The 57,671-nt window shown below is 71.2% G+C and carries 47 protein-coding genes and 1 pseudogene; 29 read left to right on the top strand and 19 right to left on the bottom strand.

Going from position 1 to position 57,671, the window contains the following annotated elements; translation table 11 throughout:
* Window positions 1-22: 22 nt before the first annotated feature.
* Entirely contained in the window at window positions 23-868 is an 846-nt protein-coding gene (locus tag ACFW3L_RS08140; protein ID WP_378737737.1) for an MOSC domain-containing protein, read from the bottom strand.
* Window positions 869-992: 124 nt separating this feature from the next.
* Here ACFW3L_RS08140 and ACFW3L_RS08135 point away from each other — a divergent pair, with 124 nt between their 5' ends.
* Entirely contained in the window at window positions 993-1,559 is a 567-nt protein-coding gene (locus ACFW3L_RS08135) for a TetR/AcrR family transcriptional regulator (protein WP_378737735.1), read from the top strand.
* Complete coding sequence (locus tag ACFW3L_RS08130) at window positions 1,556-3,118, top strand: MFS transporter (RefSeq protein WP_378737733.1); 1,563 nt, start codon at window positions 1,556-1,558, stop codon at window positions 3,116-3,118. Before ACFW3L_RS08135 ends, ACFW3L_RS08130 begins: the two co-directional genes overlap by 4 nt.
* On the opposite strand, the gene ACFW3L_RS08125 is transcribed toward ACFW3L_RS08130, so the two are convergent.
* The 3 genes from ACFW3L_RS08125 to ACFW3L_RS08115 all read right to left on the bottom strand — a co-directional run bounded on the left by ACFW3L_RS08125 (window position 3,085) and on the right by ACFW3L_RS08115 (window position 5,726).
* Window positions 3,085-3,762 (bottom strand): DUF6518 family protein, encoded by a 678-nt coding sequence (locus ACFW3L_RS08125; RefSeq protein WP_378737731.1) that lies wholly within the window; start codon window positions 3,760-3,762, stop codon window positions 3,085-3,087. The two genes, ACFW3L_RS08130 and ACFW3L_RS08125, sit on opposite strands and share 34 nt — an antisense overlap.
* A gap of 127 nt (window positions 3,763-3,889) precedes the next feature.
* Window positions 3,890-5,386 carry a methyltransferase gene (locus ACFW3L_RS08120; RefSeq protein WP_378737729.1) on the bottom strand — a complete coding sequence of 499 codons (1,497 nt, stop codon included), beginning with the start codon at window positions 5,384-5,386 and terminating at the stop codon, window positions 3,890-3,892.
* Window positions 5,387-5,438: 52 nt separating this feature from the next.
* Complete coding sequence (locus ACFW3L_RS08115) at window positions 5,439-5,726, bottom strand: DUF2530 domain-containing protein (RefSeq protein WP_378737727.1); 288 nt, start codon at window positions 5,724-5,726, stop codon at window positions 5,439-5,441.
* A 221-nt stretch (window positions 5,727-5,947) separates the two neighbouring features.
* On the opposite strand from ACFW3L_RS08115, the gene ACFW3L_RS08110 reads away from it, so the two are divergent.
* The gene (locus ACFW3L_RS08110; RefSeq protein WP_378737725.1) at window positions 5,948-7,399 is read left to right on the top strand and encodes an NCS2 family permease; all 1,452 of its coding nucleotides are present in this window, start codon (window positions 5,948-5,950) and stop codon (window positions 7,397-7,399) included.
* A 208-nt stretch (window positions 7,400-7,607) separates the two neighbouring features.
* A complete protein-coding gene (locus ACFW3L_RS08105; protein WP_378737723.1) occupies window positions 7,608-9,038 on the top strand; it encodes an MFS transporter in 1,431 nt (476 codons plus the stop codon).
* Here the strand turns inward: ACFW3L_RS08105 and ACFW3L_RS08100 are convergent.
* Window positions 8,949-9,572: pseudogene (locus tag ACFW3L_RS08100) on the bottom strand (TSUP family transporter); the annotation flags it as partial. The gene ACFW3L_RS08105 and the pseudogene ACFW3L_RS08100 overlap by 90 nt on opposite strands.
* Before the next feature lie 81 nt (window positions 9,573-9,653).
* Here ACFW3L_RS08100 and thpR point away from each other — a divergent pair.
* The 3 genes from thpR (at window position 9,654) to ACFW3L_RS08085 (ending at window position 11,983) form a co-directional block, all read left to right on the top strand.
* Complete coding sequence (gene thpR, locus ACFW3L_RS08095; RefSeq protein ID WP_378737721.1) at window positions 9,654-10,244, top strand: RNA 2',3'-cyclic phosphodiesterase; 591 nt, start codon at window positions 9,654-9,656, stop codon at window positions 10,242-10,244.
* Between the two features lie 141 nt (window positions 10,245-10,385).
* Window positions 10,386-11,582: an MFS transporter gene (locus ACFW3L_RS08090; protein ID WP_378737719.1), complete on the top strand. Its 1,197-nt coding sequence runs from the start codon at window positions 10,386-10,388 to the stop codon at window positions 11,580-11,582.
* A 47-nt stretch (window positions 11,583-11,629) separates the two neighbouring features.
* The gene (locus ACFW3L_RS08085) at window positions 11,630-11,983 is read left to right on the top strand and encodes a MerR family transcriptional regulator (RefSeq protein WP_378737717.1); all 354 of its coding nucleotides are present in this window, start codon (window positions 11,630-11,632) and stop codon (window positions 11,981-11,983) included.
* Here the strand turns inward: ACFW3L_RS08085 and ACFW3L_RS08080 are convergent.
* Entirely contained in the window at window positions 11,980-12,705 is a 726-nt protein-coding gene (locus tag ACFW3L_RS08080; protein WP_378737715.1) for a 3-keto-5-aminohexanoate cleavage protein, read from the bottom strand. The genes ACFW3L_RS08085 and ACFW3L_RS08080 overlap by 4 nt on opposite strands.
* Before the next feature lie 91 nt (window positions 12,706-12,796).
* Here ACFW3L_RS08080 and ACFW3L_RS08075 point away from each other — a divergent pair, with 91 nt between their 5' ends.
* The gene (locus ACFW3L_RS08075) at window positions 12,797-13,867 is read left to right on the top strand and encodes a hypothetical protein (RefSeq protein ID WP_378737714.1); all 1,071 of its coding nucleotides are present in this window, start codon (window positions 12,797-12,799) and stop codon (window positions 13,865-13,867) included.
* A 42-nt stretch (window positions 13,868-13,909) separates the two neighbouring features.
* Here ACFW3L_RS08075 and ACFW3L_RS08070 read toward each other — a convergent pair whose 3' ends face one another.
* On the bottom strand, window positions 13,910-14,917 hold the full coding sequence (locus tag ACFW3L_RS08070; protein WP_378737712.1) for a glycerophosphodiester phosphodiesterase family protein: 1,008 nt from the start codon (window positions 14,915-14,917) through the stop codon (window positions 13,910-13,912).
* 124 nt (window positions 14,918-15,041) lie between these two features.
* Window positions 15,042-16,163, bottom strand: coding sequence for a phosphoserine transaminase (serC, locus tag ACFW3L_RS08065; protein WP_378737710.1), 1,122 nt, complete (start codon window positions 16,161-16,163; stop codon window positions 15,042-15,044).
* Window positions 16,164-16,389: 226 nt separating this feature from the next.
* On the opposite strand from serC, the gene ACFW3L_RS08060 reads away from it, so the two are divergent.
* From ACFW3L_RS08060 to ACFW3L_RS08040, 5 genes are all read left to right on the top strand, one after another.
* Entirely contained in the window at window positions 16,390-19,974 is a 3,585-nt protein-coding gene (locus tag ACFW3L_RS08060) for an ABC transporter substrate-binding protein (protein ID WP_378737708.1), read from the top strand.
* A gap of 13 nt (window positions 19,975-19,987) precedes the next feature.
* Window positions 19,988-20,638 (top strand): pyridoxamine 5'-phosphate oxidase, encoded by a 651-nt coding sequence (gene pdxH, locus ACFW3L_RS08055; protein WP_378737706.1) that lies wholly within the window; start codon window positions 19,988-19,990, stop codon window positions 20,636-20,638.
* 377 nt (window positions 20,639-21,015) lie between these two features.
* A complete protein-coding gene (locus tag ACFW3L_RS08050) occupies window positions 21,016-21,714 on the top strand; it encodes an iron dependent repressor, metal binding and dimerization domain protein (RefSeq protein ID WP_378737704.1) in 699 nt (232 codons plus the stop codon).
* Between the two features lie 152 nt (window positions 21,715-21,866).
* Window positions 21,867-24,146, top strand: coding sequence for a SpoIIE family protein phosphatase (locus ACFW3L_RS08045; protein ID WP_378737702.1), 2,280 nt, complete (start codon window positions 21,867-21,869; stop codon window positions 24,144-24,146).
* 338 nt (window positions 24,147-24,484) lie between these two features.
* The gene (locus tag ACFW3L_RS08040) at window positions 24,485-25,288 is read left to right on the top strand and encodes an NPP1 family protein (protein ID WP_378737700.1); all 804 of its coding nucleotides are present in this window, start codon (window positions 24,485-24,487) and stop codon (window positions 25,286-25,288) included.
* 191 nt (window positions 25,289-25,479) lie between these two features.
* Here ACFW3L_RS08040 and ACFW3L_RS08035 read toward each other — a convergent pair whose 3' ends face one another.
* Window positions 25,480-25,647 (bottom strand): hypothetical protein, encoded by a 168-nt coding sequence (locus ACFW3L_RS08035; RefSeq protein WP_184366419.1) that lies wholly within the window; start codon window positions 25,645-25,647, stop codon window positions 25,480-25,482.
* A 26-nt stretch (window positions 25,648-25,673) separates the two neighbouring features.
* Window positions 25,674-26,816, bottom strand: a complete 1,143-nt coding sequence (locus ACFW3L_RS08030) for an acyl-CoA dehydrogenase family protein (protein ID WP_378737698.1) — start codon at window positions 26,814-26,816, stop codon at window positions 25,674-25,676.
* A gap of 202 nt (window positions 26,817-27,018) precedes the next feature.
* Between ACFW3L_RS08030 and ACFW3L_RS08025 the strand changes: the two genes are divergently transcribed.
* From ACFW3L_RS08025 to ACFW3L_RS08010, 4 genes are all read left to right on the top strand, one after another.
* Window positions 27,019-29,028: an MDR family MFS transporter gene (locus tag ACFW3L_RS08025; protein ID WP_378737696.1), complete on the top strand. Its 2,010-nt coding sequence runs from the start codon at window positions 27,019-27,021 to the stop codon at window positions 29,026-29,028.
* A gap of 111 nt (window positions 29,029-29,139) precedes the next feature.
* Window positions 29,140-30,282, top strand: a complete 1,143-nt coding sequence (locus tag ACFW3L_RS08020) for an acetyl-CoA C-acetyltransferase (protein WP_378737694.1) — start codon at window positions 29,140-29,142, stop codon at window positions 30,280-30,282.
* Between the two features lie 113 nt (window positions 30,283-30,395).
* Window positions 30,396-30,635 (top strand): AbrB/MazE/SpoVT family DNA-binding domain-containing protein, encoded by a 240-nt coding sequence (locus ACFW3L_RS08015; protein ID WP_378737692.1) that lies wholly within the window; start codon window positions 30,396-30,398, stop codon window positions 30,633-30,635.
* Window positions 30,622-31,077 (top strand): type II toxin-antitoxin system VapC family toxin, encoded by a 456-nt coding sequence (locus ACFW3L_RS08010; RefSeq protein WP_378737690.1) that lies wholly within the window; start codon window positions 30,622-30,624, stop codon window positions 31,075-31,077. The genes ACFW3L_RS08015 and ACFW3L_RS08010 overlap by 14 nt, the downstream gene beginning before the upstream one ends.
* A 198-nt stretch (window positions 31,078-31,275) precedes the next feature.
* Here the strand turns inward: ACFW3L_RS08010 and ACFW3L_RS08005 are convergent, their stop codons facing one another.
* A complete protein-coding gene (locus ACFW3L_RS08005) occupies window positions 31,276-32,508 on the bottom strand; it encodes a winged helix-turn-helix domain-containing protein (protein WP_378737688.1) in 1,233 nt (410 codons plus the stop codon).
* Window positions 32,509-32,551: 43 nt separating this feature from the next.
* A complete protein-coding gene (locus tag ACFW3L_RS08000; protein ID WP_378737686.1) occupies window positions 32,552-34,459 on the bottom strand; it encodes an acyl-CoA dehydrogenase family protein in 1,908 nt (635 codons plus the stop codon).
* 311 nt (window positions 34,460-34,770) lie between these two features.
* Between ACFW3L_RS08000 and ACFW3L_RS07995 the strand changes: the two genes are divergently transcribed.
* Together ACFW3L_RS07995 and ACFW3L_RS07990 are read left to right on the top strand one after the other, a co-directional pair.
* Window positions 34,771-35,595: an exodeoxyribonuclease III gene (locus ACFW3L_RS07995; RefSeq protein ID WP_378737684.1), complete on the top strand. Its 825-nt coding sequence runs from the start codon at window positions 34,771-34,773 to the stop codon at window positions 35,593-35,595.
* Between the two features lie 7 nt (window positions 35,596-35,602).
* Window positions 35,603-36,526: a ribokinase gene (locus ACFW3L_RS07990; protein WP_378737682.1), complete on the top strand. Its 924-nt coding sequence runs from the start codon at window positions 35,603-35,605 to the stop codon at window positions 36,524-36,526.
* 85 nt (window positions 36,527-36,611) lie between these two features.
* Here the strand turns inward: ACFW3L_RS07990 and ACFW3L_RS07985 are convergent, their stop codons facing one another.
* Window positions 36,612-37,214 carry a YceI family protein gene (locus ACFW3L_RS07985; protein ID WP_378737680.1) on the bottom strand — a complete coding sequence of 201 codons (603 nt, stop codon included), beginning with the start codon at window positions 37,212-37,214 and terminating at the stop codon, window positions 36,612-36,614.
* A gap of 209 nt (window positions 37,215-37,423) precedes the next feature.
* Window positions 37,424-39,169 (bottom strand): arginine--tRNA ligase, encoded by a 1,746-nt coding sequence (argS, locus tag ACFW3L_RS07980; protein ID WP_378737678.1) that lies wholly within the window; start codon window positions 39,167-39,169, stop codon window positions 37,424-37,426.
* A gap of 99 nt (window positions 39,170-39,268) precedes the next feature.
* Between argS and ACFW3L_RS07975 the strand changes: the two genes are divergently transcribed.
* Window positions 39,269-39,709 (top strand): protein phosphatase, encoded by a 441-nt coding sequence (locus tag ACFW3L_RS07975; protein WP_378737676.1) that lies wholly within the window; start codon window positions 39,269-39,271, stop codon window positions 39,707-39,709.
* 25 nt (window positions 39,710-39,734) lie between these two features.
* On the opposite strand, the gene plsX is transcribed toward ACFW3L_RS07975, so the two are convergent.
* Window positions 39,735-40,811: a phosphate acyltransferase PlsX gene (plsX, locus tag ACFW3L_RS07970; protein WP_378737674.1), complete on the bottom strand. Its 1,077-nt coding sequence runs from the start codon at window positions 40,809-40,811 to the stop codon at window positions 39,735-39,737.
* A gap of 413 nt (window positions 40,812-41,224) precedes the next feature.
* On the opposite strand from plsX, the gene ACFW3L_RS07965 reads away from it, so the two are divergent.
* A complete protein-coding gene (locus ACFW3L_RS07965) occupies window positions 41,225-42,586 on the top strand; it encodes a KamA family radical SAM protein (protein ID WP_378737673.1) in 1,362 nt (453 codons plus the stop codon).
* A gap of 228 nt (window positions 42,587-42,814) precedes the next feature.
* Here the strand turns inward: ACFW3L_RS07965 and ACFW3L_RS07960 are convergent, their stop codons facing one another.
* Together ACFW3L_RS07960 and ACFW3L_RS07955 are read right to left on the bottom strand one after the other, a co-directional pair.
* Window positions 42,815-43,048: a DUF397 domain-containing protein gene (locus ACFW3L_RS07960; RefSeq protein ID WP_017543997.1), complete on the bottom strand. Its 234-nt coding sequence runs from the start codon at window positions 43,046-43,048 to the stop codon at window positions 42,815-42,817.
* 431 nt (window positions 43,049-43,479) lie between these two features.
* The gene (locus ACFW3L_RS07955) at window positions 43,480-44,325 is read right to left on the bottom strand and encodes a helix-turn-helix domain-containing protein (RefSeq protein ID WP_378737671.1); all 846 of its coding nucleotides are present in this window, start codon (window positions 44,323-44,325) and stop codon (window positions 43,480-43,482) included.
* A gap of 374 nt (window positions 44,326-44,699) precedes the next feature.
* Between ACFW3L_RS07955 and ACFW3L_RS07950 the strand changes: the two genes are divergently transcribed.
* Window positions 44,700-45,251: an ATP-binding protein gene (locus ACFW3L_RS07950; protein ID WP_378737669.1), complete on the top strand. Its 552-nt coding sequence runs from the start codon at window positions 44,700-44,702 to the stop codon at window positions 45,249-45,251.
* Between the two features lie 147 nt (window positions 45,252-45,398).
* Complete coding sequence (locus ACFW3L_RS07945) at window positions 45,399-45,758, top strand: STAS domain-containing protein (RefSeq protein ID WP_378737667.1); 360 nt, start codon at window positions 45,399-45,401, stop codon at window positions 45,756-45,758.
* Window positions 45,759-45,822: 64 nt separating this feature from the next.
* Here the strand turns inward: ACFW3L_RS07945 and glmS are convergent, their stop codons facing one another.
* The gene (gene glmS, locus ACFW3L_RS07940) at window positions 45,823-47,676 is read right to left on the bottom strand and encodes a glutamine--fructose-6-phosphate transaminase (isomerizing) (protein WP_378737665.1); all 1,854 of its coding nucleotides are present in this window, start codon (window positions 47,674-47,676) and stop codon (window positions 45,823-45,825) included.
* Window positions 47,677-48,009: 333 nt separating this feature from the next.
* Between glmS and coaA the strand changes: the two genes are divergently transcribed.
* The 4 genes from coaA to ACFW3L_RS07920 all read left to right on the top strand — a co-directional run bounded on the left by coaA (window position 48,010) and on the right by ACFW3L_RS07920 (window position 53,369).
* Complete coding sequence (gene coaA, locus ACFW3L_RS07935; protein WP_378738298.1) at window positions 48,010-48,915, top strand: type I pantothenate kinase; 906 nt, start codon at window positions 48,010-48,012, stop codon at window positions 48,913-48,915.
* A gap of 188 nt (window positions 48,916-49,103) precedes the next feature.
* Window positions 49,104-49,409: a hypothetical protein gene (locus ACFW3L_RS07930; RefSeq protein WP_378737662.1), complete on the top strand. Its 306-nt coding sequence runs from the start codon at window positions 49,104-49,106 to the stop codon at window positions 49,407-49,409.
* A 151-nt stretch (window positions 49,410-49,560) separates the two neighbouring features.
* Entirely contained in the window at window positions 49,561-51,690 is a 2,130-nt protein-coding gene (locus tag ACFW3L_RS07925; RefSeq protein ID WP_378737660.1) for a HelD family protein, read from the top strand.
* Between the two features lie 86 nt (window positions 51,691-51,776).
* Window positions 51,777-53,369 (top strand): tetratricopeptide repeat protein, encoded by a 1,593-nt coding sequence (locus tag ACFW3L_RS07920; protein ID WP_378737658.1) that lies wholly within the window; start codon window positions 51,777-51,779, stop codon window positions 53,367-53,369.
* Between the two features lie 135 nt (window positions 53,370-53,504).
* On the opposite strand, the gene ACFW3L_RS07915 is transcribed toward ACFW3L_RS07920, so the two are convergent.
* On the bottom strand, window positions 53,505-54,233 hold the full coding sequence (locus ACFW3L_RS07915) for a DUF998 domain-containing protein (RefSeq protein WP_378737656.1): 729 nt from the start codon (window positions 54,231-54,233) through the stop codon (window positions 53,505-53,507).
* A gap of 235 nt (window positions 54,234-54,468) precedes the next feature.
* On the opposite strand from ACFW3L_RS07915, the gene ACFW3L_RS07910 reads away from it, so the two are divergent.
* Window positions 54,469-55,371: a universal stress protein gene (locus ACFW3L_RS07910; protein WP_378737654.1), complete on the top strand. Its 903-nt coding sequence runs from the start codon at window positions 54,469-54,471 to the stop codon at window positions 55,369-55,371.
* Window positions 55,372-55,686: 315 nt separating this feature from the next.
* A complete protein-coding gene (locus ACFW3L_RS07905) occupies window positions 55,687-57,495 on the top strand; it encodes a phosphoenolpyruvate carboxykinase (GTP) (RefSeq protein WP_378738296.1) in 1,809 nt (602 codons plus the stop codon).
* Window positions 57,496-57,671 lie beyond the last annotated feature (176 nt).

Below are 57,671 nucleotides of genomic sequence, written 5' to 3'. Positions count from 1 at the left end.
GGGACGCGCCCCCACCACGCGACTACGCCTCGGGGCTCTCGGCCCACTCCGTGACGTCCAGGGCGTCGCCCACGGACACCGTGCCCGGGCCGGTCACCGCGAACTTCGTGCAGAAGGCCACCCCGCCGTCGGCGACGCGGCGGTACGCGGCCAGGGCGCGCAGCGGCTGGGGGCCGCGCTTCTCCCCGGTCTCCTGGTCGATCGTGGTGACCGTGCAGCGGGTGCACATCTTCGCGTAGCCCAGCTCGGCGGTGCCGATCCGGACCCGGCGGATCAGGTCCTCGGTGTGCGGCTCGGGCCAACCGGTGACGATGACGTTGGGTCGGAACCGGGCCATCGGCACCGGACGCCCACCGTCGGCGACGATGCGCTCGTTGAGCTGGTCCAGGGAGGTCATCGAGCCGATCACGGCGGCGTGGCCGTCCGCGAACCCGGCGGTGCCGGGGGTGACCCCGGTGGTCACGCGCCGGTTGTCGTCGGGGACCCGGACCAGGCGGCTGGCGCGGCCGAACAGCTCGGTGAGCCACCCGGCGACCTCGTCGCCCTGGTCCACGCCCACGAGGGGGTTGTTGTGCACCGTCACGTCGAGCCGGGGGCCCTCGGGGTCCACGTCCACCTTGACCGGTGAGAACCCCTCGGTGCTCAGGACCAGCCGGGAGCCGTCCGGGGTGAGGTCGGGCACGATCCGCGCCATGTGCGGGTCCCTGCGCTGGCTGCGGAAGTCGCCGGAGTCGTCCACCACCATGAACGAGCGGTCGTGGGTGATCCCGGCGGAGGTGAACTCGGCGGTGCCGAGGGGGAGTCCGGCGCATCCCTTGATGGGGTAGACGGCGAGGGAGGACACGCGGGCGGTCGGAGTGGCGCTCATGACGACGACGCTACCGGCCCCCTCCCGGAGCGGCGGACGAACCCTCGCGGAACCTCGTAGGGCTCGGCGGTGTGGTTCACCTCACACACCGTAACTGTACCTTCTGGAAGGTACAGTTACTCCCATGCGACCCAGTTCCCGCACCCTCATCCTCGACGCCGCCGTCCGGGTGACCGAACGGCAGGGCATCACCGCGCTGACCCTCGACGCCACCGCCGAGGAGGCCGGACTGACCAAGGGCGGCCTCCTCTACCACTTCCGGACCAGGGACGACCTGCTCCTGGCGATCCAACGCCACCTCGTCCAGGGCCTGGAGGAACGGCTCGTCGCCGAGCTCGGTGTCCCCTGGGAGGGGGCCACGCCCGTGGAACGCGGCGGCGCCTACGTTCGCGTCATGATGCGCGGCGAGGTCCGCCACGCCGACCTCGCGTTCATGGTGGAGTCCGAGTCCAACCCCGAGCTCGCCCGGATCTGGGACGACCTGATGGAGCGGTGGGTGCCCGTCCCTCAGTCGCTCGACCCGCGCGGACTGGACCTGTTCCTCGCGCGTCTGGCCGCCGACGGGCTCTGGATGTTCAAGGCCACCCCGGGGAACCCGCTCTCCGAGGAGGTGGCGCGGGCCCTGCGGGACCGCCTGGACCGACTCACCACGGCGGAGCCGCAGGCCTCCGGCACCAAGGAGGACTCGTGAGTGACGCGCACGAGGTCGGGACCGCACCCGTCTCCCGAGCCAGACGCTGGCTCGTGCTGGCCGCCGTCTCCGCCGGGCTGCTGCTCATCTCGGTGGACATGACCGTGCTCTACACGGCCCTGCCCACCCTCAGCTCCGACCTTCGGGCCAGCGCCTCCGAACGGCTCTGGATCATCAACGCCTACCCGCTGGTGATGGCGGGCCTGCTGCTCGGCGCCGGGACCCTCGGGGACCGGGTCGGCCACAAGCGGATGTACCTCGTGGGACTCGTGCTGTTCGGCGCGGCCTCCCTCGTGGCCGCCTACGCGGTCAGCCCCGCCATGCTGATCGCCGGGCGCGCCTTCCTGGCGGTGGGCGCCGCCGCGATGATGCCCGCCACGCTGTCGCTGATCCGCGTCACCTTCGTGGACGAGCGCGAACGCGGGATCGCGATCGGGGTCTGGGGCACCATGGCCATGGTCGGCGCGGCGGTCGGGCCCATCGTCGGCGGGGCGCTGCTGGAGTTCTTCTGGTGGGGCTCGGTCTTCCTGGTCAACGTGCCGATCGTGCTGGTGGCGCTCGTCCTGGCCGCCGTGGTCGCGCCGGGCGGTTCGGGCAGCTCCGACCGCCCCTGGGACCTGCTCGCGTCCGTGCAGGTCATGGTCGGCCTGGTGGGTCTCGTCTACACGATCAAGGAGCTCACCGGCCCCGAGCCGTCGGTCCTGGCGGTGACGGTGGCCCTGGGCGCCGCCGTGGCCGGGATCTGGAGCTTCGTACGACGCCAGCGCGGGCAGGCCTATCCGCTGGTCGACTTCGCGCTCTTCCGCGACCCGCGCATCCTCATCGGTGTGCTGGCGGCCGGAATGGCGATGTTCGCGCTGGCCGGGGTGCAGCTGGTCCTCACCCAGCGCCTCCAGCTGGTCCTGGGGTTCACCCCGTTGCAGGCGGGCACGACCGTCGCCGCCATGGCCCTGGGCGCCCTGCCCGTGGGTGTGGTCGTCGGAGCGCTGCTGTACCGGGTGGGCACCCGGCCGATGATCGTCGCCGGGCTGCTCACCTCCACCGTGGGGACCGTGGTGGTGCTCCTGACGGCCTCCGCTCCACTGCCCTGGACCGTCGCCGGGCTCCTGGTGATCGGCGCGGGCACCGGTGCGGCCATGACCGCCGCGTCCGCCGCGATCGTCGGCAACGCCCCCGCCCACCGGGCGGGCATGGCGGCCTCGGTGGAGGAGGTCTCCTACGAACTGGGCAGCCTGACCGGGGTCGCGATCCTGGGCAGCATGATGGCCGCCGTGTTCGCGCGGACCGTCGTCCTGCCCGACGGGGCGCCCGCCTCGGCGGCCGAGGGTATGGACGAGGCCCTCGCCGCCGCCCGCGACCTGGACGCCGCGAACGCCGCCGAGCTGGTGTCCGCCGCCGCCCGTGCCTTCGACAACGGCTTCCTGGTCACCCTGGCGATCGCCGCCGCCGTCCTGCTCGCCTCGGCCGCGTTCGCCTTCCTCCACAAGCGCGGCTGGAACGACGAGGCCGTCGGTGCGTCCGCCGGTCAGGGGAACTGCACCAACAGGTCGATGGAGTAGACCAACGGGAAGACGGTGGCGACCACGGCGGCGGCCGCCACCGCGCCCGAGGCGGGGAGGAAACGGGGGAACCGACGGACCACGGCCCAGACGAGCAGGGCCGCGCCCGCCGCGACCGACCCCCACCAGTACGCGGCTGGCGTGGTGGCGGCGATGACCGTGAGGCCGTACACGCCCTCACCGACGAGCAGACCGCTCACCGCGCCAGCCGCGAGGGGCACGTACCCGGAGCGCGTCCTCAGGGCGTGGGCGCCCCACCCGAGGAAGGGGCCGACGACGACCGCCGCCGTGCACCAGAAGAGTGACGAGCCCAGGGAGGGGTGGAAGCCCCTCAGAACCGAGGCCAGGTCGTACCCGGCGACCATGGCGAACAGGGTGAGCACACCGGCCGCGATCGCGAACCCCCGCCGCCGGGCGGGGTAGGCGAGGAGGAGGGCGGCCACGCTCCAGGACCCCGACGAGTTGGCCAGGGGCGCCAGGACCCCGGGGAGCAGCCCCTGCGCGTACGAGGTGAGGACCCCCACCAGCAGCCCGCCGCCGACGGCGAGGGCCAGGACGAACCACGGAGACCGCTCCCCAGCGGGCGCGGGCCGGGCTCCGGGTTCGGAAGCGGTCTCGTCGGGGCCGGTGTCGGTCGTGCTCACGGTGGGGTCCTCGGGGCGTCGGTGACGGGACGTGTCGGCCCCGTGAGGGCCGACTCCTGGGTCCTATCGCCGGGTCCCGCCCCGCCGGTTCACCGGTGGGAGACCGGACCGCCCAGGCCCCGGCGCGTCACCGGGCGACGCGGAAGAAGCCCTCGGAGATCAGCGTGCGCAGCGCCTCCGGGGTGCGCTCCCGGATCATCACCGGGTCCTCACCCATGAGGTCCGCGATGGCGTCCAGCAGCGGACCGACCGGCATGGTGCCGTCGCAGACACTGGCCAGCGCCGCCTCCACGGTGCCGATCCGCGCCACGCGGCGCAGACCGTCGCGCTGGCGCAGCAGGATCTTCTCCGGGTCGGGCGCCCCCGGCACGGCCACGCGCTCCTCGACCACGTTCGGCGCCAGGGCCACGTGCGCGGCCAGGAGGGCGGCGTCGGTCAGGCGGTGGGCGGTCATCGCGCCGTCCACCACGTCCGGCAGGTAGGGGCCCACCGGCTGCTGGACGTCGTGCCGCAGCTCCTCCACCCGCACGGTGGCGTCCTGGGCGACGTCGTTGCGCAGGCTGATCCAGCCGAAGCCGATCCCCTTGATGCCCTCGCGGTCGAAGTAGTCCAGCCAGGCGTCGTAGCGGCGCGTGTACTCGGGGGTGCCGTGCTCGCAGGAGTCGCGCAGCCACAGCTCCACGTACTCGGCGGGGTCCTGGACGTCGCGCTGCACGACCCAGCCGGAGCAGCCCGTGCCGGTGATCCAGCCGCCCACCCGGTCCTGCCAGTCGTCGGAGTCGGTGTGCGTCCAGTTGGCGAGGAACTGTCCCCACCCGCCCTCGGTGAGGTGGGCGGGGGCCTGCCGGACCAGCTCGGCGCAGACGGTGTCGCCGGGCAGGTCGGACTCCCGGTAGGTGTACCGGGCCGTCTCGGGGGTGATCACGAACGGCGGGTTGGACACGATGAGGTCGAAGCGCTCGTCCCGGACCGGCTCGAAGAGCGAGCCCTGGGCCAGGCGGGCGCCGGTGATCCCGGACAGGGCGAGGCTGATCCCGGCCAGTCGCACCGCGCGCGGGTTGAGGTCGGTGGCCACCACCTCCCGGGCGCGGGAGGCCAGGTGGAGGGCCTGCACACCGCAGCCGGTGCCCAGATCGAGGGCGCGTTCGTAGGGGCCGTCGACGATCAGTCGGGAGAGGTTGGCGGAGGCGCCGCCCGCGCCGACCACGTGGTCGGCGCCGGGTACCCGCCCGCTGCCGGGCCGGACCTTGGGGTCGGAGACGACGAAGCCGGGGCGGCCGTCCTCCAGCTCCCAGGGGCCCAGGTGGACGAGGGCACGGACCACCGGGCCGTCGGCCCCCTCCTCGACGGTGACCAGCCCCGCGTCCGCGAGCTCGTCGACGGGGAGGATGGCACGGGCCGCGCGCGCCGGAATGGGGGCCTGGAGCCACCACAGGCGCAGGAGCAGTCCGAGGCGTTCCTCCCCGCCCGTGGCGCGGAGTGCGGGCACGAGCTGCTCGCGGGCCAGGGCCTTGGCGGCGGCGTCACCGAGGCGGTCGCGGACCCCGGACACCGTGTAGTCGGCGTCGATCAGGGTGCCACGGAGCCGGTCGGCGAGTCCTCGCGGGAATTCTGTCTCAGACACCAGCCCATTATCGGTCAGGTGACGAGGTGCCCCGGTGCGCCGGTGGCACGGTTCAGGGGGTTCCGGGCTCGCGGGGGGCCTCCTCGGTCGACCGTCCGACCGCCCGATCCGCCGCCTCGTCGCGTTTGCGGAACAGGTACGGGATGTAGAGGAACCCGAACACCCCGAGGGCGATCCCGGTCACACAGACGCCGATCCACCACTTCTCGGAGGAGGGCAGGCCGTCTCCCATGACGAGGAGCACCACGAGGGCGATCGTCCACGCGACCGTGCCGATGGCGGCGGGGACGCGGTAGTCGCTCTCGTGGACTTCGGGGTCGGGCTGACGAGGTTTGGGCACGGATCCAGGCTATCCGCTGGCACCCGGCGGGCGCGGTAGCGGTGCGATGACGCGAGGTCAGCGGGGAGATGCCTTGGTCACACCCGATGATCCGATCTCCCCTTCATATGGCGATTTCTATGAAATTGATGTGAAACGGGTGTCGGGTGTTGTACGAAGATGCAACTAATCTGGCGCAGAATCCTTGTTGTCCAGTAACACGACCAGGTCAGGCTGACGACGTGAACGCACCGACTCCCTCCTCCACTGACGAGCAACGACGCCCCAAGGGCGCGGTGGACCGCTACTTCCGCGTGTCCGAGCGCGGCTCCACCATCGGCACCGAGGTCCGCGGTGGCATGGCGACCTTCTTCGCCATGGCGTACATCGTCGTCCTCAACCCACTGATCATCGGTACCGCCGAGGACGTCAACGGCGACACGCTGGGCATCCCCGGCGTCGCCGCGATGACGGCCCTGGTCGCCGCGCTCTCCTGCGTGCTCATGGGCGTGGTCAGCCGTTACCCCTTCGCCATCGCGGCGGGCATGGGCCTCAACGCCGTGGTCGCCTACGGCATCGCGCCGCTCATGTCCTGGGCCGACGTCTTCCTGCTGATCATCATCGAGGGCGTCGTCCTGCTCATCCTCGTGCTGACCGGCTTCCGCACCGCGGTCTTCGCCGCGATCCCGCCCGGTCTCAAGGTGGCCATCGCGGTCGGTGTGGGCCTCTTCCTGGCACTCATCGGACTGGTCAACGCCGGTTTCGTGCAGGCCGGTGAGGGCACCCCGGTCCAGCTCGGCGACGGCGGCCTCAACGGCTGGCCGATCCTCATCTTCGTCATCGGCCTGCTCCTGAGCATCGGCCTCTACGTGCGCAACGTGCGCGGCGCGCTGCTCATCGGCATCGTGGCCACCACGTTCGTCGCCATCGCGGTGGAGACGCTCCTCGGTGACGGCGCCGACGCCCTCGGGTGGGGCCTGACCGTGCCGAGCCTGCCCACCAGCCCCGGCGACCTGGTCGCGCTCCCGGACGTCTCCCTGCTGGGCCTGTTCCTCGACGGCGGGCTGGCCGGTCGCTTCTCCGACGTGGGCGTGGCCACCGTCGTCATGCTCATCTTCACCCTGCTGCTGGCGGACTTCTTCGACACCATGGGCACCATGGTCGGTGTGGCGCACCAGGGCGGGCTGGCCGACGAGGACGGCAACATCGAGGGCACCCGTGAGGTGCTGGTCGCGGACTCCCTGGGCACGGTCCTGGGCGGCATCGGCTCCGCCTCGGTCGCCACCCTCTACGCCGAGTCCGCCGCCGGTGTCGGTGAGGGCGCCCGAACGGGTATCGCCCCGATCGTCACCGGTGCGATGTTCCTGGTCGCGACCCTGTTCACGCCGCTGGTCACCCTGGTTCCGTTCGAGGCGGCCACCCCGGTCCTGGTGATCGTGGGCTTCATGATGATGACCCAGGTGACCAACATCGACTTCAAGGACCCGGCCATCGGCATCGGTTCCTTCCTGGCGATCATCATGATGCCGTTCACCTACTCGATCGCCAACGGCATCGGGTTCGGCCTGCTCGCCTTCGCCTTCGTCATGCTGGTCACGGGCCGTGGCCGCCGCGTGCACCCGCTCCTGTGGCTGATCTCGGTGATCTTCCTGATCCACTTCGCGGAGGCGCCGATCTACGCGCTGATCGGGTGACCTCCTGATCCGCTGAGCCCTGTCGGACCCGGGCCGACGTCCCCGAGCGGGGGCGTCGGCCCGAGTCGTGTACCAGGGGAGGGGAATGCGGGGCGGGGTGGGTATCGTTGCGTGAAGTGATGAGTCAACGCCGTTTACTTCTCTGCCCCCGAAACCACGTCCCGGTGGTCGCCTCCGCCCCTCCCCGGTGTCCGACGGGGAGGGACTGATGCGCCGCATCGCGATGTTCCGTTCCCTGGGCGTGCGCAACTACCGCATCTACGCGCTCGGTCAGCTGGTCTCCAACCCCGGCACCTGGATGCAGCGCATCGCCCAGGACTGGCTGGTCCTCCAACTCAGCGGAGGCAGCGGTATCGCGCTGGGAATGACCACCGCGCTCCAGTTCCTGCCCATGCTCTTCCTCGGGCTGTGGGGCGGCGCGATGGTCGACCGCTTCGACAAGCGCAGGCTCCTGATCATCACCCAGGCCAGCATGGGCGTGCTCGCCGTCGGCCTCGGTGTCCTGGCCACGCTCGGCGCGGCCGAGGTCTGGCACGTCTACCTGTTCGCCCTCGGCCTCGGCCTGATCACCGTGCTCGACAACCCGGGGCGTCAGGCCTTCGTCCCGGAGATGGTCGACCGGGACCTGCTGCCCAACGCGATCGCCCTGAACAGCGCCAGCTTCCAGCTCGGCCGCGTCACCGGTCCCGCCGTCGCCGGAGTGCTGATCGGCCTGGTCGGCAGCGGACCGGTGTTCATGGTCAACGGGCTCTCGTTCGCCTTCACCATCGTCGCCCTGCTACTGATCCGCACCGCCGACCTCAACCCCACCGAACGCGTCCCGCGCGGCAAGGGGCAGATCCGCGAGGGCCTGCGCTACATCGGGGGCAGACGCGACCTGGTCCTGCTGCTGGTCCTCGCCGGGGCCGTGCAGTTCTTCGGCGCCAACGCGCAGAACCAGATCGCCCTCATGGTCAACAACGTGTTCGAGGCCGGGGCGACCGCCTTCGGCGTGGCCGCCGCCGCGCTCGCGGTGGGCGCGCTGGCCGGGGCCCTGCTGGCCGCGCGCCGTGAGCACCCGCGCCTGAAGCTGGTACTGATCGGCGCGATGGGGTTCGGTGCGACCCAGCTCGTGGCGGGACTGATGCCCGGCTACGTCGCGTTCGTTCTGGTCCTGGTCCCGATGGGCGTGCTCTTCATGACCTTCGTGACCACGCTCAACGCCACCTTCCAGCTGAGCGTCGACCCCCAGATGCGCGGCCGGGTCATGAGCATGTTCCTGCTGGTGTTCATGGGTGTGGCCCCGATCGGCGCGCCCGTGGTGGGCCTGATCGCGGACGCCTTCGGACCCCAGGCCAGCCTCCTCACGGGCGGCGCGGTGACCACCGTCGTGGTCGGCGTGCTCACGGTGCTGCTGATGCGCGTCAGGGGCGTGGCCGCGCGCGACCTGCTGCCCCGGCGGCGGCGCGGACCCGAACCGGCGGGATCAGGCGGTGACCACCCGGGTGACCATGGAGACCGAGCTGACCGCGAGCAGCACCAGCACGGTACGGCGGAACAGCTCGGCGTCCAGCCTGCGGAACAGGCGCTCACCCACGAGGGTGCCGATCAGCAGGGCGGGGACACCGACCACCAGCAGGCCTCCGACCTGCGGCGTTAGCTGACCGCCGAAGCCGAACCCCACCAGCGTCGCCACGCTCGTCGCGGAGAACGTCACGGCGAGTGTGGCCCGCTGCACCCGGGGTTCCAGTTCGGCCAGCCGCGAGCCCTGGAGCCCGGCCACCATCAGCGGGCCGTCGATCGCCGTGGAGGCGAACGCGGCGCCTGAGAGCGCGCTCATCCCGGCCACCGCCCCCATACCGCCGGGGATGCGCACCCTGCGCCACACCAGGACGGTGCCGAGGACGACCGTCACCGCGATCAGCACCAGCAGGACCTGCTCGGAGAGCACGTTGAGCGCCCACAGCCCGAACGGCACCCCCGCCAGGGCGCACACGAGCAACAGGACGGCGGACCGCCGGTCCACGTGTGCCCGGTCCCGCAGCGCGACCCACAGGTTCAGCGGGACCGCCAGGGTCGCGGAGACCACCACCGCCGTGACCGGGTCCAGGAGCAGGGCCAGCGGCGGCACGGCGGCCAGGGAGAACCCGAAGCCCGCGGTGATACGGATCAGTGCGGCGAGCGTCAGGACCACGAACACACAGGCGAGGACGTACACGGAGGCGGCTCACAGGACGAGGTGGCGGGCGGCGGGAGTCGAAGGGATGATGATGTCATGACCCTGTTCGTCGCGCTCTGGCCGCCCGACCAGGTCCGGGACCGTCTGGAACGGGCGGTGCGCGCCGCCCGCCCCACCGCGCCGGAACTGCGCTGGAGTCCGCCGGAGCGCTGGCACCTCACCCTGGTCTTCCTGGGGGAGCCCGCCGTGCCCGTCGCGGAGCTCTCCACCGCGCTGGGGCGGGCCCTGGAGGGGTGGCCGCCTCCCGAACTGGCCCTCGACGGCTGGGGCGTCTTCCCCCGAACGGACGGGCCGGGGCATCGCGCGTCCGTCGTGTGGGCGGGGGTGCGGGGCCACGGGCTCCCGGAGCTCGCCGGGGTCCTGACCGACGCGGCCCGTGACGCGGGCGTGCCCGTCTCGTCACGCCCCTTCGTGCCCCACGTCACCCTCGCCCGTGCCCGCCGCCCCCGCGACGTCACCCGGACCCTGCGTGCTCTGGGCCCGGCGCCCGCCACCGGCTGGCGGGCCGACCGGGTCTCCCTCGTCGAGAGCCGCCCGTCGGGGCCGGACCGCTACCGGACCGTCCGGAGCTGGGGACTACCCTGGGGGAGCGAATCCCAACGAGCACCGGAGCGGGGCACGTCATGAGCATGCTCACCAACAACCGCAAGCAGCGCTGGCTGCTGCCAGTGGTGCTCGGTTCGATCATGCTCATCGTGGTCCTGGGAGCCCTCTTCGGCTGAGCCGGCTTGACCCTGACACCGGTGTCAGGGTCCTAACGTCCGGGCCATGACCACTTCCACGCTCCGTTCCGGCTGGCTCGCGTGCCTGGCCCTGACCGCCTTCGCGGTCGGGACCGACGACCTCGTCATCGCCGGACTCCTGCCGGTCATCGCACTGGACCTCGACGTCGGCGTCGCCGCGGCGGGGCAGCTCGTGACAGTCTTCTCCCTCACCTACGCCGTGGCGGCCCCTCCGTTGGCAGTGGTCACCGCCCGGATGCCCCGCCGCACCCTCCTCCTCGGCGGACTCGCGGTGTTCGCCCTGGTCAACCTGGTCACCGCCCTCGCGCCCACGTACACCGCACTCATGGCCCTACGGGTGCTCGCCGCCCTGGTCGCCGCCGCCCTCACCCCGGCCGCCTTCTCCATGGCGGCCCGGCTCGCCCCGTCCGGACACACCGGACGCGCGGTGGGCGCCGTCGCCGCGGGGCTGACCGTCGCCCTCTTCCTGGGGGTGCCGATCGGCGCGCTGCTGGGCTCCGCGTTCGGCTGGCGCTCGGCCTTCGTGGCCGTCGCGCTGCTCACCGGCGCGGTCCTGCTCGCCTCCCTCCGGTACCTGCCCCCGCTCCCGGGGGCGCCCGAGGCGGGGCTCCGCGCACAGCTGCGCCACCTGGGCCGTCCCGCGATCCTGACCTGTGTCACCGGGACCGTCGCCGGGGCCACCTGCGGGTTCATGACCTACACCTACGTCGCCCCGATCACCCGCGACCTCACCGGAACGGGCGGCGCGGCCCTGGCCCCGCTGATCGCGGTGGTGGGCGCCGCGGGGGCCGTCGGGACCTTCCTGTGCGGAAGGGCCACCGACCGCTGGGGCGCCGACCGGGTCCTGCTCGGCACCTTCGCCGGGATGGTCGGGACCAGCCTCCTCCTGGTCCTGCTGGCGCTCCCCACCAGCGTGCCGACCTGGGCCCTGGCAGGCGTCCTCGCCCTGTGGGGCTTCGCGGCCTGGGGGTTCGCCGCGCCGATGAGCGCCCGGCTGCTGTTCCTGGCCGGGAACGCGGGCACCGAGGCCCTGGCCCTCAACACCGGAGGGCTGTACGTGGGCACGGCGGTGGCCGGGGCCCTGGGCGGCGCGGTCGTCGCGGGGTACGGGGGAGCGGGGGTCCCGGTGGCCGCCACCGCCGTGGGCCTGGCCGCGCTGGGGTTCATGGCGCTCTCCGTGCGCTGGTTCCCCACCAGCGGGCACCGCGAGAGGGTTTCGTAGTCTGGTGGGGCCGCGCGCCCGCGCGCCCCCACCGGTTCGGAGACGGTATGCGCATCGGAGAGCTCGCCGAACGCACGGGCGCCAGCCCGCGCTCCCTGCGGTACTACGAGCAGCGCGGACTGCTCGCCTCGGAGAGGGCAGCCAACGGTTACCGCGAGTACGGTCCCGAGGCCGTGGACCGGGTGCGCAACATCCGCCTCCTGCTGGAGAACGGGCTGACCTCCGAGGACGTGCGGGAACTCCAGGACTGCCTGGAGCTGGACCTGGCCCGCGAACCCGCCTGCGCGGAGGCCGTGGCGCTCTACGAGCAGAGGCTCCGGGCGGTCCGGGAACGGATCGAGGCGCTCACCGCCACCGAGCGCCGGATCGAACGCCGACTCGCGGAGGAGACCGGGACCTAGGCCCGTGCTCGGGTGAGGGAGACCGCGTGGGCCACCAGGGCGGCGTTGTCGTGGGCCTCCGTGCCGTCCGGCAGCCGCATCGTGTCCTCCAGGCCGATCCGGATGTCCAGGCCCTCCTCCACGGCCTGTTCCAGAACCGGCCAGGCCGTCGCGTCCACGCCGTGCAGCATCCGGGGGACGCGTACCCGGCCCCGGTCCAGCACGCGGGCGATCGCCTCCGTGTTGCGCCGGGCGTCCTCCACCGCCACCTGGGTCGGCTCCACCAGCACGGCCGCCACCTCCGGCCCGGTCGCGACCAGGATGCGGGCCGCGTCCACCGTCCACACCCCCGCCTCCACGGCCACCCGGCGGTCACGCAGGAGCTGGACCAGGTCCACCGACCCCGGCTCGTGCAGGTTCACCGACACCGAGTCGGGCAACGCCGGGGAGGGCCATCTGTGCACCAGGTCGTACCGGCGCCAGGGGTCGGACTCCGCCGACAGCGCGGTGGTCAGCGACACCGGGACGTCGGGCCCGTCCGCGCGCATCCGCTCCATCAGCGCCGCCACCACCTGCGGCTCCAACGACTCCGCTCCCCGGGGGTCGCGGGGATGGACGTGGACGGCGGTGGCGCCCGCCGCCACCACGGCGTGCGCGTCGGTGACGAGCTGGTCGACGGAGACGGGCAGCGCCGGGTGCGCACCCGGACGCCGGTCACCGTTGAGACAGGCGACGATCCTCATGAGGTCTCTCCTTGCGCGCTCTCTCTGCGGAATGTTCCCGCTCGCACCCGGGTGCAAGCCCCGGGCCGTCCGCCCTGGCAGGATGGCGGGCATGAGAAGCTCCCTGACCCTCGTCGCGGCGGCCCTGTTCGCGTTGGCCCCGACGGCCTCCGCCGTGGCCGCCCCCGTTGACCCCGACGACGGGACGGGCGGGGTCGACTACCCGCGCGGTGGTGAGGGCCCCGAGGGTTCGGAGATCGCCTTCGAGTTCCAGGACGACCGCATCTCCGAGTCCAGCGGGCTGGCTCCCTCGCTGCTGCACGAGGGCGTGTGGTGGACGCACAACGACAGCGGCGACCACCCCTCGGAGGTCTACGCGGTCGACGAGGACGGCGAGACGCTCGCGACCGTCACCCTGAACATCGAGCGCCGTGACTGGGAGGCGATCAGCGTCGCCCAGGGCCCTGAGGGGGTGCCCACGGTCTTCGTGGGCGACATCGGTGACAACTTCGGCGGCGGCTGGCCGAACATCCGGGTGTACCACTTCGCCGAACCCGAGGTCCTGGGCGACGCCGTCCTGGACCCGTCGGTGTTCACGTTCACCTACGAGGACGGGGGGCGTGACGCCGAGGGGATGATGATCGACCCTCGGAGCGGTCGCATCCACGTGGTGTCCAAGGAGTTCGCGGGCAGCGTCTACGCCGCGCCGGAGAACCTGGACCCCTCCGGGGAGAACGTCCTCACGCGGGTGGACTCCGCGCCGCTCTTCGCCACCGACGCCGCGTTCAGCCCGGACGGAACGCGCTACGCCATCCGTACCTACTGGGGCGTGAGCGTCTACGACGGGACCAACGGCGTGCCGGGGAGGTCGGTGGGATCCTTCGACCTGCCGGAGATGGAGCAGGGCGAGTCGGTGGCCTTCACCCCGGACGGCACCGCGCTGATGGCGGGCACCGAGGGCGCGAACTCCCCGGTCTGGCGCGTCCCGCTGTCGGGGGAGCTGCTGCCCGACGCGGCGGCCGAAGCCGAGGTCGAGGCCTCACCCGCCGCCGACGAGGACGGGAGCGAGGACGAGGAGCCTCGGGAGTCCGGTGCCTCGGGCGCGCTCCCGCTCATCCTCGGAGGAGCCGCCGTGGCCGTGGTCCTGATCGGCGCCATCGTCCTCCTGGTCCGCCGCACCTGAGTCCGCGGGGACCCGGGCGGGGGACCGACCCCGACGCCTCGACTACTTCTCGGGCTGCGGGTCCAGGTAGTGCTCGCGGCAGAGGAAGGCGTGCCGGGAGAAGTCGGTGAAGACACCGTCCACGCCCGCGTCGAAGAAGGCCTCGTACTCGGCCGCGAAGCCGCCGTAGTCCTTCGGGTCGCCGTCCGAGCGCAGGTCCGTCGGCAGGAAGTGGTTCTCGCTGCGGAACGTGAAGGGGTGCACGACCAGGCCCGCCTCGTGAGCGTCCTTCACCAGATCGGTGGGCTCGCCCAGGGAACCGTCCTCGTTGGTGGGGATCACCAGGCTCTTGTGCGGGCCGATGGCGTGCGCGAACGTCGCGACCTCGGCCAGGCCGTCCGGGGTCGTGTGGTGCAGCCAGTGCTCCTCGGTGCCCATGAGGTACACCAGCGGCAGCCCGGTCTCGGAGAGCTTGCGCAGGCTCTCGGCCTCGAAGGACTGGAGGAACACCGGGACCCTCGGCTCCTCGCCGACCAGCTCGGCCTCCCGCAGGGCGGCGATCAGCGGGGGTTCGAGGTCCAGGCCCTGCTCCACGTGGTGGGCGGGGTGCTTGGTCTCCGGGTAGATGCCGATCGGTCGGCCCAGCTCCTTGGTCAGGGAGAGGGCGAGCTCGATGACCTCCTGGAGGGTCGGGATGCCGTAGGTCCCGTCCATCACCGCGTTGTCCGGGCGGACCTCGGCCATGCGCTCGCGCGCCCGGAGCGTCCTGATCTCGGCCAGGGTGAAGTCCTGCGCGTAGAACCCCTCGACGGTGCGTCCGTCGATGGTCCGCTTGGTGCGCCGGTCCGCGAACTCGGGGCGGTCGGCCACGTCGGTGGTCTCACCGATCTCCTGCTCGTGGCGGCAGATCAGCTGGTGGTCCTTGGTGGCGACCAGGTCCATCTCGATGAAGTCGCCGCCGTGCCGGGCGCCCAGTTCGTACGAGGCCAACGTGTGCTCGGGCCGGTGACCCGAGGCCCCCCGGTGGGAGATGATCTTGATGGGGAGTTCAGTCTTCTTGTTCCTGCGCACAGTGGGACCGTCCTGGGAAACGATGAGCGGAAGTAGGAGAAGGAGGCCGACCCACGCGCGGCGGGTCGGCCTCCATTCTCCAGTGTCGCGGGACCGATTCAGGACGGTCCCCCGGTGGTCCCCGTCAGGACAGCCGGGTCAGGACGTGGTCGACGCACTCGGTGAGCGCGTTCACGTCGCTGGGCTCCACGGCCGGGAACATCGCCACCCGTAGCTGGTTGCGGCCCAGCTTGCGGTAGGGCTCGGTGTCCACGACGCCGTTGGCGCGCAGCACCTGGGCGATCCGGGCGGCGTCGACCTCGTCTGAGAAGTCGATGGTGCCGACCACCTGGGAGCGCTGGGCCGGGTCGGTGACGAACGGGGTCGCCACAGGGGAGCGGTCCGCCCAGTTGTAGAGGATCGAGCTGGACTCGTGCGTGCGGGCCACAGCCCACTTGAGCCCGCCCTGGCCGTTGATCCACTCCAGCTGCTCGGCGAGGAGCAGGAGGGTGGACACCGCCGGGGTGTTGTACGTCTGGTCCTTGGCGGAGTTGGCGATCGCCGTGGGCAGTGAGAAGAACTCGGGGACGTAGCGACCGCTGGCGGCGATCTCCTCGACCCGGGCGAGCGCCTTGGGCGACATGACCGCGATCCACAGGCCGCCGTCGGCGGCGAAGCTCTTCTGCGGGGCGAAGTAGTAGACGTCGGTCTCGGAGACGTCGACGTGCAGACCGCCCGCACCGCTGGTGGCGTCGACCAGGACGAGCGCGTCCTCGTCGGCCCCGGAGACCCGGCGGATCGGCGCGGCCACACCCGTGGAGGTCTCGTTGTGGGTGAGCGCGTACACGTCCACACCGGCCTCGGCGACGGCCTCGCCGTGGGTGCCGGGCTCGGTGGTGATGACCGTCGGGTCGTCCAGCCAGGGGGCGCCCCCGACGACCTTCGCGAACTTGCTGGAGAACTCACCGAACGCCAGGTGCTGCGACTTGGAGCGCACCAGGCCGTGGGCGGCGATGTCCCAGAAGGCGGTGGTCCCGCCGTTGCCGAGAACCACCTCGTAGCCGTCGGGCAGGGAGAGGAGCTCGCTCACACCGGCGCGGACCCGGCCGACCAGGGACTTGACCGGCTTCTGCCGGTGCGAGGTCCCCAGGTAACGGGAGCCGGAGGCGGCGAGGGCGTCGAGCTGGGCGGCGCGGACTTTGGAGGGGCCGCTCCCGAAACGGCCGTCGGCGGGCAGCAGGTTCGCGGGAATCTGAATCTCGGTCACGCGGACCAGCGTAGTGGTGGACGACGTGGGAGCGCCGGTCAGGTCGGCAATTGATGTCGTGAAATCACGTGACCGACGCAACGAATCGTCACAGGTCGGAGCTACTGGCCGGTATGGGCCAGTCTCGATTCGTGGAAAGGGGATGTCGGCCCGGTGCCCGTTGCTGTCTAATGAGGCAGCTGCCGGGGGGCGGACCTTACAGAATCGACCGTGAAGGGACCTTCGAGTGTCCGACCAGACACCTCGCACTCAGGAAGAGCCGACCAAGCCCTCTTTCATCCGAGTCTTCGAGGCTCTGCGCCGACTCCCCTCGCGCTCCGAGCGCCTCGTCGTCCGGAGTCTGGAGCACACGGTCACCCGGCGCCGTCCGGCGCGCCTGGGCAAGAGGCAACGCGGTGACGTCGCCGAGCCGCCTCCCGTCCTGGACCTGGTGACCGAGGGTCCCGAGGACACCACAGCCGTTCTGCATGCCCTGGTGCTAGAAGGCGGGGTCGGACCCGTCTGGATGCTTCCCAAAGGGGCACTGAAGAAGGACCGCGAAGCAGTCAGGAAGGACCCCAGCTCGCCGGACACCGACGCTCCGCGTCGAGAGAACGGGCGGGACCGCCGCAGGAGGCCGCCCGAGGGCGGATACACGGGTGAGGCGGACGGTGTCGTGACCGTCGAGGAGCTCTACGGCTTCCTGGACCGACTGGTGAAGGACGCCTTCCCTTGGAAGGACGAGCCGATCAAGGTGCCGAGTGGCCACAGGGCACCGCCACCGCCCCGCTTCGCCCAGGTCCGCTCCCTGCTGTGGCTCCAGCGCTGCAACTACGAGAAGGTCGTTTCAGCCCTCGAGGACGATGACACCCCTAGCAGTGACGCCCAGGCGGAGGTGATCAAGGCACTGCGCGAGGTGCGGCTGGAGAGTGCCCGGGAGGACAGGGAGAACCTGCTTGCCCGCGCGCAACGTGCGGCCGAGAAGCCAGAGGCCGTGCCATCCCCCAGCCGCTGGGAGCTGGCCAAGAGCCGCTGGGTCGTCTACGGGCGCGCCCTCGCGAAGGGCGTGGCCTCCCTCTCCAACGGGGTCAACACGGCCTCGAAGTGGATCACCTTCGGCAACGCCGACGACAAGATCCTCACTCCGGTCTCCTTCGTGCTGTCCCTCTTCGTGGCTGCGGCCCCCTTCACCTTCGCGTTCATCGGACTCGCCGCGCAGCAGGCCAACGAGCTCGTATCCCTGCTGGTCGGCGCCCTCCTCATGAGCGTCTACCTGCTCACGGTCTTCTTCTTCCTGCTTCCGTGGCGCCCCTACCGATGGCTGCGCCACCATCGGTACGTCATGCGCCAGACCCGGACGGTCCAGGGGGCTGCACCCGACAAGAACGGCGGCTCCGACACGCCGAAGGAACCGAGCCCCGCCCGGGGAGCGCGCGGTCGTCACCGTGTCCACGGCGTTCAGCTGATCAGGCTGTTCGACGACGAGGCCCACGCGCAGAGGAGCACCAGCAAGGCGGTACAGGCGCCCAGTACCCACAGGATCGCGGTCAACGCCCTACTGGACGATCTCCACCGCGAGTTCTCCACCGGCCACCGCCTGCGGCGCGGAGGAGACGTCCGACCGGTGCTCATCTATGACCAGCGCGGAATGGACCGTGTCGGCCGCTACTTCGTGTGGCTGATCGAGCAGGAACGCCTGCGCAGGGGCTTCCCCGACCCTCTGCTGCTGGTGCAGGTGCGCGACGGCGCACTCGCCCCCCTGGTAGACGGGGTCGTCGACGTCACCCGGTACGGCTTCCTACCCGAACTCGACCAGAAGAAGGCGACGGACCAGGACGAGGACGAGGCGGGAAGTCGGAAGAGGGAGGCGCTTGATCTGGTCCGCCGGTGGACCTACCACCGTTACCTCTCCGGGGTCCTGGGAGCCGAACGCATCATCACCCGACGTATCCCGAAGCTCTCCGGGGATGGAGGAGAAATCACCCCGCGAGGACGCCTGGAATGGGTCCGCAGCGTGCCGGTTCTCGTTGGGATGTGGACCAGCGGGATCGCGGGGGTGACCGCCGTGGCGGTGTTGTTCGGCGTCGTCTTCCTGCCCTCGCTGGCCCAGGCCAGCAACCCGTGTGTCCAGGACGGGGTGTGGCAGCCGCAGGGCATCACACGCAAGGGGAACCAGTGCGTCGGTGTCACCGACGGTGCGTTCGTCTTCAACGATCGGTTGAAGGAGGTAACCGAGCGCATCCACGAGCAGAACAAGGCCGTGGAGGCAAGCGGCAAGCCCTACGTCACCATCGCCCACCTCGCCGAGCTGGACGTGGCCGACCTGGAAGACCCCTCGCTCTCCGGAGGGCAGGGTGAACTCATGGGCCTGGCCTACCAGCAGGAGGAGCACAACCGGATCAAGGACGACAGGTACCCCAGGATCAAACTGCTCATCGCCAACGCCGGCCGGGGCTGGGAGCACTCGCTGGTGGCCGCGAAGGAGATCGTGGACCGCGCCGAGAACGAGCGGCTCGGGATGGACCGGCCGATCGCCGCGGTCGGCTTCGGCCACAGTGTCGTACCCAATAGCGACGCCATCAGGGAGGTTGGGGACGCCTCGCTCACCATGGTGGGCACCACGGCGACGTTCGATGACGTCGCCAAGTCCGGAGAGCGTGAGCACAGCGAGTTCTACTTCCCGATCTCCCCGGCCAACAGCAGGATCGCGGAGCAGTCGGCGTACTGGGCCCGGTACGGGGTGTCCTGGCGGGGGGAGGACGGCGTGGAGCGCGGGCTGGAGCCGCACGAGACCGCCGTAGCCATCGCCCCGGGTGAGGAGAACGCCGAGGGCAGGTCGCACGAACAGTACGGACCACACCTGGCGACCGAGTTCATTGCCGCCTTCGAAAGACGCGGCGGTCGGGTGTGGGAGGGCTCCGAGGGGATGGGCCGGGACGAGTTCGAGGGGGGAGTGCTGCTCTACCAGGACGGTGAGACGGAGGAAGGCGGCACCACCTACGAGGAACACCTGGAGCGTCTGTGTACTGACGACGACCCGCCGGACCTGCTGTACTACGCGGGCCGCTCAGACGACTTCACCGAGTTCTACCGCCGGTTCACCCGGACCGGTGGCGAGGACTGCGTGGGGGGTCGTATGACCATCCTGGGCGGGGACGACGTCTCCAAGTTCGTCTCCGACGAAGAGGAGCTCATCGGCAACAACGCCGCCTTCCACTCGGTGTTCTACACGCCCCTGGCGCCCAGCGGTCCCTGGGCCGGTTCGGACGGCCTTTCCGGTGGCGGTGACCAGGGGTTCTACAGCGACATCACGGCCCTTCAGACAACGCTGTTCAAGGACAGGGCCAAAGAGGCAGAGGAGAGAGAGGGCGGAGCGGTCGCCAAGAAGGAGCTGCCCTCCATCGCGCACGCGGCCGTGGCCAGCGACGCGTTGCTGGTGGTCTCCGAGGCACTGCCCAGCACCGGGCTGCCCAAGGAGGAGCTCGCCGCGAAGAACCCTCTGCGGTGGGTCGGCCTGGACCGGCACCCCTTCCTCCGTACCCAGGAACAGTACGAGGAAAAACGGGAGGCGCTGCACAGCGGGATCAAGAAGACGAAGAACCTGACCGGCGTCTCCGGTTACATCAAGTTCGACGCCGGGAACGACGGGAACTGGTTCAACGAACGTATGGTGCAGTTGGTGCTGGTGGGACCCGATGTGGTCAACCCCGAGACCGGCGAGAAACAGCGCCAGCACGTGGTCCAACGATGCGGCAGGCGCAACGCCAACTTCGACGAGACCGGCGTCGGATGCCTGCCCCTGGGCTCCGGGATCGGGGGGCGGCCCACGTGAGAGTATGCGTCGTGTGGACCACCAGAACCCCGCCGAGCTGCGGAAGCCGTACGTGGGTGAGCCCCTGCGCCGCCGTGACCTGGCCGACCTCCCGATGGCCCAGTTCCACCTGTGGTTCGGTGAGGCCCACGAGTCCGGCCTGGCCGAACCCAACGCGATGGTGCTCTCCTCGGTGGAGCCCTCCGGGATGCCCCGGTCGCGGACGGTCCTGATGAAGGGCTACGACGCCTCGGGGCTGCGGTTCTTCACCAACTACACGTCGCGCAAGGGCCAGGCCCTGGACGCCGACCCGCGTGCGAGCGTGGTCTTCCCCTGGCACGCGATCCGGCGCCAGGTCCTGGTGGCCGGGCGCGTGGAACGGCTCGGGGACGAGGAGAACGACCGCTACTTCGCCACCCGTCCCCGGGGCTCGCAGCTCGGAGCCTGGGCGAGCGAGCGCCAGTCGCGGCCGGTGGCCGACCGCACCGAGCTGGACCGGCTGTTCCACGAGTTCGACTCGGTGTGGGGCACCGACGAGCCCATACCCAGGCCCACCTACTGGGGCGGCTACCGGCTGGTGCCCGGTGAGGTGGAGTTCTGGCAGGGCGGCGAGGACCGCATGCACGACCGGTTCCGGTACGTGCGGGTCGGCGAGGCCTGGGAGATCGAGCGCCTGGCGCCGTGACCGGTGCTCCGAGGTGACGTTGGTCGCGTCGAACGCGGGTTCGAGGGAGTTTCGGGGGAGTGGGGTCCGATGGGTGGTCGCGCAAGGGTCTTCCGGATACTTCACGTATCGGGCGGGTCACCTGCACGCCTGTGACCTTGGACCCTTGTGCCGCGCGGGTCGCCGCGACCCCTGGTGTCCGTATCGTGAGACAGTGTCGAAATCCACGCCCGTCGCGCCGCGATATGCTGGACACATCGGTGGTCGCTCCCGCGGTCCTGCGGACGCCCCGGTCCCCACCTGGCCCCAGGGAATCACGTGGTCCCGGCCTGTGTTGTGAGAGACCTGCCGTGCCGCACGTGACCGCGCGTGGGGCGCAGATCCTTGGGAGGGGAGTCTTGACCGCACACGGGCTGATCGACACCACGGAGATGTACCTCCGTACGGTCTTCGAGCTCGAAGAGGAGGGCATCGTCCCGCTTCGGGCCCGGATCGCCGAGCGCCTGCACCAGAGCGGACCCACGGTGAGTCAGACCGTCGCCCGCATGGAGCGCGACGGCCTGCTGAAGGTCGAGAACGACCGTCACCTGGTGATGACCGCCGAGGGCCGCAGGCTGGCCACCCACGTCATGCGCAAGCACCGGCTCGCCGAGCGCCTGCTCGTCGACGTCATCGGTCTGCCGTGGGAGGACGTCCACATCGAGGCCTGCCGCTGGGAGCACGTCATCTCCGAGGCGGTCGAGGAGCGTCTGGTCACGCTGCTCAACGCACCCTCGGTGTGCCCGCACGGCAACCCGATCCCGGGTCTGGAGGAGCTGGGCCTGGAGGGTTACGCCCCCGAGCCGTTCACCGACGACTCCATCGTGCCGATGATCGACGCCGCCTCCGACTCGGAGTCCACCGTGACGGTGCGTCGCATCAGCGAACAACTCCAGCCGGACGCGGACATCATGCTCACCTTGCGCGAATCCGGGGTACAACCGGGACAGGAAGTCGTGCTCAAGGCTTCGGACGACGGCGTGCGCGTCATCGGCGCGGGCGAGGACACCGAGCTCCCGGCGGATGTCGCCGGGCACATCTTCGTCGCCAAGCCGTGAAACGTTCGTCCACGTTGATTGGTTGCTCATCGGGATTGTCTCATTGCGCTGCGGGAACGTTGACTGTGTTGCTACGCTCGCCCCAAGGTGCGGTCGTTCGGGGTACCCGGAGCGGGCATGTGTGCAGCTCATGACGGCGAGGTGGCGGCTAGATGACACGGTGGGGTGAGCCCTTCCGGGAGAGCGACGCGCTCGTCACGGCCGAGGTCGTCGACCAGGCCCAGATCGCGATCGTCGTCATCGACCGGTTCAGCCTCCTTCGATACTGGAACCCGTACGCCCGCGAGCTGTTCGGGTTCGTCGGCGGGCGCGACTACGTCGGCCTGTCGCTGCTCGACATCGGCATCCACGAGTCCGACCGCGAACACGCCTCCGAGCTGGCGCGGCGCGTGCTCCGCGGCGAGCCGTGGGAGGGCACGTTCGCCGTGCTCAAGGGTGACTCCTCCTGGATCCACGTGCGCGCCCAGGCCGTGCCGATGCGCGACGAGTCCGGGGAGATCGACGGGATCACCCTGATCGCCCGTGAGGCGCTGCGCAGCGGCCGGGTCGAGGAACAGTACGGCCTGCTCGAACGCATCGGCAGCCGCCTGGCCAGCTCCCTGGAGTTCGACTCCACGGTCAGAGGCGTGGCCGGGATCCTGGTGCCGCAGTTCGCGGACCACTGCTTCATCGACCTCTACGACCGCGACCGCCTGGTCAGACAGGTGTCCGTGCACGCCGAGGGCTGGACGCCCCCCGCCAACACGTGGTTCGACGTCGGGGACGAGGTCCGCTACCCCGAGCGCCACTTCGTGACCCAGGCGATGCGCCGCCTGGAGACGGTGGTCACCAGCGACTACCTCTTCGAGAACTCTCCCAACGACCGGTCCGACCGCGTCTCCCGACAGGTCGGCGTCACCTCCGCGATCGCCGCCCCGCTCCGGGCCCGCGGCGAGGTCCTCGGCGTGCTCACCCTGGCCCTGTCCGGGCTCTCGCCCCGTCAGAAGAGCAGCTACGGCGGCTTCGACCGCGACCTGGTCGGCGCCATCGCCTCCCGGGTCGCGCTGGCGATCGACAACGCCCGGCTCTTCGAGGAGCAGCGCAGCACCGCGGTGGCCTTCCAACGGAGCCTGCTGCCCAGCGACTTCCCCCCTCTGGACGGGCTGACCGTCGCGCACCGCTACCTCCCCGCCGGCCCGCTCCAGGGGCACGGGCACGGCATCCAGACCCAGGTCGGCGGCGACTTCTACGACGCGATCCCGCTCTCGGCCGGACGTGTCGGCCTCGTCATCGGTGACGTCGAGGGCCGGGGCCCGCACGCCGCGGCCGTGATGGGCCAGCTGCGCGCCGCGCTGCGCGCCTTCGCCCAGGCCGACCGCGAGCCCGCCGACATCCTGCGCGAGCTCGACGAGTGGGTCCGCCAGCTCGGCATCCCGGACAGTGGGGGCGGCGTGTGGATCCCCAGCGTCAGCTGCCTGTACATGGTCTACGACGCCTGGTCCCGCGAGCTGTCCTACTCCAACGCCGGTCACGCGCCGCCGCTGCTCATCACCTCCGAGTCGGTCGAGACCCTCGACCTGGAGGTCACCGACCGCATGCTGGGCGTGCGCGCCAAGGGCGGGTCGGGCGAGGACATCGTGTACCACCAGGCCAACCTGCGGCTCCCCCTGGGCGCCACCCTGGTCATGTACACCGACGGTCTGGTGGACCGCAGGCCGGTCGGGGGCAGGGCTGACCCCGAGCGCGCGCTGGCCCGGATGACCGAACGCGTGGCCGAGGTCGCGGACAAGGACGTGGACCAGATCGCCGAGGCCGCCGTGCACAGCGTGCCCGGCGTGCTGGACGACGACACCGCGCTGATGGTGGTGCGCACCCACTCCGAGGAGCTGGCGCTGCGTGAGGGCTGGTTCCCCTCCGAGGCCTCGACCGTCGGCGCCGCCCGGCACCTGGCGGCCGACACCTTCAACGAGTGGGGGGTCGACCGCGACCAGGCCGAGCTCGCCTGCCTGCTGGTCTCGGAGATCGTCACCAACGTGGTCATCCACGCCACCCCGCACCCGGTGCACCGCGAGTTCACCGGAAGCGGCGTGCTGGACTCGGAGACCCCGCTCGACGGAGGCGGCGCGGCCGACGAGTTCGACGAGGACTGGAGCGATCTCCTGGAGGCGGTCGCGGAGGAGGACGAGTCCGCCGAGGACCCGGCGGACAAGGAGTTCCTGCTCCGGTTGCGCCGTGGCGCCAACGCGGTGTGGGTGGAGGTCTTCGACCACGACCTGCGTCTGCCGCGCATCCGCAGCGCCGCCGCCGACGACGAGGGCGGGCGCGGCCTCTACCTGGTGGAGCAGCTGGCCAGCCGCTGGGGATCGCGCCCCACGCCGGACGGCAAGGCGGTCTGGTTCGAGATGCCCATGCACGCCGAGGTCCGCGAGGCCGAGAAGGACGACGACGCGTAGGCCGCACGGACCGTCCCGTTCCCGAGGAGGGGTCGTGCGGCGGGGGCGAGGGGCCGGTCCTGGGTGACCCGACCGAGCCGCGCACCCGTCGGTTCCTCCGACGCGTCATCGACGCGGGACCCTCCGACCGGCGCGAGGCCCCTTCTTCGCTGGTCGGGAACGGTGTCGTCGTAAACCTGTTTCCGGACGGGAAAAATAGGAGCCGCACCCGTCTTGTTTCTCTGTAGTCGGCTGGTTACTTTATTCAGTGGTAAAGGACTGGACCGACATGGGGAATGGTGGTGCGCGCATTGCGTGAGCACGGCGCGAAAGTGACTCCGGGGCCCTCCTGGGGTTTCATGGAACAAAGTCCCAAGAGGTTCCCGCGTTCCCTTCGCCACCCGGCACGGTCCGGCCTGCGCGGTGGCCTCTCGGTCTTCGGTGCCCTGGCCCTGGTGGTCGCGATGGCCTCCCCCGCCTTCGCCGAACCGCCGACCGCGCTTCCCGCCCATTCCTCCGAGGCCGAGGAGAAATGGCAGCCCGCCTTCGACTACGACACGGACGGCTGTTATTCCACCCCCGCCATCGGGCCGGACGGAACTGTCGCCGAAGGGCTGAACACCTCGGGGGCCCTGAACGGAAACTGCCGGGACCAGTCGGACCTCGACAACACCAATTCCTATTCTCGGGCCAGCTGCGACGGCAGCGGGTGGTGCGCGTACATGTACGCGCTCTATTTCGAGAAGGACCAGATCATGCACGGCTGCTGCGGGCACCGGCACGACCTGGAGCACGTCGTCGTGTGGGTGTTCGAGGACGAGGCCCGCTACGTGTCCGCCTCCGCGCACGGCGACTACGACACCCGCGCGGCGGAGGACATCCGGTGGGAGGGCACCCACCCCAAGATCGTCTACCACAAGGACGGCGCCTCGACCCACGCCTTCCGGTTCGCCGCCGACCACGACGACCCGCCGGAGAACCACTACGGCGTCTGGCAGTACCCGGACCTCGTCGGTTGGGAGGGCTACCCCGAGGGGATCCGGGAGATCTTCGTGGCCGCCGACTACGGGGCGGCCCAGCTCGACCTCAGGGACGAGCGGTTCCCCGACGCCCTGGCCAAGGCCGTGCCCGACGGGATCGACTTCGACCCGTACGCCCCCTGACCCGCACCGGACCAGACCCCCGGCCCGACCATGCCCTCGTCAGACCATCACGGCCGGGTCCGCCCGTACGGTCCTCACCCGCCTTTGGACCGTGCGTCGGGCCCGTCCATCCCCCCGGACGCCGAAGGGCCCGCCGACCCAGTCGAGACGCTGGGGCGGCGGGCCCTCGGTGTTGTCCGTGGAGGGGGTGCTCAGCGGTAGGAGTTGGCCCACAGCAGCAGGCACACGAAGACGAAGAACACGACGATGCCGCTGGTCGCCCAGGGGATGTGGATCCTGGGCCGGAGCTTGCGCACGGCGATGACCAGGAGCACCACCAGCAGGCCCATCACGATGAGGCCGTCCCACGATCCGCTCACGACCGGTCCCTTCGGGGTTCGGGGGTCTACAGGCCCAGGCCCCTGCCGACGATCTCCTTCATGATCTCGGTGGTGCCACCGTAGATCGTCTGCACGCGGGAGTCCTGCCAGGCCCGTGCCACGGGGTATTCCATCATGTACCCGTACCCGCCGTGAAGCTGGAGGCACCGGTCCATGACGCGGTTGCACATCTCGGTCGTCCACCACTTGGCCTTGGCGGCGTCCTCCACGGTGAGCTCACCCTCGTTGAGCAGCCGGACCCCGCGATCCACGTAGGTCCGGCCCAGGTCCACCTCGGTGGCCAACTCGGCCAGGACGAAACGGGTGTTCTGGAAGCGCCCGATCGACCGGCCGAAGGCGGTCCGCTCGCGGCAGTACTCGATGGTGTGCTGGAGGACGTAGTCCGCCGAGGCGACCGCGCAGGTGGCGATGGACAGCCGCTCCTGGGGCAGGTTCTGGAGCAGGTGGATGAACCCCTGGCCCTCGGTGCCGATCAGGTTGGCGGTCGGCACGCGGACGTCGTCGAAGAAGAGTTCGGCGGTGTCCTGCGCCTTCATGCCGACCTTGTCGAGGTTGCGGCCGCGCTCGAAGCCGGGCGTGCCGCGCTCCACGGCGATCAGGGAGAAGCCCTGCGCACCGGCGTCGGGGTCGGTCTGGCAGACCACGATGACGAGGTCGGCGTTGACGCCGTTGGTGATGAAGGTCTTGCCGCCGTTGACGACGAACTCGTCGCCGTCGCGCACGGCGGAGGTCCGGATCCCCTGGAGGTCGCTGCCGGTGCCGGGCTCGGTCATGGCGATCGCGGTGATCAGCTCGCCGCTGGCGAAGCCGGGCAGCCAGCGCCGCTTCTGCTCGTCGGTGGTCAGCCCCACCATGTAGGGCGCCATGACGTCGTTCTGGAGGGTGATGCCCAGACCGCTGGCGTGCGCGCGGCAGATCTCCTCGTTGACGATCTGGTTGTACCGGTAGTCGTGGAGCCCGGTGCCGCCGAACTCCTCGGGGACCCCGTGGCCGAGCAGGCCGACGGTCCCCGCCTTCACCCACACCTCGCGGGGCACGATCCCGTCCTTCTCCCACTGGGCGTGGAAGGGGACGACCTCCCGCTTGAGGAACTCGGCCACCGATTCGCGGAAGAGGTCGTGGTCGGCGTCGAAGAGTTCCCGCTTCATGCTCAGCTCCGAGGGTGTCGGGGATCACTGTGTTCCCACACGGTAACCGAACCGCGTTCGGTTTTGAAGCGCGGGGGGCAAGCCGGAGCAAAGTTCCGGGACCCCCGCGCGGTTCCCGGAGGCGCGGCGGTCGCGGGTTCCTAGGGTGGACCAGCAGCCGGGCCGTGCGGAGTCGGCCGGCCCGACCCCGGGAGGCGATTCGATGACAGAGAGCCCCGCCGACCAGCGCGAGTCCCAGAGAGGGCGGATCGCGCTGATTATGACCGCCCTCATGCTGGCCGTCCTGCTCTCGGCGCTGGACCAGACCATCGTCTCCACGGCGCTGCCGACGATCGTCTCCGACCTCGGCGGGCTCAACCACCTCTCCTGGGTGATCACCGCGTACCTGCTGGCCGTCACCGCCAGCACCCCGCTGTGGGGCAAGCTCGGTGACCAGTTCGGCCGCAAGCGTCTGTTCCTCGGGTGCATCGCGATCTTCCTGGTGGGCTCGGTGCTGTGCGGACTGGCCCAGAACATGCTCCAGCTGGTGCTGGCCCGGGGCCTCCAGGGCGTGGGCGGCGGCGGGCTCATGGTGCTGGCCTCCGCGATCATCGGTGACGTCGTCTCACCCCGGGAGCGCGGGAAGTACCAGGGCCTGTTCGGCGCGGTCTTCGGGGTCTCCAGTGTGGCCGGGCCCCTGTTGGGCGGGCTGTTCGTGGACCACCTGTCCTGGCGCTGGGTGTTCTACGTGAACCTGCCGCTGGGGCTGCTCGCCTTCTTCACGGTCCTCGCCGTGCTGCCCCGGCAGGACCCGGTCGGCCGCCGGAACATCGACTACGCGGGCATCACCCTGCTCGCCGCCACCGCCGTCTGCCTGACCCTGGTGGCGTCCTGGGGCGGCGGGGTCTACGGCTGGCTGTCCTGGCAGATCCTCTCCCTGGCCGCCGCCGGGCTGGTGCTCGGCGTGGGCTGGTGGCTCACCGCGAGGCGCGCTCCGGACCCGGTGATGCCGCTCGGGCTGTTCCGGAACCCGACCATCGTGGTCGCCATGGCCATCGGCTTCTGCGTGGGTTTCGCGATGATGGGCTCGATGGCGTTCCTGCCGCTCTTCCTCCAGATCGTGCACGGACTCTCCCCCACGGCCTCGGGGCTGCACCTGCTCCCCATGGTCACGGGCATGCTCATCACCTCGATCACCAGCGGCCGCCTGGTCACCCGGACCGGCCGGTACAAGGTCTTCCCCGTGGCGGGCATGGCCCTGACCTCGATCGGCCTCTTCCTGATGTCCGGCATGGGGCCGGACAGCTCCCTGTGGGAGATGGGCCTCTACTTCTTCGTCCTCGGCTCCGGACTGGGCCTGGTGATGCAGGTGGTGGTCCTGGTGGTGCAGAACGCCTCCTCCTACGACGACCTGGGGGTCTCGACCTCGTCCGCGACCTTCTTCCGGTCCATCGGCGGCTCCTTCGGCACCGCGGTGTTCGGGTCGGTCTTCGCCGGGCAGCTGGCCTCGGACCTGGCCGCGCGGGCCGGGTCGCTCGACCTTCCGGCGGGGGTGGACGCGACCTCGCTGGAGAGCGACCCGAGCGCCATCGACCGCCTGCCCTCGCAGGTGCAGGCGAGCTTCCTGGAGATCTACGCCGACGCCATCGACACCGTCTTCCTGTGCGCGGTGCCGGTCGCCCTCGTCGGCCTGGTGCTCGCCCTCTTCCTGCGGCAGGACGTGCTGCGCACGACCATCAGGACACCGGACCTGGACGAGACCGTGGCCCCGGTGGCCACGCCGAGCCGCAGCGCGATGGACCAGGTGGAGCGCGAGATCTACGAGGCCTGCGGGTCCGAGGGCACGGAGACCATGTACCAGCGTCTGCGGGAGGCCTCCGGCCTGGAGGTCTCGGCGGAGGCCTGCTGGGCGCTGAGCCACATCGGGGTCCAGGGGCCGCTCGGCGTGGACGACCTGGTGCGCATGTCCGGCCTGAGCCCCTCCCGCTGGGCCGACACCCACCAGGAGCTGCTGGAGGCCGGGTACCTGGTCGACGACAGCGCCCCCTGGGAGCTGAACTGGCGGGGGGAGGACGCCGTGCGGCGGCTGTACGAGGCCCAGCGGACGGCGCTGCGCTCGCTGCTCTCCGACTTCGGCCCCGAGGAGCATCCCGACGTGTTCGACGTCCTGGAGCGGGTCACCGGCACCACCCTCGGTGACGAGGGCGGGCGTTGGGGCGACCGCACGGACTGACCGGACCTGGGCGGACGCCCGCAAGACGGGGTCGGGGGCTTGCCAGGGAGTTCAAACCGAATACAGTTCGGTTCTATAGGACGTCACATCCCACGCCCCTTGGAGGACCCAGTGGCTGAGGCCTACATCGTCGGTGCGGTACGCACCCCCGTCGGCACCAAGAAGGGTGCCCTGGCCGCCGTGCACCCGGCGGACCTGGGCGCCCACGTCCTCAAGGAGCTCGTCGAGCGCACCGGGGTCGACGCGGCCGCGGTCGAGGACGTCATCATGGGCGTGGTCAGCCAGGCCGGTCCGCAGGCCCTGGACCTGGCCCGCACCGCATGGCTGTCCGCCGGGCTGCCCGAGTCGGTCCCCGCCGTCACCATCGACCGCCAGTGCGGCTCCTCGCAGCAGTCCCTCCACTTCGCCGCCCAGGGCGTCATGTCCGGCACCCAGGACCTCGTCGTGGCGGCGGGCGTGGAGAACATGGGCATGGTCCCCATGGGCGCCAACGTCCAGTTCGCCCTCGACAACGACCTCCCGCTGTACGGGCAGGGGTGGATCGAGCGGTACGGCTTCCAGGAGATCTCCCAGTTCCGGGGCGCCCAGCTCATGTGCGAGAAGTGGGGCTACAAGCGCGAGCAGCTGGAGGAGTTCGCGCTGGAGAGCCACCGGCGGGCCGCCGCCGCGCAGGAGGCCGGGTACTTCGACGCGCAGATCGCTCCCATCGCGGGGGTGACCAGGGACGAGGGCGTGCGCCCGGACACCACCCTGGAGAAGATGGCCGGGCTCAAGCCGCTGCGTGAGGGCTGGGAGCTCACCGCCGCGATCGCCAGCCAGATCTCCGTGGGCGCGGGCGCGCTGCTCATCGCCTCCGAGCGCGCCGTGGAGCGGCACGGGCTCACCCCGGTCGCCCGCGTGGTGCAGCTGTCGCTGGTCGGGGACGACCCGGTCTACATGCTCACCGCGCCGATCCCCGCGACCCGGATCGCCCTGGAGAAGGCCGGTCTGAGTATCGACGACATCGATGTCACGGAGATCAACGAGGCCTTCGCCCCGGTCCCGATGTCGTGGACCGAGGAGCTCGGCGCCGACCCGGCCAGGGTCAACCCGAACGGCGGCGCCATCGCTCTGGGCCACCCGCTGGGGGCCACCGGCGCGATCCTGATGACCAAGCTGGTCAACGAGCTCCACCGGACGGGTGGCCGCTACGGTCTCCAGACCATGTGCGAGGGCGGCGGCCAGGCCAACGTCACCATCGTCGAACGCGTCTGACCTCCCCGTACCCCGACGGGCCGCGCACCCCGTGCGCGGCCCGTCGTCGTGGAACACCCGGAGTTGGTGCGGAGTCTCCAGAAGTAATACCTGTGAAGTATTACCCTGGTTCCATGAGGATCACCGAGAAGGGTCAGGTCACCATCCCGGTCGAGGTGCGCAGGAGACTCGGTCTCAGCCCCGGAGACGAGGTCGAGTTCGTCCTGGAGGGCAACGGTGCGCGTGTGGTTCGCGCGGCGACCGAGCCCTCACGCGGCCAGCGCCTCGTCGAGCGACTGCGCGGTAGGACCACGACCAGTATGAGCACGGACGAGATCATGGCGTTGACCAGGGGAGACGATGACGACTGCTGAGGCCGTCAGGTCCTGCCTGGAAAGTGACGGAGCCGGGCCGTCCTCCACGATGGTCGACACCAACGTGCTGCTGGACGTCCTCACCGGCGATCCCACCTGGGGTGAGTGGTCGGAACGGGCCTTGGTGGAGGCGGCTGACCGGGGCCCCGTGGTGATCAACCCGATCATCTACGCCGAGGTCTCCGTGGGCTTCACCCGCATCGAGGAACTGGACCTCGCGCTGGGCGGCGACTTCGTTCGCTCCGACCTGCCGTGGGAAGCGGCCTTCCTGGCCGGAAAGTGTCACCTCCGCTACCGGAAGCAGGGCGGGACCAAGCACGCGCCGCTGCCGGACTTCTACATCGGTGCCCACGCGGCGATCGAAGGCCATCAGCTCCTGACCAGAGACGCCCGGCGATTCCGGACGTACTTCCCGTCGGTGAAGCTGCTCAGTCCGAACTAGGTGACCACGGCCCCGGTGGGAAGGCCCCTCCGAACCATGGGTGCCTCCCCGTACCCCGACGGGCCGCGCACCCCGTGCGCGGCCCGTCGTCGTGGGAACCCGCCTCACCGTCGATGCCCATGGCTGCGGTGGAGGTGTGACGCGGATGACGTGGACGGCCGACGAGGAGTTGACGTGTGCGCCGCGGGCTGACCGCCGTCAGCGGACGGGGTGGGCCAGGCCCTCGCCGCCGACGCCGTTCTCCAGGCCGAGCCAGGCCGCCATCTCCTCCAGCTGCGCCACCAGTTCGGGCATGGTGTCGGCGGGGGCGCCCTCCTCCAGGGTGATCTGGCGGGCGAGCAGGGTGCCCGAGGCGCGGTCCGCCTTGAGGTCCACCCGGGCCACGAGGTCGTCACCCAGCAGGAAGGGCAGCACGTAGTACCCGTGCACCCGCTTGGCGGCGGGCACGTAGATCTCCAGGCGGTAGCGGAACCCGAAGAGTTCCTGGGCGCGGTCGCGGGTCCACACCAGGGAGTCGAACGGGCTGAGCAGGGCGCGGGCGTCCACCCGGCGCGGGACGCGGGCGTCCCGGTGCAGGTAGGCGGGGCGCTCCCAGCCCTCCACGGTGACCGGGACCAGTTCCCCGGCGTCCACCAGGTCGGCCACGGCGGCACGGGACCCCGCGCCCTTGAGCCGGAAGTAGTCGCGCAGGTCGGGCTCGGTGGCGATGCCGTGCGCACGCGCGGCGATGGCGACCAGCTCGCGGTGCGCCTCCTCCGGTGTGGGGTGGGGGAGCGCGTGCACCTCGGCGGGCAGGACGCGTTCGGGCAGGTCGTAGCGGCGTTCGAACTGGGTGTTGCGGCCGTTCGAGGTGAGGTCACCGATCCAGAACAGGTACTCCAGGCACCGTTTGATCTCGGACCAGTTCCAGCCCCAGTGGTCCTTGGCGCGCGGCACGTCGTGGGCCAGCGCCGCCTCCACCTCCCGGGCGGTGGCCGGACCGATCCGGGCCACCTCCTCGTGCACCGCCCGGACCAGGTCGGGCTTGTCCTCGCGGATGCCGTTCATCCACCCCACGTTCCGCTGGGCCCGGTTGAGCTCCATCCGGTACCGCATGAGGCGGTGGGTGGCGGGCGGCACCAGGCTCGCCTCGTGCGCCCAGCACTCGACCAGCCGGGCCGGGCTGTCACCGACGCTCGTGGTGGTGGCCCGGTCCAGCAGGGCCGGGGAGTACGTGCCGATCCGGGCGAACACCGGCAGGTACTGGCTGCGGGCGAGCACGTTCACGCTGTCGATCTGGAGCAGCCCCACCCGCCGGACCACGCGCGCCAGGTGCGCGAGTGTGGGGGTGGAGCCCGGCCGGGGGTCGTGGAAGCCCTGGGCGGCCAGGGCGATCCGGCGGGCCTGCGGCAGTGAGATCTCCGCGTCGCGGCGGGGGTGTGGTGCGGCCATCTGGTCACCGTATCCGCAGCGGACGACGTTTCCGGGAAGGGATTCAGCCCGTCCGGCGGTGCAGGTCGTCGAGCACGGACGGCCCCGGATCGGCGGGCGCGATCCACGGTCCGGGCAGCGACGGGTCCAGGACCCCCTCCTCCAGCCAGGTGTAGGAGTCGGCCATCAGGCGCCGGGCCAGCCTTCCGTCCAGCTCGTCGGTGTTGGACCACAGCCCCTCGAAGAGGGGCTCGACCCGCAGTCGGGACTGGCGGCAGAACACGTCGGCCACCTCCAGCGGCGTGGTGCCGCGTTCGGGGTGGGCGTCCGCGTCGGCGCGGGCGCGCACGACCACGGCACTCGTCGCGAAGAGCTCGGCGCCGACGTCCACCACGCGACCGAGGAACCCCTGCCTGGCCTCCAACCCTCCCCGCCAGCGGGCCATCCCGTGGAAGGTGGAGCGCGCCAGCCGACGCGAGGCCCGCTCCACGAAGCGCAGGTGCTCCGCGAGTGGGCCGAACTCCTCGAAGGCGGACGGCACCTGACCCCGGCCGACCACCAGGGTCGGCAGCCACCGGGCGTAGAACCCGCCCGCCCTCGCTGCGGCGCGCGCCCTCCGGACCCGGCCGGCGTCGGGGTCGACGAGGTCCCCGGCCACGGACAGGTGCGCGTCCACGGCCTCGCGGGCGATCAGGAGCCGCATGATCTCCGTGCTGCCCTCGAAGATCCGGTTGATCCGCAGGTCGCGGAGCAGCTGCTCGGCCGGCACGCCGCGCTCGCCCCGCGCCGCCTGGGATCCGGCGGTCTCGTATCCGCGTCCGCCGCGTACCTGGACCAGTTCGTCGGCGACCCGGTAGGCCATCTCCGACGTCCAGAGCTTGGCCAGGGCCGCCTCCACCCGGATGTCGTGGCGCCCGTCGTCTGCCATCCGCCCGGTCAGGTCGAGCACGGACTCCATGGCGTACGTCGTGGCCGTGATGAAGGACAGTTTCCTGGCGACCTCCTCGTGCCGACCCACCGGCTCACCCCACTGGACGCGCTCACGTGCCCACTGACGGGCGATCCCGGTCGCCCACTTGCCCGCGCCCACACAGAGGGCGGGCAGGGACAGGCGTCCGGTGTCGAGCGTGGACAGCGCGATGCGCAGCCCCCGGCCCTCCGCGCCGATCCGCTGGGCGGCGGGCACCCGCACCCCGTGCAGGCGGGTGACCCCGTTCTCCAGGCCCTTCAGTCCCATGAAGCGGTTGCGGTGCTCCACGGTGACGCCGGGGGAGTCGCCCTCCACCACGAACGCGGTGATCCCGCCGGGGTGGCCGGGCCCCTCGGGCACCCGCGCCAGCACGAGGAGGAGCTCGGCCACCACGCCGTTGGTGGTCCACAGCTTGACCCCGTCCAGCAGGTACGCCGCACCGTCGTCCGTGGGCGTGGCCCTGGTGCGCAGCCGTGCCGGGTCGCTGCCCACGTCGGGTTCGGTGAGCAGGAAGGCGCTGACGGCCCCTTCGGCGCACCGGGGCAGGTAGGCGCGGCGCTGTTCCTCGGTGCCGAACCGGTGGACCGGCTGGGGGACCCCGATGGACTGGTGGGCGGAGAGCAGGGCGGCGATCGCCGGGCAGACGGAGCCGACCAGGGTCAGGGCGTGGTCGTAGTGGTACTGCGAGAGGCCGAGCCCGCCGTAGCGGGTGGGGATCCTCATGCCGAACGCGCCGATCCCGCGCAGGGCCGCGACGGTCTCGTCGGGGACGCGCTCCTCCAGCTCGACGCGCGGGGCGTCGACGCCCGCGCACACCTCACGCAGTCGGGCGAGGAAGGCCTCCGCGCGCCGTGTCGCGGATGCGTCCGGGTACGGGGGATCGACCAGGTCCAGGCGCAGGCGGCCCAGGTAGAGCTCCCTGGCGAAGCCCGGCCGCTTCCCTCCGCCCTGTCTGGCGCGTTCGGCCTCCCGCCGGGCCTCGCGGGGATCGTCCGTCGACATGACACGTTCACCTCACCTGGAGGGAGGGTCCCTGTGGCCTCTCCCACAGGCCTACCCGAAGGGTGCGGGTCCGATACCCATGAGGGCCCCGGTACCCGGGGGGCGGGAAAAACCTTGCGCACGATGCGAACCGTTCGAGGGGCGTGGCCGTCCAACGAAGCGCGACGGAAACCAACCGAGCTCATGCCGGGAGTCGCCGAACCCCGGTGCGGAGGACGGCCGCACCGGGGTTCCTCGTGTCCGCACCCGCCGGATGCGCGAGTCCGGCCAGGTCGGAGCGGTCCGTCGGCGCGATCCTCTAGCCTTTGGCTGTGCGTATCGCGACATGGAATGTGAACAGTGCCCGGGCCAGGGCCGAGCGGATCGGTGACTGGCTCGACCGGAGCGACATCGACGTCCTCGCCATCCAGGAGACCAAGGCCCGCGACGACCAGTTCCCCGCCTCGGTCCTCACCGACCGCGGGTACGAGGTGGCCCACCACGGCCTCTCGCAGTGGAACGGCGTCGCGATCGCCTCGCGCGTGGGGTTGGAGGACGTCCGGATCGGCTTCCCCGGCCAGCCCGGCTACGGCGACCCCGAGGAGCGTGAGGCCCGCGCCATCGGCGCCACCTGCGGCGGCGTCCAGGTGTGGAGCCTGTACGTGCCCAACGGGCGGGAGGTCGACCACCCCCACTACGCGTACAAGCTGCGCTGGCTGGAGGCCCTGCGCGAGGCGGGCGCCGCGCGTCTGGCCGAGGACCCCGAGGCGCAGATCGCCTACGTCGGTGACTTCAACATCGCCCCGCAGGACGACGACGTGTGGGACATGGCCGCCTTCGAGGGGCTCACCCACGTCACCGAACCCGAGCGCACCGCCTTCACCCGGCTGGTCGACGCCGGCTTCTCCGAGGTCGTGCGGGAGTACACGCCCGGACCCGGCGTCTACACCTACTGGGACTACAAGGCGCTGTCCTTCCCCAAGCGCAAGGGCATGCGCATCGACTTCGTGCTCGCCTCGCCCGCGCTGCGGGCGCGGGTGACCGGTGCGAGCATCGACCGCGAGGAGCGCAAGGGCAAGGGCGCCTCCGACCACGCCCCCGTCATCGTCGCCCTCGACGGTGCTGACAGCCAGCCGGTCGACCGGCCCAAGAAGTGACCTGGGAATGAACAGAGAAGTGGGTAACGAAGTGAGCGCCGTGCCGCGCCTCGCCGTCCTCGGCAGCGTCAACATGGACCTGGTGGCCTACGTGGACACGGTCCCGGGTGGCGGCGAGACCGTCACCGGCACGGACTTCCGCCAGGTCCCCGGGGGCAAGGGCGCCAACCAGGCGGTGGCCGCCGCGCGGGCCGGGGCCGAGGTCGCCTTCCTCGGGGCCGTCGGAGACGACGCCTTCGGCGCCGAACTGCGCGCCAACCTGGTCTCCCACGGGATCGACGCCTCCGGTCTGCGCACCGTCCCGGGGGTGTCCGGGGTCGCGCACATCGCGGTGGACGGCCGGGGCGGCAACCGGATCATCGTGGTGCCGGGCGCCAACGCGGCGGCCGGAGCGGTCGACGGCGACGAGGCGCGGGTGGCCGGTGCCGCCGCGCTGCTGCTCCAGCTGGAGCTGCCGATGGAGGCCGTGGTCGCCGGGGCGCGGCTGGGCCGGGGCCTGGGCGTGCCGGTCTACCTGACGCCCGCCCCCGCGCGGGATCTCCCGGACGAGCTCCTGGCCAACGTGGACGTGCTCGTGCCCAACCAGCACGAGGCGGCCGCCATCACCGGGCACACCGAACCGCGCGCCGCGCTGGCGGCGCTGCTGGAGTGGGTGCCCGAGGTGCTGTTGACGCTGGGCGAGGACGGCTCGCTGTTCGGGCGTCGGGGCGAGGAGCCGGTGCACGTTCCGGCGCGTCAGGTGGAGGCCGTGGACACCACGGCGGCCGGTGACACGTTCTGCGGCTCGTTCGCCGTGGCCCGGGCCGAGGGCCGCTCGGCGCGGGAGGCGATGGAGTTCGCCGCGGCCGCCGCCGCGATCTCCGTGGGACGGCACGGAGCCAGTTCGTCGATGGCCTCGCGGGACGAGGTGGAGGCCCTGCTCAGGGGCTGAGCGCGGTGACGCTCCTGCGGTCGGGCCCCGACCGGGGCGCCGGGCGGGAGCGCGCGGGATCGGGCACACCCCCTGGCCACGGAGGTCAGGGGGTGTGCCCGATCTGCTTCAGGAACGGCGCGGGGTCCTGGTCCTGGAGACGGACCTCCAGCACGATGTCCACGGTGTCCCCGACGAGACGGCCGCCCCAGGGCACGGGCCCGCCGTCGCCCACCCCGAAGTCGGACAGGCTGATCCTGGTCGTGGCGGAGAAGAAGTGGCCGTACGTGTCCTCGGGTGAGGCGTAGTCGGGGGCCTCGCCCACCCACGCGCCGTCGAGGACGACGGGGAGCGCCGTGCCGTGGAGGGTGAGGTCGCCGTGCAGGCGGAAGGAGTTCCGCTTCCTGCCGGGCTCCAGGCGGGTCGAGGTGAAGCGGATCTCCGGGTGGCGCTCGACGTCGAGGAAGTCGGCGGAGCGCAGGTGGGCGTCCCGGGCGTCGACACCGGTGTTGACGCTGTCCGACGCGATCACGACCTCCACCGAGGAGCGGGCGGGGTCCTCCGTCACGTGGACCCGCCCCTCGGCCCTGCCGAAGGTGCCCTGGACCCGGCCGAAGCGCAGGTAGTGGGCGACGAAGATCAGGCTGGAGTGCAGCGGGTCGAGGTGCCAGGTACCGGTGCGCGGGCCGAACTCGGGCATGGATGTCATGGGCGCTAACTCCCTCTGTGTCCGGTATGAGACATTTGTCCACTTACTGTAGGTCCGATGCCCGACCAGATCCCCTGGTTCGCCTCTGACCTGCGAAGAGACTTTCGACTCGCCGTTCGCAAGCCCCGTGACGCGGCGTTCCGACCGGACACGCGAAGGAGGGCCGGAGCCCGTGGCCCCGACCCTCCCGACGTACGCGCGCCGACGCGCTACATGTGCTCGGGCGACTCCACACCGAGCAGGTCCAGGCCCTGGACCAGCACCCGCAGCGCCACGGACACCAGCGCCAGCCGCGACTCACGTTCGGCGTCGGTCGACGCCGTCAGCACCGGGCAGTGCTCGTAGAAGGCGGTGAGCGACTGCGCCAGCTCGAACAGGTACGTGGACAGGCGGTGCGGCTGGAGGTGGTCGCCCACCTGCTCCACCACCGCGCCGAAGCCGAGCAGCTTGAGCGCGAGGTCGCGCTCGGAGCCCTCGGAGACGGTGATCGCGCCGTCGACGGCCCGGGGGTCCACCCCGCCCTTGCGGAAGATGGAGCGGATCCGGGCCTGCGCGTACTGGATGTACGGACCGGTGTTCCCGGTCAGCGCCAGCATGCGGTCGAAGTCGAACACGTACTCGGTGTCGTGCGAGACCGACAGGTCCGCGTACTTCACCGCGCCGATGCCGACCTTGCGGGCGATCTCCGCCTGGCTCTCGGCGTCCAGGTCGGGGCGGTTCTCCGCGACCACGGCCGCGGCCCGCTCGATCGCCTCGTCGAGCAGCTGCACGAGCCGGACCGGGGCGCCGCTGCGGGTACGCAGGATCTTGCCGTCCGGGCCCAGCACGTTGCCGATCTGCACGTGCGTGGTCTCGACGCGGTCCGGCAGCCACCCGGCCTTGCGGGCGGTGGCCCAGACCATCTTGAAGTGCATGGCCTGCGGGGCGCCGACCACGTACAGGATGCGGTCGGCCTTGAGGTCGTCCACCCGGTACCGGACGGTCGCCAGGTCCGTGGTCGCGTAGCCGTAGCCGCCGTCGCTCTTGCGGACGATCAGCGGGACCGGCTTGTCCTCGCGGCCGGTGAAGCCCTCCAGGAACACGCACAGGGCGCCGTCGCTGATCTCCGCGATGCCCTTGGACTCCAGCTCGTCGCACACGTCCGCGAGCATCGCGTTGTAGCTGCTCTCGCCGGCGAGGTGGTCGTCGGTGAGGGTGACGCCCAGCTTGGCGTAGACCTTGTTGAAGTAGATCCGGGACAGGCCCACCAGCTCGCGCCACAGACGCAGCGTCTCCTCGTCGCCGCCCTGGAGGGCGACCACCCGGCGGCGCGCACGGGCGGCGAAGTCGTCCGGTCCCTCGCCCGAGGAGTCGAACTTCGTCCGGGCCGCCTGGTAGAAGGCGTTGGGGTCCGTGGTGAGGAGGTCGGCCTCCTCGGAGTCCTCCCCGGCCTCCAGCAGGTGCTCGATGAGCATGCCGAAGGGGGTGCCCCAGTCACCGATGTGGTTCTGTCGGATGACGTGGTGGCCCAGGAACTCCAGCGTGCGGGCCAGGGAGTCGCCCACCACGGTGGTGCGCAGGTGCCCGACGTGCATCTCCTTGGCCACGTTGGGCGCGGAGTAGTCGAGCGGGATGTTCAGGCGCTCCTGGACCGGAACGCCCACGCGCGGGTCGTCGAGGAGCTGGCGCGTCTGGTCCGCGATCCAGTCCTCGCGCAGCGTGAGGTTGATGAAGCCCGGCCCGCTGACCTCGATGTCTCTGCACACGTCAGCGACGTCGAGGTGCTCCATGATCGCCGCGGAGACCTCGCGGGGCTTGCGGCCCAGGCGCTTGGCGAGCGCGAGTGCGGCGTTCGCCTGGTAGTCGGCGAACTGGGACGGACGGACGACGGGATCGGTGTCGGCGTACTCGGGGCCGAAGGCGGCGCCGAGGGCGGACTGGACCCGTCGCGAGAGTACTTCCTGCGGGTCGGCCATGCCCCTAAGGGTACCGACCGCCTATCCCCCTCCCGACAGGTTTCAAACGGTCCTCCCGGCCGCCGATACGCCGGGGCCCCGCCGGATACGCTCCCCTCCATGAGTGAAGCCTGGAACCCCGAAGCCCCCGGTGTGCTGAGACTGCCCTCGGGCCGCCTGGTCCGTGGCAGGGGCCTCGGCTACCCGCTGCCCCAGGGCCCGACGCCCGGGTTCGGGGTGTACCTGCTGGAGCACGAACCTCCGGCCTTCACGTGGCCCGGCCGCTGGGTGCGCTGGCCGGACTTCGGCCTGCCCGCCGACGACGCGGACGCCCTGGCGGGGTTCCGCGAGGCCCTGGAACGCGCGGACGGGGAACGGGTGGAGCTGGCCTGCCTGGGCGGGCGCGGCCGGACCGGGACCGCGCTCTCCTGCCTCGCCGTGCTGGACGGGGTGCCCGCCGAGGAGGCCGTGGCCCACGTACGCGAGCACTACTCGTCGCACGCGGTGGAGACCCCCGAGCAGGAGGCCTACGTGCGGGCCTTCGGGGACGCCCGCGACTGAGCCGGGCACGTCCGCCCCGTCCGGATCAGCGTTCCTCGGAACGGCGGTGGAGCCAGTGCGCGGAGCGGTGGGGCACCCGGCGGCGGATCTGGTCACCGATCCGCCCGCCCGCCAGGTCGTGGGCGAGCCGACAGGCCTGCGCGATGCCCTCCGGGTGGCTGTCCCCGTGCGCGATGACCACGGTGCCGTTCAGGCCCAGCAGGGCGGCGCCGCCGTAGGTCTCGCTGTCGAACCGTTCCCGCAGTCTGCGCAGGGCGCCGCGCTGGAGCACCGCCCCCGCCTTGGCCATGGTGGAGGAGGTCAGGGCGTCCCGGACGGCGTCCATCGTGAAGGCGGCGGTCCCCTCGATGGTCTTGAGCGCCACGTTGCCGGTGTGGCCGTCGGTGACCACCACGTCCACCCGGCCGAGCATGAGGTCGTGGCCCTCGATGTTGCCCCGGAAGTCCATGGACTCGGATCCCTCGGCGGCCAGCAGTTCGCTGGCCCTGCGGATCAGCTTGTTGCCCTTGCCCGGTTCGGAACCGATGTTGAGCACGCCCACGCGGGGCCGCTCCACCCCGAAGGCGGTCTGCGCGTAGGCGCACCCCAGGTGCGCGAACTGGACCAGCATCTCCGGTTTGGCGTCGGCGTTGGCTCCGGCGTCCACCATGATCGTCGGCACCGGTCCGGTCGGCAGGGTCACCGCCAGGGCCGGGCGCAGCACCCCGGGCTGGGTCCGCAGCCGCACCGTGGAGGTGGCCACGATCCCGCCGGTCGAGCCCGCCGAGACCAGCGCGTCCGCGTCGCCCCGACGGATCAGGCGGCAGGCGACCGCGGCGCTGGAGCGCGGGCGCCGCCAGCTGGCCAGGGCCCCCTCATCCATGGCGAGGGTGTCCTCGGCGTGCACCACCGGGACGTCGCGCAGGGCGCCCTCCTCGGCGAGCTGGGCGGCGATCTCGGTCCGGCGTCCCACGAGCAGGACCCGGAGGCCCAGTTCCCGGACGGCCCTGACGGCGCCGCGCACGACCTCCCCGGGGGCGTTGTCGCCGCCCATGGCGTCCACCGCGATGATCGGCGGTGACGTACGCGGTACCGGTGCGTCCGCGTCGGATGTGCCAGTCACAGCTTCCTCACACGGTCGGTTGGTGCTGATGGGCGGGTGCGGTGGGCCGTTCACGCAGCTCGGCGCGGTTTCACGGCACGGGTGACCGCGCCCTTTCGGGGCCGGACGGGGTGATGTGGTGACACGTTATCGGGTCGCCCCGCCACTGACTACGGACGGTACGTTCGTGCAGTCATGCGAGGATACTTCCTGTATGTCCAGGTCAGGGCTGGATATTACGCAGAGTGGGTACAAAGCCCCTAGACGGGGTATATCCGCTCGCTGGCTGGGTCGCTGACAACACTCTGGTCACAGCCGATAACTGATTTTTCATCCCCAGGTGGTTCCCCGGTACCCGTATGCCGAAGCCACCGGGTCAGGGCTGCCCTGCTCCATGAGGGCGGGCCCCTGTCCAACCGCAGGAGAGGAGAGGCGTGAGCGTAACGCCAGACGCGGCACAGTCCGCGTCCGCCGGACGTCGGTTTCGTGCCTACACGACGAAACACCTTGACGAGCTCACGGCGCGAGCCGGTCTCGCGGCTGACGAGCAGCTCGCGGTCAAAGCGGTCGCGCACGTGCTGCCGTTCCGCGTCAACAGCTACGTCATCGACGAGCTGATCGACTGGGACGCCGCTCCCGACGATCCGATCTACCGCCTGGTCTTCCCTCAGGCCGACATGCTGCCCACGGACGACGTCTCCAGGATCGCGGACCTCATCAGCTCCGGCGCGGGCCGCAAGGAGCTCAACGAGGCCGCCAACGGCGTCCGCGCCAAGCTGAACCCGCACCCGGCCGGGCAGATGGACCTCAACGTGCCCACCACGGGCAACGAGGAGCCCATCCCGGGTATCCAGCACAAGTACAAGGAGACGGTCCTCTTCTTCCCGAAGCAGGGCCAGACGTGTCACGCGTACTGCACCTACTGCTTCCGGTGGGCCCAGTTCGTCGGTGACGCCGACCTGAAGTTCGCGTCGGGCGAGATCGACCAGATGGTCGACTACGTGCGCTCGCACCCCGAGGTCACCAGTGTCCTGTTCACCGGTGGCGACCCGATGATCATGGGCGAGGGGGTCATCTCCCGCTACATCGAGCCGCTGCTGGAGATCGAGCACCTGGAGGCCATCCGGATCGGGACCAAGGCGCTGGCCTACTGGCCGCAGCGCTTCACCACCGACCCGGACGCGGACGACACGCTCCGCCTGTTCGAGAAGGTCGTGGCCTCGGGCAAGAACCTCGCGTTCATGGCCCACTTCTCGCACCCGAACGAGATGAAGTCCGAGCTCGTGCAGGAGGCCGTGCGCCGCATCCGCGGCACGGGGGCGGTCATCCGCACCCAGGCCCCGCTGATCCGCACGATCAACGACTCCTCGGCCACGTGGGAGGACATGTGGCGGACGCACCTGCGTCACGGCATGGTCCCCTACTACATGTTCGTCGAGCGTGACACGGGCCCGCAGGACTACTTCGCGGTGCCGCTGGCCGAGGCCTACGACATCTTCCGGGGCGCCTACCAGAAGGTCTCGGGCCTGGCCCGGACCGTGCGCGGCCCGTCGATGTCGGCGACCCCCGGCAAGGTCTGCGTGGACGGCGTGACGGAGATCATGGGAGAGAAGGTCTTCGTCCTGCACTTCATCCAGGCGCGCGACTCGGAGCTGGTCGGCCAGCCCTTCTTCGCCAAGTACGACGAGAAGGCCGCCTGGCTGTTCGACCTCAAGCCCGCCCTCGGAGCCACCCACTTCCCGTGGGAGAACGCCCCGATCGGCGCCAACGGCCTGGTCGACCCGGCCCGCCTCTAGCGGCGGCACCGCTCAGTCGGGCGGTGGCGACAGCGGAGCCCGGCACCCTGGTGGGGTGCCGGGCTCCGTCCGTGTCCGCGTCGTGGACGGAAGGAGGCCGCCGTGGGACGGGTGTCGACCACGGGGCCGACGACGCGGACACGGGTCCCGGAGTGGTCTGTGGTGGGGGAGGAGGGCCCCCGGGGCGCCGTGGTTCGGAGCGGTGCGTCGGGTCCGGCACCGCCCGGGTCAGTCCAGGAGCGCGTCGAAGTCGCCGGTCTTGGCGCCTCGGACGAAGGCCCTGATCTCGGCTGGCGTGTAGACCAGCGCGGGCCCCTCGGGATCGCGGGAGTTGCGTACGGCGATGTCACCGCCGGGCAGGGTCGCGACCTCCACGCAGTTGCCGTCCGGGTTGCTCCAACTGCTCTTGGTCCATGCGACCTCCAACCGGTCCGCGGGGACGCCGTTGTAGATCGGTTGCATCCTCAACCTCCTGGAAGTTCGGGGACAGGTGAGCGGGGTGTCCGCGGACGGCTCCTGCACGCCGTGACCGTCGGACCCGACCACCCGGGCACCGTCCATCCTGTCCAGGGAAGGGCGGTTTATTGGCGGGTGATCCCTTTGTCCCCATACGAGGCCAAAGCGTAGTCCATGCACGTGCATCGGTGATTGCATCCGTAATCAACCCCCGACTGCTGCGCGGCGATGGCATCGAAGGAACCGCATGTCAGGACTAACGTGCCGGAGCCGTTGATGGTTCGGTGTTCCGTGATTGTTTCCCAGTCGTGGCCGAAGGCGGACACGAAAGCGACCCCGTGGGTACGCAGGGCGTTCACGGGGTCGCGGGGGGTGCGGGGGGCGGGCGAGCCGGTCGGTGGCTGTGCGCGGGCGGGTGCCCGCGGACCGGCTGGGACCTAGGTCCCGTAGCGCTTGAGGAAGTCCTGGAGGAGATCCGGGGTCTGGCCCGGGAGGGGAGCCTGGGTGGCCAGGTGGTCCATGGTCTGCGCGTAGCGGCTGGTGTCGTCGAACTTGTCGAAGTAAAGGGCGCTGCTCAGCTGCTCCAGGTAGACCACGTCCGGCAGCTGCGGCGTGGGGAACCGCAGGATGCTGAACGGTCCGCCGGCGGCCGGGTGGCCGCCCATGGCGAACGTGGCGATCTGGAGGGTGATGTTGGGGCGGCGGGCCATCTCCAGCAGGTGCTCGACCTGCTCCCGCATGACCTCGGCGCCACCGAAGGGGCGGTGCAGGACCGCCTCGTCGATGACCGCCCACAGGCGCGGCGGGTCGCCCTCGGCGGACGTGAAACGCCGTTGCCGATGCATGCGCATGTTCACGCGGCTGTTGACGTCCTCCTCGGACGTCGCCGTGCGCGAGAGCTGGATCACCGCTCGGGCGTAGGCCTCGGTCTGGAGGAGGCCGGGCACGAACTGGACCTCGAAGGTACGGATGACCGACGCGGCCTCCTCCAGGCCCACGTAGACGCCGAACCACTGCGGCAGCACGTCGCCGTACTTGTGCCACCAGCCCTGGGCGTTGGCGCTGGAGATCATCCCGACCAGTGCCTCGCGCTGCGCGGGCTCCCGCACCCCGTACAGCTTCAGCAGGTCGTCGACGTCCCGGTGCTTGAAGCTGACCTGGCCGAGCTCCATCCGGCTGATCTTGGCGTGGGAGGCCCGGATGGCGTACCCGGCGTCCTCCCGGGAAATGCCCTTCTCCTGGCGCAAGCGCCGCAGCTGGGTGCCGAGCAGAATGCGCAGCACAGTGGGACCACCACTGGAATTGGCCAGGAAATCCTGTGTGACCTGGTGGTTCGGCGTTGGGTCTGCTACCACTTCGCCTCCCTATGGAGTGGTATTGGCGGGAGCGACCGCTCAGTATACCGATGTCGTTCTTCCGGGACAGGGGCGTCGAGCGCCGTTTCGAGCCCCAGTGAAGGGTACCGGCGGGAATCCCGGAAGACGGGCGGACGAATTCTTCGTGAGGGGGCCTACCGAAAGGGGGAGGGCTTCCTATAGTGTTGCCGAACGTTGAGCTGCACGTGCATCTGTGGTTTGCGTATGTAAGGAACACGTACGCCGGAGCAGAGCGCGGCACAGGCCGGACGCGCGAACCGACATCATCCGTGAGGACCGTGATGAACACAGAGCTGGTGCCTTCGGAGCTGCACGCCGGGGCATCCTGGGGTCCGCACTCCCGGGCGCGCACGCCCGAGGCGACCCGGGGCGGGTGGTGGGACCCGTCGCTTGGCCGACTGGGCATCGGGGAGAGCACCCGCGCTCCTGGTGGCGCCGCCGCCTGTTACGGCGCGGTACCGGACTCGGTCCGGTCGGCGCGGGAGTTCGGCGCCGACAACCTGTCCGCGTGGGGACTCTCGCGGCTGGCCGAGGACCTTCGGCTCGTCATCTCCGAACTCGTCGGCAACGCGTGCCGTCACGCGGTCCGCGACGACCTCCCCGAGCGGACCCGGGTCACCCTCCAACTGCGGCCGTTCCCCCGGGACGGCGCCGTGGTCTGCATGGTCGCGGACCCCAACCCGCGCGGTCCGGTCCGGGTCGAGGCGCACCATTTCGCCGAGTCGGGGCGCGGGCTCGGGCTGGTGGCCGCATTCAGTCGCGAATGGGGATGGAATCCCGTGGACGGTCACGGAAAGATCGTCTGGGCGATTTGCGGTTCTGATCCGTTCTGAGGGTGCGCCGATTTCCACGGGAAACGGGCAACGGCCGCGTTCCGGGACAGCAGTGCAGCCCGCCGGTCCGAGTAGGCTGTCAAGGGCATGTCGGCATTTGACCGACGGCGCCACAGACCCCACCGGCCCCGAACACGGGAGTAAGGCGTGGCCGTACTGGATCCCGACCAGGAGCACTTCCGCTGCGACGGCATGTCCGTCGTCCACCTCGAAGGCGAGATCGACATCGCCACGGCCGAGGGCGTCCACGCCCGGCTGGCCTCCTCGGTGATCGAGAACTGTACCGTCGTGGACCTCTCCGGGGTGGGCTTCATCGACGCCTCCGGGGTCAACGCCCTGGTCGGCGCCGTGCGGATCGCCTCCGGCTCCCAGCGCCACCTGCTCATCGCGAGCCCGCCCCGCCAGCTGAGCCGCATCCTGGACGTCCTGGACCTGCACGCCGTGCTTCCCACCCACGCCGACGTCGCCGCCGCCCGGTCCAGCCACACCGCCCACGCCCTGCACTGACCACGAGAACGGGGCGCGCCGCCGGGGGAGACCCCCGTGCGACACGCCCCGGACGTGTCGGTACCTACTCCACGGTCACGCTCTTGGCGAGGTTGCGGGGCTGGTCGACGTCGTTGCCCTTGGCCAGGGCGAGCTCGCACGCGAACACCTGCATGGGGATCGTCGCGACGATCGGCTGGAGCAGGGTCGGCACCGCCGGGATCTCGATGAGCGAGTCCGAGTACGGACGCACCGACTCGTCGCCCTCCTCGGCGATCACGATGGTGCGGGCACCACGGGCACGCACCTCCTGGATGTTCGAGACGATCTTGTCGTGCAGCACGCTGCGCCCCTTGGGCGAGGGCACCACGACGACCACCGGAAGACCGTCCTCGATGAGCGCGATCGAGCCGTGCTTGAGCTCACCGGCGGCGAACGCCTCGGCGTGCATGTACGCCAGCTCCTTGAGCTTGAGCGCGCCCTCCATCGCCACGGGGAAGCCCACGTGGCGGCCCAGGAACAGGACGGTCTTCTCGTCGGCCAGGGAACGGGCCAGCGCACGGACCGGCTCCACCGAGTCCAGGACCCGCTCGATCTGCTCCGGCATGGTGGCCAGCTGCGCGATCACCGCGTTGATCTCGTCACCGAACTTCATCCCGCGCACCTGGGCCAGGTACAGGCCGATCAGGTAGCAGGCGGCCAGCTGGGTGAGGAAGGTCTTGGTGGCGGCCACCCCGACCTCCGGACCGGCGTGCGTGTACAGCACGCCGTCGGACTCACGCGGGATCGTGGACCCGTTGACGTTGCAGATCGCCAGCACGCGGGCGCGCTGCTCGCGGGCGTAGCGGACCGCCATCAGGGTGTCCATGCTCTCGCCGGACTGCGAGATGGCGATGACCAGGGTCTGCTGGTCCAGGATCGGGTCGCGGTAGCGGAACTCGCTGGCGACCTCCACCTCGCAGGGGATCCGGCACCAGTGCTCGATCGCGTACTTGGCGATCAGGCCCGCGTGATACGACGTGCCGCACGCGATGATGACGATCTTCTCGACCGACCGCAGCTCGGCGGGGGTCAGCCGCATCTCGTCCAGGGTGAGCTGGCCGTCGACCGAGACCCGGCCCAGGAGCGTGTCCGCGACAGCCTTGGGCTGCTCGACGATCTCCTTGAGCATGAAGTAGTCGAAGCCGTCCTTCTCCGCCGCCGAGGCGTCCCAGTCCACGTGGTACTCACGCACGTCCACCGGGTTGCCCTCGTAGTCGGTGACGACCACGGAGTCGGCGCGCAGCTCCACGACCTGGTCCTGGCCCAGCTCGACCGCCTCGCGGGTGTGGGCGATGAACGCCGCCACGTCGCTGGCCAGGAAGTTCTCGCCCTCGCCGCGACCGACGACCAGCGGCGAGTTGCGGCGCGCCGCGACGACCAGGTCGGGGTCGTCGGTGGAGACGGCGACCAGCGTGAAGGCGCCCTCCAGCCGCTTGCACACCTCGCGCATGGCCCCGGGCAGGTCACCGTCGCCGCGCCGCTCCAGCTCCTTGCTGAGCAGGTGGGAGGAGACCTCGGTGTCGGTCTCGGACAGGAACTTGCAGCCCTGCTCCTCCAGCTCGGCCCGGAGGGCGGCGAAGTTCTCGATGATGCCGTTGTGGACGACGGCCACCCGGTTGTCGTTGTCGACGTGGGGGTGGGCGTTCACGTCGTTGGGTGCGCCGTGCGTGGCCCAACGGGTGTGACCGATCCCGGCTCCCTCACCGGAGACAGGGTGTTCCTCCAGAGCCTGGCGAAGGTTGGCGAGCTTGCCCGCCCGCTTCTCGGAGCGCAGGGTTCCCTCACCCAGCACAGCGACACCCGCGGAGTCATATCCGCGGTACTCCAACCTCGCGAGGCCGTTCACCACGACCTCAAGCGCCGGTTGCGGCCCGACGTAGCCAACGATTCCGCACATGGGCGCCAGCGTAAGCCAAAAGATGTCCGGAATCGACCAACCAGTGGTACATACCAATAGGTATTTTCCCAGGTGGCGGTATAGACCATTTGGTGTATCCGAGGTGGACCACGCAGGTGGGAGGGTGGGGGAGGGCGCCGAGTGGAACCGGTTCCCACCCCGACGAACCCACCCAAAAAACCTTGCGTGTCGCCCGCGTGAACGTGTGGTGTCCGGCACGTTCCGCCTCCGCGTCGGACAATCGGGGGACCGGCTGCCCGGAGTGGGGGAGCGCCTCGTCTAAGGTGGTCAACCGTGTCTCACGCGACGAAGAACGGCATCTCCTCGCCGTACGTGGAACTGGACCGGGCGGCCTGGGCCGCGCTCCGGGCCTCCACGCCCCTGTCCCTGACCGAGGCCGACCTCAGCGACCTGCGAGGTACCAACGACCCCACCTCCCTCGACGAGGTCCGCGACATCTACCTGCCTCTCTCCCGGCTGCTCAACCTCTACGTGGGCGCGACGCAGCAGCGGCACGCCGCGGTGCGCGCCTTCCTCGGGGAGTCGGACCGGCCGTCGCCGTTCATCATCGGCGTGGCGGGCAGCGTCGCCGTGGGCAAGTCCACCACGGCGCGCCTGCTGCGCTCCCTGCTCGCGCAGTGGCCCAACCACCCGGACGTCGAGCTCGTCAGCACGGACAACTTCCTCCACCCGAACTCCGTCCTCCAGGCGCGCGGGCTCATGCGCCGCAAGGGGTTCCCGGAGAGCTACGACCGGCGCGCGCTGGTCCGGTTCGTGTCGGAGATGAAGGCCGGAGCCGACCGCCTCGACATCCCCGTGTACTCCCACCTGCACTACGACGTCGTGCCCGGCGAGCGCCAGACCGTGCACCGCCCCGACATCCTCATCGTCGAGGGCATCAACGTGCTCCAGCCCGCGACGGCGGGACGGCTCGCGGTCGCCGACTTCTTCGACTACTCCATCTACGTCGACGCCAAGGTGGACAACGTCCGCAGCTGGTACCTGGACCGGTTCCGGGAGCTGCGGCGGACCGCCTTCTCCGACCCCCGCTCCTACTTCCACCACATGGCCACCACCATCGAGGAGACCCAGGCCCTGGAGTTCGCCGCCAACACCTGGGAGACCATCAACGAGGTCAACCTCGTGGAGAACATCCGCCCGACCCGGGGCCGGGCCACCCTCGTGCTGTTCAAGGGCGACGACCACCGCGTCAGCCGTGTGCGCCTGCGCAAGACCTGAACGGGTCCCCGGCCTCCCCGCCGCCTCCGCGGTCGGGAGGTCCGGTACCCGTTCGGTCGGCGGTGTGACCGGGGTCCCACGGCTCCCCGCCGGGTCGGACCCGAGGTGAACGGGGCTCCGGCGGAGCGGCCGGACGGACAATCCGGCTAACGGCCCCGTGCTCCCCGCCTCATGGTTACCGTGACCCTATGGCCACTCCTCACGAGTACGTCCCCACCCCCACCGAGGTCGTCGCGTCGTGGATCCCGCATGACGCCCGCTGGGACAAACAGGCCCGCGCCGCCGCCCGCAGGGGTGTCACCGAACTGCGGCAGTACGTGGTCGGACTGGTCTCCGACTACCGCGACGGCGGTGTCGAGCTCACCGACGAGTACGACCGGCGGACCATCGACGCCGTCATCGAGGACGTGGAGCTCGGCGGCGGCCTCGGCCGTGTGCGCTGGGACGGCGTCCGGGACGCGATGCTCACTCCGGACCGCTCCGGCGTCTGGTAGCTCGGGTAGGCTCACGGGTTCGGCATCACCGACCCCCCGGGGTCGTGGTGCGCGCTCATGGATCGGAACGAACCGGGCCCTCGCGGCGACCGGGGCGGGACCGCGCGCACGCGTGAGGTCGCGTCCTGTCCCGCCGAACCACGAGGTCCCCATGACCACGAACGATCCCTCGACCGTGCCCGCCGACCCCGAGATCATCGCCGAACGGCGGGCGCTCACCGACGCCCGCGCCGCGTTGCGCGGCATGCGCGAGACGGTCGACGCCACCGAACTCCTGTTCGGTGACGCCGCCAAGGACAAGGTCACCGACGCCGCCCTGCGGCGCGGGCGCGAACGCCGCCTGGCGGCCCTGGCCGACGTCCCCGGCGCCCCCCTCTACTTCGGGCGGATGGACTTCGAGCCCGGCACCGTCTTCCTCGACGACACCCCCTCCGAACACCCCGACCGCGTCCACATCGGCCGCCGCCACGTCCACGACGGCCGGGGCCGCCCCGTGGTCCTGGACTGGCGCGCGCCGATCAGCGTCGCGTACTACCAGGCCTCGCCAGGCGACCGGATGGACGTCCGGGTCCGCCGACGCTACGGGTTCGGCACCGTCACCGGCGAGGACGGCGAGCCCGAGTCGGTCCTCACCGCGTTCGAGGACGAGGACCTCATGACCGGCCCGGACGCCCCCGAGGCCGCGCCGGGCGGCGCGCTCCTCAACTCCGAGATCGAGCGTCCCCGTACCGGCCCCATGCGTGACATCGTCGCCACCATCCAGCCGGAACAGGACGTCCTGGTCCGGGCCCCGTTGGAGACCACCCTGTGCGTCCAGGGCGCCCCCGGCACCGGCAAGACCGCCGTGGGCCTGCACCGCATCGCCTTCCTCCTCTACAGCGAACGCGAGCGCCTGTCCCGTTCGGGGGTGGCGATCATCGGGCCCAACCGCGCGTTCCTCTCGTACATCCAGGACGTGCTTCCGGCGCTGGGCGAGGTGGACGTCCACCAGACCACCGTCGAGGAGCTGCTCACCCGGGATCTCCCGGATCGGCTGCGGCCCGCCCGGGGGTGGGTCCGCCGGACGGAGACCCCCGAGGCCGCGCGCACCAAGGGCTCCGCCGTCATGGCCGAGGTGCTCCGCCGCGACCTGTGGGCGCACCTGCGGGCCCCCGAGGAGACCGTCATGGTCCGCCAGGGATCGCGCCGCTGGCGGCTGTACCCCGAGGACCTGCGCCCTCTGCTGGACGAACTCGCGGAGCGCGGCGTGGCCTACGGGTCCGGCCGCGAACTCCTCTCCCACCGCATGGCGCACGCGGTCCTCACCCTGATGGAGGCCGAGGGCCAGGTCTGCGACGACCGGACCCACACCCGGGTGCGGCGGGACCCGGCGGTGCGCGCCGCCGTCACGGCCCTGTGGCCCAAGGTGGACCCGCTCCGGATGGTGCTGGGGCTGCTCACCGACCCCGAGCGGCTGGCGCGTGCGGCCGAGGGCCTGCTCACCGAGGAGGAGCAGCGGGTCCTGCTCCTGCCGGGTCGCCCCCGCGGGCCGAAGTCGGCGCTCTGGTCGCAGGAGGACCTGGCCCTGGTGGACGAGGCCACGGCGCTGATCGAACGCGTCCCGGGGCTGGGGCACGTGGTCGTGGACGAGGCACAGGATTTGAGCCCCATGCAGTGCCGGGCGATCGGCCGCCGTGCCGGGGCGGGTTCGCTCACGGTGCTCGGGGACATCGCCCAGGGCACCAGCCCCTCGGCGGCGCGCAACTGGACGACGCTGCTGGAACACCTGGGAAAGCCCACCGGTCACCTGCACGCCCTGAACCGGGGCTACCGCGTGCCGGCGCAGATCATCGACTTCGCCGCCCGGCTCCTGCCCTCCATCGCCCCTGGGCTGGGCGCACCGGTCGCGGTCCGCCGCTCCCCGGGCGCGCTCAGGCTGGTCCCCGCCACCGAGGGCATCGCCCCGGCGCTGGCGGAGTCCTGTCGGGGCGCGCTCCGAGGGGAGGGGTCGGTGGGCCTGATCGCCGCCGACCACCAGTTGCCCGAGCTGCGCGAGGCCCTCGCCGCCGAGGGCGTGGACGCCCCCCTCCTGGGTGAGGCCGGGATGGACGGCGCCCGGCTGGTGGCCGTCCCCGCCAGCCTGGCCAAGGGCCTGGAGTTCGACACGGTGGTGGTGGCCGAACCCGCCGCGATCGTCGAGGCCGAGGAGCGCGGCGTGAACCGCCTCTACGTGGTCCTGACCCGCGCGGTGAGCTCCCTGCACGTGGTGCACACCCGCCCGCTTCCCGACACCCTCGCCTGATCCGACCCGTTCCTCGGAAGGTGGGTGCAACCCCGCGGCCGGTTCCGTCGTCGGAACTGGGGACGGACGCGCGAAGGGGGAACAGCATGAGGGGTGTCGTCCTCGACGAACTGCGGACGCCGGTCGGAACCGGGGACCAGGGGTTCGACCGGCGGGTGCGGGGGGCCGTCGAGCGCGGGTCCGCCGACGAGCTCGGGGCGCTGTACGAGGAGGCCGGGGAGCGGTTCGGGGCCGACCACCCCGACGCCCTGACCCTGCGCGTGCACATGGCGCTCCGCCAGGAGCGGGAGGACGACCCGGCCGGGGCGGCGATCGGCCTCAGCGGCGCGGCCGGCCGGCTCTCGGACAGCGCCGGGCCGCTGCACCCGCACATGCTCGCCCTGCAGGCGGAGATCGCCCGCCTGTGGGGCGAGTCCGACCTCACCGACCTGGCGGCCGACAGCTACGGCCGTCTGGCGGAGGCGGTCGGGCAGGCCAGGGGGACCGACGACCCGGGCGCACTGGCCGCCTACGAACGGTTCGCCTGGTGGACGGGGAAGACCGGCCGGGCCTCCGCGACCGTCGCGGCCTACGCCGAACTCCTCACCCGCCGGCGCCGCGCCCTCGGGCCCAACCACGAGGACGTCCTGGAGACCCGCGCCGAACTGGTCCGCTGGCACGCGCGGGCGGGTGACGCGATCGGCGCGGCCCGGGCCTGCGCGGACCAGGTCGCCGCCCGGGAGCGGGTGCACGGGCCCGGGCACCCCGACACCCTCGCCGCCCGGGTCCAGCTCGTGCGCTGGCGGGCGGAGGCGGGCGACCACGAAGGAGCGGCCGGGGCCTGCGCGGAACTCCTCGCGGCGCGGGAGACGGTCCAGCCCGCGCACCACCGCGAGGTCCTCAACACCCGTCGCCTGCTCGCCCACCACCGGACCCGCGCCGGAGACCTGCTTGCCGCCGAACGCGACTACAGGGAGCTCCTCCCCGACCTCGAACGCCACCTCTCGGCGGACCACCGCCTCACCCTGCTGGCCCGCGTCGGCCGGGCCCGCCTGATGTTCCTGCTGGCGGACACCGAGGGCGTCGGCCGCGAGACGGAGGGGGCGCTCGGGGACCTGGAGCGGGTCCTGGGAGCGGAGCACGAGGCCACCGTGGAGGCCCGCTTCCTGGCGGCCACCACCCGGGTCGTCACCGGTGACCTGGACGGTGCCCTCGCGGAGGCCGAGGCGTTGCTTCCCCTCCTGTGTCGGCTCCATGGGGACGACCACCCAGCGACCCTCTTCGTCCGGGCGCTCGTCCTGGAGGCCCGGGGCGACTCCGAGGCGATCGCCGTCCAGCGGGAACTGCGGGAGCGCTGGGAACGGGAGTTGGGCCCGCTCCATCCGAACGTGCTCCTGGTGCGCCTGCGGCTGGCCGCCGAGGGCGATCTCCGGGGGCAGGAGGGCCGTCGGCGGATCGCCGCGCTGTTGGACGACTTCCGCCGGGCGCTGGGCCCCGACCACGGGCTGACCGTGATGCTCCGGGCCCTCGTCATCACCCTGGGCTCGGACGAGGCCACCGCCCTGGCGCGGCTCGGGGAACTTCACCGGGAGTGCGAGCGTGACCTGGGGCCGGGTGCGCCGGGTACCCGGGCCGCGCTGGAGGCCTACACCGAGTGGCTCGGGTTCGTGTGCGGGGGAGAGGAGCGCCGTTCCGCGTGAGAGAAGGAGAGGGCGCCCGCGCCCCCGAGCCCCGGGAACCGGATCCGCGCGGACCCGGACCCCGCACCCCCGAACCGCGACGGCCCGGTCCCGGGGTGCCCCAGCCCCGCCGACCGCGTCCCGACAGCCAGCGGTTCAGTTGGTCGGGTGACCGGTGTCGCTGAGCCTGCGCCGACGCTTCCACTGTCCCGGCACGGCCCCCGCCGCCAGGAGCCACAGGGCCACGGTCACCAGGTGGACGCGCTCGGCCAGGCCGAGGGCGACCCCGGGCGAACCGTCCCCGGAGGCGGCGTACACCAGCGCGGCCAGGACCAGGACCACCACGGCGGCCACCGCCTGGGCCAGCGTGATCACCGCGAGGACCGCCCAGGCGCGTTCCCCGGCCCGCCTGCGGTCCCAGGTCAGCGCGGCCGAGGCCAGCAGCGCGGCCAGGGTGGCGACCACGGCCAGCACCGGTTGGACGACCGTCGCCCCCCGGACCCCCTCCACCAGCGACTCGACCGTGCACGCGGCGTCCGTGGACACCACGCACCGGCCGGGCAGCAGGGAGGCGGCCAGCGAGGCCGCGCCGAACACGGCCATCGACCACCAGGAGACGGTCAGCCAGCGGCGTGGGCGCCGCGCGCCCAGAGCCAGGCCCAGCCCGGCCGCGAGGATCACCAGGATCGCGGCGGTCCGGTGCGCGCTGTCGAGGAACTGCCCCAGCGTGGAGTGGGGGTCCGCGAGGGCCCCGGCGGCCGTGCCCGGTCCGGCGGGGAGGACGACCTCGACGGCCCACAGGCTGTAGACGATGGACGCGACCACGGCGGCGACACGCCCGTCCCGGTGGTCCCAGTGCAGTGTCGCGGTGTTCGAGTTCGTCATCGCGCCCCCAGTCTCCGCAGCTGACTCGTGTATGACTCTCGGACGCACCAGGACGCCCCCACGTTCCGTCGTCGCGGGGACACGGGCCGTTCTGGGACCCTACGTCAGCCAACTCGCGGCGGCACTGTTATCCACGGGTGCGTGTTCGCGCGGCATCATCGTGGAACACCACGGGGCACCGGCCGGTAGGTCCGGAGCCGCGCGGGTATCGACGACCTACGGAAGGGCGCACGTGATGAACGGCGCAACCACGACGCGATGGGTGATCGTGGGGGTGGACGGCACCGACTCCAGCAGGCACGCCCTGGAGTGGTCCGCGCACCAGGCCTCGCTCCGTGGTCTCGGGGTGCGGATCGTCGCCGCGGCGAACCCACTCGTCACCGAGGACCTCGGGGTCTGGGGCGGTGCGGAGGAACGCGTCGAGGACGGGCCCGGAGCGGGCGCCCGACGGTTGCTCGACCACGCGGGCGACTGGGTGTCCCGGCTGTTCCCCGAGCTCGCCGTCCAGACCCGCGTCTCCTTCTCCCGCCCTACGGAGGCGCTGCTCACGGAGACCGCCGACCCGGGGGCGGTGGCCGTGGTGGTGGGTTCGCGCGGCCTCAGCGGGATCGCCGCCGCCTTCGTGGGGTCGGTCGGCATCGAACTCGCCGCTCGTTCCCCCGTTCCGGTGATCGTGCTGCCCCGCGACCACGCGTCCGCGCACGGGGTCCGCAGCCGGGTGATCGTGGGGGTGGACGGCTCGGAGCCCAGCCGCCACGCCCTGGAGTTCGCCTTCTCGCAGGCGGAGTTCGCCGACACCGACCTGGTCGCGGTGAGCGCGTGGCAGCCGCTGGTGGCCTTCGCGGCGGCCACCGGGCCGATCCCGCCCGAGCTGTTCGACGACGCCACCGCCGCCGAGGCGGCCCGGCAGGCCCTGGAGGAGGAGCTCACCGAGGCGCGCCTGCTGCGCCCCGGGGTCCGCGTCCACACGCGGGTGGTGCGCGCGCACCCGGTGGTCGCGCTCCTGGAGGAGGCCACCCCGGCCGACCTCGTCGTGGTGGGATCGCGCGGGCGCGGCGGTTTCCGGGGGCTGCTGCTGGGTTCTGTGAGCCACTCGGTCCTGCACGGGGCCCGCGGGCCGGTCGCCATCGTCCGCTGAGCCCGGCAGAGGTCTATTCCGGGGTTCCGCTCCCCGCGCCCGTTGTGTGACTAAGAGCACCGTGTGTCGTCTCCGGGTGTGCTCCTGCCCTCCGTACAGGGGAAAGCGGCTCCGATCAGTACCGGAGCACGGCGTGCGGGGACACGTCGCGGCAGGGACCTGAACCACCCGAATCCCCTGCTGTGCAGTGGAATCAGTCCCGTCGGCCCTATGCGTATAGACCATTGGCCTAGTCCAATTGGTCAGCTTCGGCACTCGTCGTTCATGATGCGAGGGATCTCGTAAGTTCGATGAGGAGCCGTTGTGACTGCTGACGTGGGTACTGATGTGGGCGCCGCCCCGACCAAGAACGAGGAACTCGTCTCCTGGGTTCGTGAGGTCGCGGAGCTCACCCAGCCGGACGAGGTCGTCTGGTGTGACGGCTCCGAGGAGGAGTGGACACGCCTGACCGACCAGCTGGTCGAGCAGGGCACCTTCACCCGTCTCAACTCCGAGAAACGCCCCAACAGCTTCTACTGCACGTCGGACCCGACGGACGTCGCCCGGGTCGAGGACCGCACCTTCATCTGCTCCGAGCGGAAGGAGGACGCCGGTCCCACCAACAACTGGATCGCCCCCGACGAGATGCGCGCCACCTTCGGCGAGGTCTTCCGGGGCTCCATGCGCGGTCGCACCATGTACGTCGTGCCCTTCTGCATGGGCCCGCTGGGCGGCGACATCTCCCAGCTCGGCGTCGAGATCACCGACTCCGCCTACGTCGTCGTCTCCATGCGCATCATGGCCCGCATGGGCGACGCCGCCCTGCGCCTGATCGAGGAGCGCGGCGAGTTCGTCAAGGCCGTCCACTCCGTCGGCGCGCCCCTGGAGCCCGGCCAGCAGGACGTCGCCTGGCCCTGCAACTCCACCAAGTACATCTCGCACTTCCCCGAGACCCGTGAGATCTGGTCCTACGGCTCCGGCTACGGCGGCAACGCCCTGCTCGGCAAGAAGTGCTACGCGCTGCGCATCGCCTCGGTGATGGCCCGCGACGAGGGCTGGCTGGCCGAGCACATGCTCATCCTCAAGGTGACCTCGCCCGCCGGGAAGTCCCACTACGTCGCCGCCGCCTTCCCGAGCGCCTGCGGCAAGACCAACCTGGCCATGCTCCAGCCGACCATTCCCGGCTGGAAGGTCGAGACGGTCGGTGACGACATCGCCTGGATGCGCTTCGGTGCCGACGGCCAGCTGCGCGCCATCAACCCCGAGGCCGGGTTCTTCGGCGTCGCTCCCGGCACCGGCGCCAAGACCAACGCCAACGCGGTGGAGACCCTCTGGGGCAACAGCATCTTCACCAACGTCGCGCTCACCGAGGACGGCGACGTGTGGTGGGAGGGCCTGACCGAGGAGGCCCCGGCCAACCTCACCGACTGGAAGGGCCGTCCCTGGACGCCCGAGTCCGGTGAGCCCGCCGCCCACCCGAACTCCCGCTTCACCACCCCGGCCGGGCAGGCCCCGACCATCGCGGACGAGTGGGAGGACCCCGCGGGCGTCCCGATCTCCGCGATCCTCTTCGGCGGCCGCCGGGCCACCGCGGTGCCGCTGGTGTCGGAGTCCTTCAGCTGGCAGCACGGCGTGTACCTGGGTGCCAACGTCTCCTCCGAGAAGACCGCCGCCCAGGAGGGCTCCGTCGGTGAGCTGCGTCGCGACCCGTTCGCGATGCTGCCCTTCTGCGGCTACAACATGGGCGACTACTTCTCCCACTGGGTGCGGATCGGCAAGCAGGCCGACGCGTCCAAGCTGCCGAAGATCTTCTACGTCAACTGGTTCAAGAAGAACGCCGACGGCAAGATCGTGTGGCCGGGCTTCGGTGAGAACAGCCGCGTCATCAAGTGGATCGTCGACCGCCTGGAGGGTGAGGCCGCCGCCGTCGAGACCCCGATCGGCTACCTGCCGACCGCCGACGGCATCGACACCGAGGGCCTGGACGTATCCGCCGAGGACATGGAGTTCGTCCTCGACGTCGACACCGACGTCTGGAAGCAGGAGGCCGCCCTGGTCCCCGAGTTCTTCCGGACCTTCGGCGACGACCTGCCCGGCGAGCTCTGGGACGAGTACCACGCGCTGCTGAGCCGTCTGGAGAAGTAGCGCCTTCCCTGGCCGGTCCACCACCGCGCGAACGGCCGGTCACCTCACGAGAGGGGCGGGGGGGCGCCCCGGGCGCCGCCCCCCCTGACGCGGGGCGGGGCCCCCCGCCCCCCACCGTGGCACCCGACCGCGCGGCCTGCGCACTAGGTGCGGTCTGGCCGCTGGGAAGGCGGTTG

This window comes from Nocardiopsis sp. NPDC058789 (assembly GCF_042745575.1).
GTDB lineage: Bacteria > Actinomycetota > Actinomycetes > Streptosporangiales > Streptosporangiaceae > Nocardiopsis > Nocardiopsis eucommiae.
The sequence above is the reverse complement of the archived record's forward strand: the minus strand, read 5'-3'. Positions and strand labels throughout refer to the sequence as shown.

What these genes read in the sequence shown, in the direction of transcription:
- ACFW3L_RS08140 (WP_378737737.1), bottom strand. Translation starts at nt 868, where the DNA reads ATGAGCGCCACTCCGACCGCCCGCGTGTCCTCCCTCGCCGTCTACCCC.
- ACFW3L_RS08135 (WP_378737735.1), top strand. Translation starts at nt 993, where the DNA reads ATGCGACCCAGTTCCCGCACCCTCATCCTCGACGCCGCCGTCCGGGTG.
- ACFW3L_RS08105 (WP_378737723.1), top strand. Translation starts at nt 7,608, where the DNA reads ATGCGCCGCATCGCGATGTTCCGTTCCCTGGGCGTGCGCAACTACCGC.
- thpR (WP_378737721.1), top strand. Translation starts at nt 9,654, where the DNA reads ATGACCCTGTTCGTCGCGCTCTGGCCGCCCGACCAGGTCCGGGACCGT.
- ACFW3L_RS08090 (WP_378737719.1), top strand. Translation starts at nt 10,386, where the DNA reads ATGACCACTTCCACGCTCCGTTCCGGCTGGCTCGCGTGCCTGGCCCTG.
- ACFW3L_RS08085 (WP_378737717.1), top strand. Translation starts at nt 11,630, where the DNA reads ATGCGCATCGGAGAGCTCGCCGAACGCACGGGCGCCAGCCCGCGCTCC.
- ACFW3L_RS08080 (WP_378737715.1), bottom strand. Translation starts at nt 12,705, where the DNA reads ATGAGGATCGTCGCCTGTCTCAACGGTGACCGGCGTCCGGGTGCGCAC.
- ACFW3L_RS08075 (WP_378737714.1), top strand. Translation starts at nt 12,797, where the DNA reads ATGAGAAGCTCCCTGACCCTCGTCGCGGCGGCCCTGTTCGCGTTGGCC.
- ACFW3L_RS08045 (WP_378737702.1), top strand. Translation starts at nt 21,867, where the DNA reads ATGACACGGTGGGGTGAGCCCTTCCGGGAGAGCGACGCGCTCGTCACG.
- ACFW3L_RS08040 (WP_378737700.1), top strand. Translation starts at nt 24,485, where the DNA reads ATGGAACAAAGTCCCAAGAGGTTCCCGCGTTCCCTTCGCCACCCGGCA.
- ACFW3L_RS08030 (WP_378737698.1), bottom strand. Translation starts at nt 26,816, where the DNA reads ATGAAGCGGGAACTCTTCGACGCCGACCACGACCTCTTCCGCGAATCG.
- ACFW3L_RS08025 (WP_378737696.1), top strand. Translation starts at nt 27,019, where the DNA reads ATGACAGAGAGCCCCGCCGACCAGCGCGAGTCCCAGAGAGGGCGGATC.
- ACFW3L_RS08015 (WP_378737692.1), top strand. Translation starts at nt 30,396, where the DNA reads ATGAGGATCACCGAGAAGGGTCAGGTCACCATCCCGGTCGAGGTGCGC.
- ACFW3L_RS08010 (WP_378737690.1), top strand. Translation starts at nt 30,622, where the DNA reads ATGACGACTGCTGAGGCCGTCAGGTCCTGCCTGGAAAGTGACGGAGCC.
- ACFW3L_RS08005 (WP_378737688.1), bottom strand. Translation starts at nt 32,508, where the DNA reads ATGGCCGCACCACACCCCCGCCGCGACGCGGAGATCTCACTGCCGCAG.
- ACFW3L_RS08000 (WP_378737686.1), bottom strand. Translation starts at nt 34,459, where the DNA reads ATGTCGACGGACGATCCCCGCGAGGCCCGGCGGGAGGCCGAACGCGCC.
- ACFW3L_RS07990 (WP_378737682.1), top strand. Translation starts at nt 35,603, where the DNA reads ATGAACAGAGAAGTGGGTAACGAAGTGAGCGCCGTGCCGCGCCTCGCC.
- ACFW3L_RS07985 (WP_378737680.1), bottom strand. Translation starts at nt 37,214, where the DNA reads ATGACATCCATGCCCGAGTTCGGCCCGCGCACCGGTACCTGGCACCTC.
- argS (WP_378737678.1), bottom strand. Translation starts at nt 39,169, where the DNA reads ATGGCCGACCCGCAGGAAGTACTCTCGCGACGGGTCCAGTCCGCCCTC.
- ACFW3L_RS07975 (WP_378737676.1), top strand. Translation starts at nt 39,269, where the DNA reads ATGAGTGAAGCCTGGAACCCCGAAGCCCCCGGTGTGCTGAGACTGCCC.
- ACFW3L_RS07960 (WP_017543997.1), bottom strand. Translation starts at nt 43,048, where the DNA reads ATGCAACCGATCTACAACGGCGTCCCCGCGGACCGGTTGGAGGTCGCA.
- ACFW3L_RS07950 (WP_378737669.1), top strand. Translation starts at nt 44,700, where the DNA reads ATGAACACAGAGCTGGTGCCTTCGGAGCTGCACGCCGGGGCATCCTGG.
- glmS (WP_378737665.1), bottom strand. Translation starts at nt 47,676, where the DNA reads ATGTGCGGAATCGTTGGCTACGTCGGGCCGCAACCGGCGCTTGAGGTC.
- ACFW3L_RS07930 (WP_378737662.1), top strand. Translation starts at nt 49,104, where the DNA reads ATGGCCACTCCTCACGAGTACGTCCCCACCCCCACCGAGGTCGTCGCG.
- ACFW3L_RS07925 (WP_378737660.1), top strand. Translation starts at nt 49,561, where the DNA reads ATGACCACGAACGATCCCTCGACCGTGCCCGCCGACCCCGAGATCATC.
- ACFW3L_RS07920 (WP_378737658.1), top strand. Translation starts at nt 51,777, where the DNA reads ATGAGGGGTGTCGTCCTCGACGAACTGCGGACGCCGGTCGGAACCGGG.
- ACFW3L_RS07915 (WP_378737656.1), bottom strand. Translation starts at nt 54,233, where the DNA reads ATGACGAACTCGAACACCGCGACACTGCACTGGGACCACCGGGACGGG.
- ACFW3L_RS07910 (WP_378737654.1), top strand. Translation starts at nt 54,469, where the DNA reads ATGAACGGCGCAACCACGACGCGATGGGTGATCGTGGGGGTGGACGGC.